This window comes from Roseateles sp. (assembly GCF_039595595.1).
In the GTDB taxonomy this organism is placed as follows: Bacteria; Pseudomonadota; Gammaproteobacteria; order Burkholderiales; family Burkholderiaceae_C; genus Roseateles.
In genome coordinates this window covers 1-54,973 of the sequence record NZ_JBCNLG010000026.1, presented here as the reverse complement: position 1 = coordinate 54,973, position 54,973 = coordinate 1, and the positions used below count along the sequence as shown (strand labels likewise).

The 54,973-nt window shown below is 69.3% G+C and carries 56 protein-coding genes (1 of these 56 cut by a window edge); 21 read left to right on the top strand and 35 right to left on the bottom strand.

Annotated features, from left to right (window positions below; genetic code table 11):
* Positions 1–457: the 3' portion of a DUF3717 domain-containing protein gene (locus tag ABDW61_RS22165; protein WP_343641823.1), read on the top strand. Its footprint begins 53 nt before the window's first position; 457 of the gene's 510 nt are visible here — the last part of the coding sequence; its start codon lies beyond the left edge, outside the window; the stop codon is at positions 455–457.
* 58 nt (positions 458–515) lie between these two features.
* On the opposite strand, the gene ABDW61_RS22160 is transcribed toward ABDW61_RS22165, so the two are convergent.
* From ABDW61_RS22160 to ettA, 4 genes are all read right to left on the bottom strand, one after another.
* The gene (locus ABDW61_RS22160) at positions 516–2,027 is read right to left on the bottom strand and encodes an ATP-binding protein (protein ID WP_343641822.1); all 1,512 of its coding nucleotides are present in this window, start codon (positions 2,025–2,027) and stop codon (positions 516–518) included.
* Positions 2,028–2,741 carry a response regulator transcription factor gene (locus ABDW61_RS22155; RefSeq protein WP_343641821.1) on the bottom strand — a complete coding sequence of 238 codons (714 nt, stop codon included), beginning with the start codon at positions 2,739–2,741 and terminating at the stop codon, positions 2,028–2,030. It lies immediately after the preceding gene.
* Between the two features lie 95 nt (positions 2,742–2,836).
* On the bottom strand, positions 2,837–3,415 hold the full coding sequence (locus ABDW61_RS22150) for a Spy/CpxP family protein refolding chaperone (RefSeq protein ID WP_343641819.1): 579 nt from the start codon (positions 3,413–3,415) through the stop codon (positions 2,837–2,839).
* 197 nt (positions 3,416–3,612) lie between these two features.
* Positions 3,613–5,277, bottom strand: coding sequence for an energy-dependent translational throttle protein EttA (gene ettA, locus ABDW61_RS22145; RefSeq protein WP_343641817.1), 1,665 nt, complete (start codon positions 5,275–5,277; stop codon positions 3,613–3,615).
* Between the two features lie 196 nt (positions 5,278–5,473).
* Here ettA and ABDW61_RS22140 point away from each other — a divergent pair, with 196 nt between their 5' ends.
* Entirely contained in the window at positions 5,474–7,105 is a 1,632-nt protein-coding gene (locus ABDW61_RS22140; RefSeq protein ID WP_343641815.1) for an ABC transporter substrate-binding protein, read from the top strand.
* 30 nt (positions 7,106–7,135) lie between these two features.
* Here ABDW61_RS22140 and ABDW61_RS22135 read toward each other — a convergent pair whose 3' ends face one another.
* Positions 7,136–7,843, bottom strand: coding sequence for a response regulator transcription factor (locus ABDW61_RS22135; protein ID WP_343641813.1), 708 nt, complete (start codon positions 7,841–7,843; stop codon positions 7,136–7,138).
* 395 nt (positions 7,844–8,238) lie between these two features.
* Here ABDW61_RS22135 and ABDW61_RS22130 point away from each other — a divergent pair, with 395 nt between their 5' ends.
* A complete protein-coding gene (locus ABDW61_RS22130; RefSeq protein WP_343641812.1) occupies positions 8,239–9,774 on the top strand; it encodes a DEAD/DEAH box helicase in 1,536 nt (511 codons plus the stop codon).
* Between the two features lie 100 nt (positions 9,775–9,874).
* On the top strand, positions 9,875–11,818 hold the full coding sequence (gene mnmC / locus ABDW61_RS22125; RefSeq protein WP_343641810.1) for an FAD-dependent 5-carboxymethylaminomethyl-2-thiouridine(34) oxidoreductase MnmC: 1,944 nt from the start codon (positions 9,875–9,877) through the stop codon (positions 11,816–11,818).
* A 6-nt stretch (positions 11,819–11,824) separates the two neighbouring features.
* On the opposite strand, the gene ABDW61_RS22120 is transcribed toward mnmC, so the two are convergent.
* Together ABDW61_RS22120 and ABDW61_RS22115 are read right to left on the bottom strand one after the other, a co-directional pair.
* Complete coding sequence (locus ABDW61_RS22120) at positions 11,825–12,199, bottom strand: hypothetical protein (protein ID WP_343641809.1); 375 nt, start codon at positions 12,197–12,199, stop codon at positions 11,825–11,827.
* Complete coding sequence (locus tag ABDW61_RS22115; protein WP_343641808.1) at positions 12,189–12,647, bottom strand: hypothetical protein; 459 nt, start codon at positions 12,645–12,647, stop codon at positions 12,189–12,191. Before ABDW61_RS22115 ends, ABDW61_RS22120 begins: the two co-directional genes overlap by 11 nt.
* Before the next feature lie 240 nt (positions 12,648–12,887).
* Here ABDW61_RS22115 and ABDW61_RS22110 point away from each other — a divergent pair, with 240 nt between their 5' ends.
* Entirely contained in the window at positions 12,888–14,438 is a 1,551-nt protein-coding gene (locus ABDW61_RS22110) for a methyl-accepting chemotaxis protein (protein ID WP_343641807.1), read from the top strand.
* A 13-nt stretch (positions 14,439–14,451) separates the two neighbouring features.
* On the opposite strand, the gene rpiA is transcribed toward ABDW61_RS22110, so the two are convergent.
* The 3 genes from rpiA to ABDW61_RS22095 all read right to left on the bottom strand — a co-directional run bounded on the left by rpiA (position 14,452) and on the right by ABDW61_RS22095 (position 17,347).
* A complete protein-coding gene (gene rpiA / locus ABDW61_RS22105) occupies positions 14,452–15,111 on the bottom strand; it encodes a ribose-5-phosphate isomerase RpiA (protein WP_343641806.1) in 660 nt (219 codons plus the stop codon).
* Between the two features lie 65 nt (positions 15,112–15,176).
* Positions 15,177–16,310, bottom strand: coding sequence for a 3-deoxy-7-phosphoheptulonate synthase (locus ABDW61_RS22100; RefSeq protein ID WP_343641805.1), 1,134 nt, complete (start codon positions 16,308–16,310; stop codon positions 15,177–15,179).
* 53 nt (positions 16,311–16,363) lie between these two features.
* Positions 16,364–17,347 carry a DMT family transporter gene (locus ABDW61_RS22095; protein WP_343641803.1) on the bottom strand — a complete coding sequence of 328 codons (984 nt, stop codon included), beginning with the start codon at positions 17,345–17,347 and terminating at the stop codon, positions 16,364–16,366.
* Between the two features lie 177 nt (positions 17,348–17,524).
* On the opposite strand from ABDW61_RS22095, the gene ABDW61_RS22090 reads away from it, so the two are divergent.
* Together ABDW61_RS22090 and ABDW61_RS22085 are read left to right on the top strand one after the other, a co-directional pair.
* Entirely contained in the window at positions 17,525–18,475 is a 951-nt protein-coding gene (locus ABDW61_RS22090) for a LysR family transcriptional regulator (protein WP_343641801.1), read from the top strand.
* Positions 18,476–18,633: 158 nt separating this feature from the next.
* A complete protein-coding gene (locus ABDW61_RS22085) occupies positions 18,634–19,674 on the top strand; it encodes a quinone-dependent dihydroorotate dehydrogenase (protein ID WP_343641799.1) in 1,041 nt (346 codons plus the stop codon).
* Between the two features lie 176 nt (positions 19,675–19,850).
* Here the strand turns inward: ABDW61_RS22085 and ABDW61_RS22080 are convergent, their stop codons facing one another.
* Positions 19,851–20,348 carry an FxDxF family PEP-CTERM protein gene (locus ABDW61_RS22080; RefSeq protein ID WP_343641797.1) on the bottom strand — a complete coding sequence of 166 codons (498 nt, stop codon included), beginning with the start codon at positions 20,346–20,348 and terminating at the stop codon, positions 19,851–19,853.
* A gap of 184 nt (positions 20,349–20,532) precedes the next feature.
* Positions 20,533–20,934, bottom strand: coding sequence for a heme-binding protein (locus ABDW61_RS22075; protein ID WP_343641795.1), 402 nt, complete (start codon positions 20,932–20,934; stop codon positions 20,533–20,535).
* A gap of 119 nt (positions 20,935–21,053) precedes the next feature.
* Between ABDW61_RS22075 and ABDW61_RS22070 the strand changes: the two genes are divergently transcribed.
* Positions 21,054–21,749: a Bax inhibitor-1/YccA family protein gene (locus ABDW61_RS22070; protein ID WP_343641793.1), complete on the top strand. Its 696-nt coding sequence runs from the start codon at positions 21,054–21,056 to the stop codon at positions 21,747–21,749.
* 90 nt (positions 21,750–21,839) lie between these two features.
* On the opposite strand, the gene ABDW61_RS22065 is transcribed toward ABDW61_RS22070, so the two are convergent.
* Positions 21,840–22,157 carry a hypothetical protein gene (locus tag ABDW61_RS22065; protein WP_343641791.1) on the bottom strand — a complete coding sequence of 106 codons (318 nt, stop codon included), beginning with the start codon at positions 22,155–22,157 and terminating at the stop codon, positions 21,840–21,842.
* Positions 22,158–22,424: 267 nt separating this feature from the next.
* Positions 22,425–22,724, bottom strand: a complete 300-nt coding sequence (locus tag ABDW61_RS22060) for a hypothetical protein (RefSeq protein WP_343641790.1) — start codon at positions 22,722–22,724, stop codon at positions 22,425–22,427.
* On the opposite strand from ABDW61_RS22060, the gene ABDW61_RS22055 reads away from it, so the two are divergent.
* Positions 22,723–22,947 (top strand): hypothetical protein, encoded by a 225-nt coding sequence (locus tag ABDW61_RS22055; RefSeq protein WP_343641789.1) that lies wholly within the window; start codon positions 22,723–22,725, stop codon positions 22,945–22,947. The genes ABDW61_RS22060 and ABDW61_RS22055 overlap by 2 nt on opposite strands.
* Before the next feature lie 88 nt (positions 22,948–23,035).
* Positions 23,036–23,251, top strand: a complete 216-nt coding sequence (locus tag ABDW61_RS22050; protein ID WP_343641788.1) for a CsbD family protein — start codon at positions 23,036–23,038, stop codon at positions 23,249–23,251.
* Between the two features lie 122 nt (positions 23,252–23,373).
* On the opposite strand, the gene ABDW61_RS22045 is transcribed toward ABDW61_RS22050, so the two are convergent.
* Positions 23,374–24,669, bottom strand: coding sequence for an MFS transporter (locus tag ABDW61_RS22045; protein ID WP_343641787.1), 1,296 nt, complete (start codon positions 24,667–24,669; stop codon positions 23,374–23,376).
* Positions 24,670–24,830: 161 nt separating this feature from the next.
* Here ABDW61_RS22045 and ABDW61_RS22040 point away from each other — a divergent pair, with 161 nt between their 5' ends.
* Positions 24,831–25,310: a carboxymuconolactone decarboxylase family protein gene (locus ABDW61_RS22040; protein WP_343641786.1), complete on the top strand. Its 480-nt coding sequence runs from the start codon at positions 24,831–24,833 to the stop codon at positions 25,308–25,310.
* 528 nt (positions 25,311–25,838) lie between these two features.
* On the opposite strand, the gene ABDW61_RS22035 is transcribed toward ABDW61_RS22040, so the two are convergent.
* From ABDW61_RS22035 to mltG, 11 genes are all read right to left on the bottom strand, one after another.
* On the bottom strand, positions 25,839–26,387 hold the full coding sequence (locus ABDW61_RS22035) for a hypothetical protein (RefSeq protein WP_343641785.1): 549 nt from the start codon (positions 26,385–26,387) through the stop codon (positions 25,839–25,841).
* A gap of 58 nt (positions 26,388–26,445) precedes the next feature.
* Entirely contained in the window at positions 26,446–26,607 is a 162-nt protein-coding gene (locus ABDW61_RS22030; protein WP_083525687.1) for a DUF1328 domain-containing protein, read from the bottom strand.
* Positions 26,608–26,847: 240 nt separating this feature from the next.
* Entirely contained in the window at positions 26,848–27,558 is a 711-nt protein-coding gene (locus ABDW61_RS22025; protein WP_343641784.1) for a hypothetical protein, read from the bottom strand.
* Between the two features lie 26 nt (positions 27,559–27,584).
* On the bottom strand, positions 27,585–28,235 hold the full coding sequence (locus tag ABDW61_RS22020; protein WP_343641782.1) for an OmpA family protein: 651 nt from the start codon (positions 28,233–28,235) through the stop codon (positions 27,585–27,587).
* A 164-nt stretch (positions 28,236–28,399) separates the two neighbouring features.
* A complete protein-coding gene (locus ABDW61_RS22015) occupies positions 28,400–28,687 on the bottom strand; it encodes a hypothetical protein (protein ID WP_343641780.1) in 288 nt (95 codons plus the stop codon).
* A 185-nt stretch (positions 28,688–28,872) separates the two neighbouring features.
* Positions 28,873–29,550 (bottom strand): ankyrin repeat domain-containing protein, encoded by a 678-nt coding sequence (locus ABDW61_RS22010; protein ID WP_343641779.1) that lies wholly within the window; start codon positions 29,548–29,550, stop codon positions 28,873–28,875.
* A 71-nt stretch (positions 29,551–29,621) separates the two neighbouring features.
* The gene (locus ABDW61_RS22005) at positions 29,622–30,407 is read right to left on the bottom strand and encodes a TatD family hydrolase (RefSeq protein ID WP_343641778.1); all 786 of its coding nucleotides are present in this window, start codon (positions 30,405–30,407) and stop codon (positions 29,622–29,624) included.
* Positions 30,408–30,447: 40 nt separating this feature from the next.
* On the bottom strand, positions 30,448–30,831 hold the full coding sequence (locus ABDW61_RS22000; protein WP_343641840.1) for a PilZ domain-containing protein: 384 nt from the start codon (positions 30,829–30,831) through the stop codon (positions 30,448–30,450).
* A gap of 165 nt (positions 30,832–30,996) precedes the next feature.
* Positions 30,997–32,061, bottom strand: a complete 1,065-nt coding sequence (locus ABDW61_RS21995; protein WP_343641777.1) for a DNA polymerase III subunit delta' — start codon at positions 32,059–32,061, stop codon at positions 30,997–30,999.
* On the bottom strand, positions 32,055–32,666 hold the full coding sequence (gene tmk, locus ABDW61_RS21990; protein WP_343641776.1) for a dTMP kinase: 612 nt from the start codon (positions 32,664–32,666) through the stop codon (positions 32,055–32,057). The genes ABDW61_RS21995 and tmk overlap by 7 nt, the downstream gene beginning before the upstream one ends.
* Positions 32,667–32,705: 39 nt before the next feature.
* Positions 32,706–33,701: an endolytic transglycosylase MltG gene (gene mltG, locus ABDW61_RS21985; RefSeq protein ID WP_343641838.1), complete on the bottom strand. Its 996-nt coding sequence runs from the start codon at positions 33,699–33,701 to the stop codon at positions 32,706–32,708.
* 110 nt (positions 33,702–33,811) lie between these two features.
* On the opposite strand from mltG, the gene ABDW61_RS21980 reads away from it, so the two are divergent.
* The 4 genes from ABDW61_RS21980 to ABDW61_RS21965 are packed head-to-tail and all read left to right on the top strand — an operon-like array spanning position 33,812 to position 38,133.
* Positions 33,812–34,789, top strand: coding sequence for a folate-binding protein (locus tag ABDW61_RS21980; RefSeq protein ID WP_343641775.1), 978 nt, complete (start codon positions 33,812–33,814; stop codon positions 34,787–34,789).
* Positions 34,786–35,124 carry a DUF4936 family protein gene (locus ABDW61_RS21975; protein WP_343641774.1) on the top strand — a complete coding sequence of 113 codons (339 nt, stop codon included), beginning with the start codon at positions 34,786–34,788 and terminating at the stop codon, positions 35,122–35,124. Before ABDW61_RS21980 ends, ABDW61_RS21975 begins: the two co-directional genes overlap by 4 nt.
* The gene (gene ybaL, locus ABDW61_RS21970) at positions 35,124–36,854 is read left to right on the top strand and encodes a YbaL family putative K(+) efflux transporter (RefSeq protein ID WP_343641773.1); all 1,731 of its coding nucleotides are present in this window, start codon (positions 35,124–35,126) and stop codon (positions 36,852–36,854) included. The genes ABDW61_RS21975 and ybaL overlap by 1 nt, the downstream gene beginning before the upstream one ends.
* A gap of 52 nt (positions 36,855–36,906) precedes the next feature.
* On the top strand, positions 36,907–38,133 hold the full coding sequence (locus tag ABDW61_RS21965) for a hypothetical protein (protein WP_343641772.1): 1,227 nt from the start codon (positions 36,907–36,909) through the stop codon (positions 38,131–38,133).
* A 5-nt stretch (positions 38,134–38,138) separates the two neighbouring features.
* Here the strand turns inward: ABDW61_RS21965 and ABDW61_RS21960 are convergent, their stop codons facing one another.
* Both ABDW61_RS21960 and ABDW61_RS21955 read right to left on the bottom strand, forming a co-directional pair.
* Entirely contained in the window at positions 38,139–39,056 is a 918-nt protein-coding gene (locus tag ABDW61_RS21960; RefSeq protein WP_343641770.1) for a hypothetical protein, read from the bottom strand.
* 618 nt (positions 39,057–39,674) lie between these two features.
* Complete coding sequence (locus tag ABDW61_RS21955) at positions 39,675–40,343, bottom strand: hypothetical protein (protein WP_343641768.1); 669 nt, start codon at positions 40,341–40,343, stop codon at positions 39,675–39,677.
* A gap of 125 nt (positions 40,344–40,468) precedes the next feature.
* Between ABDW61_RS21955 and ABDW61_RS21950 the strand changes: the two genes are divergently transcribed.
* Together ABDW61_RS21950 and ABDW61_RS21945 are read left to right on the top strand one after the other, a co-directional pair.
* Entirely contained in the window at positions 40,469–40,954 is a 486-nt protein-coding gene (locus ABDW61_RS21950) for a GAF domain-containing protein (RefSeq protein ID WP_343641836.1), read from the top strand.
* A 4-nt stretch (positions 40,955–40,958) separates the two neighbouring features.
* Positions 40,959–42,929 carry a bifunctional 2',3'-cyclic-nucleotide 2'-phosphodiesterase/3'-nucleotidase gene (locus tag ABDW61_RS21945; protein ID WP_343641767.1) on the top strand — a complete coding sequence of 657 codons (1,971 nt, stop codon included), beginning with the start codon at positions 40,959–40,961 and terminating at the stop codon, positions 42,927–42,929.
* Positions 42,930–43,007: 78 nt separating this feature from the next.
* Here ABDW61_RS21945 and ABDW61_RS21940 read toward each other — a convergent pair whose 3' ends face one another.
* The 5 genes from ABDW61_RS21940 to sbcB all read right to left on the bottom strand — a co-directional run bounded on the left by ABDW61_RS21940 (position 43,008) and on the right by sbcB (position 47,683).
* Positions 43,008–43,313 (bottom strand): flagellar basal body protein, encoded by a 306-nt coding sequence (locus tag ABDW61_RS21940; protein WP_343641765.1) that lies wholly within the window; start codon positions 43,311–43,313, stop codon positions 43,008–43,010.
* 192 nt (positions 43,314–43,505) lie between these two features.
* Positions 43,506–44,435 carry a sensor domain-containing diguanylate cyclase gene (locus ABDW61_RS21935; RefSeq protein ID WP_343641763.1) on the bottom strand — a complete coding sequence of 310 codons (930 nt, stop codon included), beginning with the start codon at positions 44,433–44,435 and terminating at the stop codon, positions 43,506–43,508.
* Between the two features lie 91 nt (positions 44,436–44,526).
* The gene (locus tag ABDW61_RS21930; RefSeq protein ID WP_343641761.1) at positions 44,527–44,832 is read right to left on the bottom strand and encodes a hypothetical protein; all 306 of its coding nucleotides are present in this window, start codon (positions 44,830–44,832) and stop codon (positions 44,527–44,529) included.
* Between the two features lie 170 nt (positions 44,833–45,002).
* Positions 45,003–46,166, bottom strand: coding sequence for a hypothetical protein (locus ABDW61_RS21925; protein ID WP_343641760.1), 1,164 nt, complete (start codon positions 46,164–46,166; stop codon positions 45,003–45,005).
* Between the two features lie 59 nt (positions 46,167–46,225).
* Complete coding sequence (gene sbcB / locus ABDW61_RS21920; RefSeq protein ID WP_343641759.1) at positions 46,226–47,683, bottom strand: exodeoxyribonuclease I; 1,458 nt, start codon at positions 47,681–47,683, stop codon at positions 46,226–46,228.
* Between the two features lie 175 nt (positions 47,684–47,858).
* On the opposite strand from sbcB, the gene ABDW61_RS21915 reads away from it, so the two are divergent.
* From ABDW61_RS21915 to ABDW61_RS21900, 4 genes are all read left to right on the top strand, one after another.
* On the top strand, positions 47,859–50,312 hold the full coding sequence (locus ABDW61_RS21915; protein WP_343641757.1) for a PBP1A family penicillin-binding protein: 2,454 nt from the start codon (positions 47,859–47,861) through the stop codon (positions 50,310–50,312).
* 25 nt (positions 50,313–50,337) lie between these two features.
* A complete protein-coding gene (locus ABDW61_RS21910; RefSeq protein WP_343641756.1) occupies positions 50,338–51,156 on the top strand; it encodes a transporter in 819 nt (272 codons plus the stop codon).
* An 84-nt stretch (positions 51,157–51,240) separates the two neighbouring features.
* Positions 51,241–52,266 (top strand): ribonuclease I, encoded by a 1,026-nt coding sequence (locus ABDW61_RS21905; RefSeq protein ID WP_343641755.1) that lies wholly within the window; start codon positions 51,241–51,243, stop codon positions 52,264–52,266.
* Between the two features lie 396 nt (positions 52,267–52,662).
* A complete protein-coding gene (locus ABDW61_RS21900) occupies positions 52,663–53,391 on the top strand; it encodes a hypothetical protein (RefSeq protein WP_343641754.1) in 729 nt (242 codons plus the stop codon).
* Positions 53,392–54,237: 846 nt separating this feature from the next.
* Here ABDW61_RS21900 and ABDW61_RS21895 read toward each other — a convergent pair.
* Together ABDW61_RS21895 and ABDW61_RS21890 are read right to left on the bottom strand one after the other, a co-directional pair.
* Positions 54,238–54,573 (bottom strand): hypothetical protein, encoded by a 336-nt coding sequence (locus ABDW61_RS21895; RefSeq protein WP_343641752.1) that lies wholly within the window; start codon positions 54,571–54,573, stop codon positions 54,238–54,240.
* Between the two features lie 85 nt (positions 54,574–54,658).
* Positions 54,659–54,973, bottom strand: a 315-nt coding sequence (locus tag ABDW61_RS21890; protein ID WP_343641750.1) for a hypothetical protein, incomplete at its 5' end; no start/stop codon positions are given.

The window sequence follows — 54,973 nt, the reverse complement described above, 5'->3', positions numbered from 1 at the left end:
GCGCGCGCCCGGCGACGGCGTGACGCTGGGCCCGGAGCTGCGGGCGCTGGCGGAGGTCTATGCGCTGATGGTGTTCCACCACGAGGCCGAATGCGACGAGGACAGCATGCCCGCGCCGGCGCTGGCCGCCTGGCTGCGCTGGTACGACACGACGCCGGACGCGCCCTGCATCGCGATCTGCTCGACCAGCCAGGGCGACGAGCTCTGCAAGGGCTGCGGGCGCAGCTTCGACGAGGTGCAGGACTGGCCGGTGTTCACGCCGGCCGAGAAACGCGCGACATGGCGGCGCATCACGCTGGAGGGCTCGGCGTGGCGATTCAATCGCTATGCCGAGCGGGCCATCGAGCGGCGCCAAGGGCCGCCGGAGCGATCCGGCGAGGCGGGCGCGGAGGCGGCGGATGTGCCGGACGCGGCGGGTGCGCCGGGCGGTCCATCGGGTCGCGCGTCGGATGAATAGCCGGCTGGTGGGCTCGGCGGTCTACCCCTGCTGGCATGGGTGCATCGCCGGGAGCCGCCTAGCTCGCGTTCAGCGGCAGCGTGATCACGAAGCAACTGCCGCCACCTTCACGCGCATCGCAGCGCACGTTGCCCTGATGGGCCGTCGCGATCTGTTTGACCAGATTGAGCCCAAGACCCACGCCGCCTGACACCTCGGCGTGGCCGGGCAGCCGGAAGAACGCCTCGAAGATCCGCTCGCGCATCGGCTCGGGCACGCCCGGACCGCGATCGCAGACCATCAGCTCGATCCTTTCCTGACCAGCGCGGCGCACCTTCAACTCGACCACCGGCCCGCCATAACGGCGCGCGTTCTCGAGCAGATTGCGCAGCGCGCGCCGCAGCAGCCGGTCATCGCCTTTGATGGTCAAGCGCTCGATCCCCGGCTCGATCTCCAGTTCCGCGCCCGCGGGCGCCGCCGATTCCGCCGCGATCGCGAGCAGGTCCACCGGCTCCAGCCGCAGCGATTGCGCGCCGCCCTCGAGCCGGCTCGCCAACAGCACTTCCTCGACCAGCGCGTCCAGCTCCGCGATGTTGGTGTTGATCTCCTGGCCGAGCCGCGCCCGCTGCGCCGGCGAGGCGTCGTCCAGCATCGAGAACGCCATCTTCAGCCGCGCCAGCGGCGATCTGAGCTCATGACTGGCGTTCGCCAGCAGGCTCTTGTGCGAGCGCAGCAGCGTCTCGATCTGCTCGGCGGCGCGATTGAAGCTGCTCGCCAGCGCGGCGACCTCGTCCTTGCCGTTGTCTTCCACGCGGAAGCTCAGATCGCCGGAGCCGAACTGCTCCACGCCGGACTTCAGCGACTCCAGCCGGCGCGTCAGCCGCCGCACCACCGGGTAGGCGCCGCCCGCCACCGCCAGGAACAGCACCGCCAGCAGCACGATCAGCGCCTCGCCGCTCGGGCGCGGGATCCAGCCCGGCAGCCAGGAGCCATTGGCGGCCTCCTCGCGGCGCTGCTGCTCCAGCCGGTCCAGCATGCGCTGCCGGGCCTGCTCCGCTTCGGGGCGCGCCTCGCGGCGCGGCGGGCGCACGTCCGGCGGCGGACCGTCGAAGAAGGGGTCGCGCCGCTCGCGCAGGACGCGCTTGGGGCCGCTCGCGCGGGCGTCGGCCTCGAGCGCGGCCTGGCCCATCGGGCCGGACGCGCCCGGCGGCCGCGCCAAGCGCAGGAACAGCAGATGCCGGCCATCGTCCAGCGGAATGCGCTGGATGCGCGAGCCCGGCAGATCCTCGCGGCGCTCGAACAGCGGCGACGCCCCGATCCGATGACCGCGCGAGTCCTCCAGCGCCATCGCCATGCGCAGCCGCTGGCCCCAGTCCTCGACGGCATCGGCCTGCTCGTCGGCCGGAGCACTCGCCGGGGGCAGCGCGCGCTGGACCAGCACCGCGAGCGCCACCAGGCGCTCCGACGCGGCCTGCTCGAAGCTGCCGCGCTCCTGCTCGATGCGCCCCTGGAACAGCCAGGCGCTGCCCAGCGCGAACGCCAGCAGCACCAGCACGACGGTGACGTAGATCCGGAGGTACAGCGCCTTCACTTAATCGAGGCCTTCGGCGTCCTGCTTGCGTGCGAACACGTAGCCGGCGCCGCGCACCGTCAGCACCCGTCGCGGGTTCTTGGGGTCGTCCTCGATGACCGAGCGGATGCGCGAGATGTGCACGTCGATCGAGCGGTCGAAGGCCTCCAGCGGATGGCCCTTGAGCGCATCCATGATCTGGTCGCGCGACAGCACCCGGCCCGGGCTCTGCGCCAGCACCACCAACAGGTCGAACTGGTGGCTGGTCAGGTCGCAGGCGTTGCCGTCCAGGCGCACCTGGCGGGCCGCCAGGTCGATTTCCAGCCGGCCGAAGCGCAGCACCTCGTCGCCCATCGCCTGCGGCTCCGTGCGGCGCAGCAGCGCCTTGACCCGCGCCTGCAGCTCACGCGGCTCGAAGGGCTTGGGCAGGTAGTCGTCGGCGCCCAGCTCCAGGCCCAGGATGCGGTCCATCGGCTCGCCACGCGCCGACAGCATCAGCACCGGCAGGCGGCGCCAGCGCTTGTCGCTGCGCAGTTGGCGGCAGAACTCCAGGCCGTCGCCGTCGGGCAGCATCAGGTCCAGCACCAGCAACTCGAACTGGCCGGCCTCCAGCTCGGTGCGGCCTTGCGCCAGCGAGCCGGCGAAGCTGACGTCAAAGCCGGCGCTGCTGAGGTAGTCGCCCAGCATCGCCGTGAGGCGGGCATCGTCGTCGATCAGGAGCAGTCGTGGATTCATCGGTCGTTGCGAGGCGGCCGCCGCCCGGGCCGGATCGGCCTGGGCCCGCGCCGCGGACTCATCGAAAGTCTGAAGCATAGCCGTCCTCTCGCGAATCAGCGCTCGGTGAAGGGAGCCGGCAGCGGGTTGTCCGGGTTGCCGCCGCGGCGGTCCTTCATGTGCTGCATGCGGTCCTTCATGTGCGCCTTCATCTTCTCGCGCTCCTGCTTGCGCAGCTCGGCGAGCTTGGCGCGCTGCTCGGGCGTCAGCACGCGCGAGGCGTCGATCATCGCCAGCGTGATGCGCTTGGAGGCGACCTCGCGCTGCGCGGCGATCTGCTGGCGCAACTGCTCGACGGCGTTGGCATCCACCGTCGGCGCGGTGAACAGGGCCTCCATGCGCTCATGCAGCTGGCGCATCGTGTCGCGCTGGCCCTTCAGGTCGTTGCGGGCGGCGTCGAAGATCTGCTTGAGCTGCGCGCGCTGGGCGTCGGAGACGCCAGCCTCCTTCAGCAGCCGGCCATGCATCGCGCCGAAGCCGCCGGGGCCGCCGAAGTCCGGGCCGCCACGATGCATCGCGTGCGGCGGCGGGGGCGCGTCGGCGGGGGCCGGCTGGGCCTGGGCCGCCAGGGCGGCCATGCTCATCGCCGCGGCGATGCCCAGCATCTTCAGGGGGCGGGAAAAGCTCTTGACCATCTCGAATCTCCAAGTGCGTTCAGGGATGGAGGCATCGTCGAGCCCACGCGTCAACTCGCCGTGGGCGCGCCGTAAAGAATCGTGAAATGAATCGGCGCCAATGAAAAACGCCCGCGGCGTCCTCTTGAAAGAGCGCATCGCGGGCGTCATTGAAGGGCTGGCCGCAGTCGCCGGCCCGTCCTTGATCAGCGCATCGATCAGGTGATGGGCTTGAAGCGCACGCGCTTCGGACGCGCGCCTTCCTCGCCCAGGCGCTTCTTCTTGTCGGCTTCGTACTCGTGGAAGTTGCCATCGAAGAAGAACCACTGCGAGTCGCCCTCGCAGGCCAGGATGTGGGTGCAGATGCGGTCCAGGAACCAGCGATCGTGCGAGATCACCATCGCCGAGCCGCCGAACTCCAGCAACGCCTCTTCCAGCGCGCGCAGGGTTTCGACGTCCAGGTCGTTGGACGGTTCGTCCAGCATCAGCACGTTGCCGCCTTGGGCCAGGGTCTTGGCCAGGTGCAGACGGCCGCGCTCACCGCCGGAGAGCTGGCCGACCATCTTCTGCTGGTCGTTGCCCTTGAAGTTGAAGCGGCCGATGTAGGCGCGCGAGGGCATCACGAATTTGCCGACGATGATGTTGTCCAGCCCGCCCGAGACGTCCTCCCACACCGTCTTGTTGGCGTCCAGGCTCTGGCGGCTCTGGTCGACGAAGGCCAGCTTGGCCGTCTTGCCGATCTTGACCGTGCCCGAATCCGGCTGCTCGACACCCTGGATCATGCGGAACAGCGTCGACTTGCCGGCGCCGTTGGGGCCGATGATGCCGACGATCGCGCCCGGCGGGACCTTGAACGACAGGTTGTCGATCAGCACGCGGTCGCCGAAGGACTTGGTCACGCCTTCGAACTCGATCACTTCATTGCCCAGGCGCTCGGCCACCGGGATGAAGATCTCATTGGTCTCGTTGCGCTTCTGGTATTCGACGTCGCTCAGTTCCTCGAAGCGGGCCAGACGCGCCTTGCTCTTGGCCTGGCGGCCCTTGGCGTTCGAGCGCACCCACTTCAGTTCCTCCTTCATCGCCTTGGCACGGGCGTCCTCGGACTTCTGCTCCTGCTCCAGGCGCCGTTCCTTCTGGTCCAGCCAGTCGGAGTAGTTGCCCTTCCAGGGGATGCCATGGCCGCGGTCCAGTTCCAGGATCCACTCGGCGGCGTTGTCCAGGAAGTAGCGATCGTGGGTGATGGCCACCACGGTGCCGGGGAAGCGCTGCAGGAACTGCTCCAGCCACTCGACCGATTCGGCGTCCAGGTGGTTGGTCGGTTCGTCCAGCAGCAGCATGTCGGGCTTGGACAGCAGCAGGCGGCACAGCGCGACGCGGCGCTTCTCGCCGCCGGACAGCACGCCGATGTTGGCATCCCACGGAGGGAGGTTCAGCGCGTCGGCGGCCAGCTCCAGCTGCAGGTCGGTGTTCTCGGAACCGGCGGCGGCGATGATCGCCTCCAGCTCGCCCTGCTCGGCGGCCAGCGCGTCGAAGTCGGCGTCCGGCTCGGCATAGGCGGCGTAGACCTCGTCCAGGCGCTTCTTGGCGGCCAGCACGCCGCCGATGCCTTCCTCGACCGCCTCGCGCACGGTCTGGTCCGGATTCAGCTTGGGCTCCTGCTCCAGGTAGCCGATCTTGATACCGGGCATCGGGACCGCTTCGCCCTCGATCTCCTTGTCGACGCCGGCCATGATCTTCAGCAGCGTGGACTTGCCGGAACCGTTCAGGCCCAGCACGCCGATCTTGGCGCCCGGGAAGAAGGACAGCGAGATGTCCTTGAGGATGTGGCGTTTCGGGGGAACCGTCTTGTTGACGCGGTTCATCGAAAAGACGTATTGAGCCATGGCGATGGTTGTTCAGCGTTTCGTGGGTTGACCGGAGGGGCCTTGCGGCGGCGGATTCGAGAGCGCAGGGGCTGACGTTCTGCGGACGCTCGGCCCGGCACGGGCGGCGGGTCGCCCGGGCAATAGTCATGCATTGTCGCAGCTTCCGCTCATGCCCCTAAACTCGACCGCCCTTCCCGTTCACGAGATGCCCACCATGCTGTTCCGACCCATCTCCGTCCGTCTCCGCCGCCAGGCCGCCCCGAGCGGCTTCAGCGGCTTCAGCGCCCTGCCGCTGGCGCTGGCGCTGCTCGCGGGAGGCGCCCAGGCGCAGACGCTGCGCTGGGCGAGTCAGGGCGACATGCAGACCGCCGACCCGCACGCGCAGAACGAGATCGTCACCAACGCGATGAACGGCCAGGTCTACGAGCGCCTGGTCTCGCGGGACCGCCAGCTGAACCTCGTGCCGGGTCTTGCCACCGAATGGACCCAGCTCAAGCCGACGCTGTGGCGGCTCAAGCTGCGCCAAGGCGTGAAGTTCCAGGACGGCACGCCCTTCACGGCCGACGACGTGGTCTTCTCGATCAACCGCGCCAAGGATCCGAACTCGCAGATCAGCGTCTACGCGCAGGCGGTGGGCACGGTGCGCAAGGTCGACGATTTCACCGTCGAGTTCCAGCTCGACAAGGTCAATCCGATCTTCCTGCAGCACCTGGACACGCTGTTCATCATGAGCCGCAAGTGGTGCGAGCAGCACAACGTCGCCAAGCCGCAGAACTTCAAGGACAAGCAGGAGACCTACGCCGCGACGCATGCCAACGGCACCGGCCCGTTCATGATGGTGAGCCGCGAACCCGGCATCAAGACGACGTTCAAGCGCAATCCGGCGTGGTGGGGCAAGGCCGAGGGCAACGTCCAGGACGCCGTCTACACGCCGATCGCCAATGACGCGACGCGGCTGGCGGCGCTGGTCTCGGGCGAGATCGACTTCGTGCTCGACCCGTCGCCGCGCGACATTCCCAAGCTCAAGCAGACCGCGGGCGTGAAGGTCCAGGAAGGCCCGGAGAACCGGATCGTCTTCATCGGCATGGACCAGGCGCGCGACAAGCTGCTGTACGGCAAGGTGCCGGGGGATCGGAATCCGTTCAAGGACCTGCGCGTGCGCCAGGCGCTGTATCAGGCGGTCGACATCGGCGCGCTGCGCACCAAGCTGATGAACGGCCTGAGCCTGCCCACCGGCGGGCTGACGCCGTCGCCGCTGGGGGCGTTCAACGATCCGCAGCTGGAGACGCGGCTGCCCTTCGATCTGGCGGCGGCGCGCAAGCTGATGGCCGACGCCGGCTACGCGGACGGCTTCGAGGTCACGCTCGACTGCACCAACAACCGCTACATCAACGACGAGCGCATCTGCCTGGCGCTGGCCTCGATGTGGGCGCAGCTGAAGGTCAAGGTCAAGGTCAATGCGCAGCCGCGGGTGCTGATGTTCCCGAAGCTGGAGAAGCTCGACACCAGCCTCTACCTGTATGGCTGGGGCGGCAGCATCACCGACGCCGAAGTCGCGCTGACGCCGCTGATGCGCAACCGCGGCGAGAAGGCGGTCGGCCAGTACAACTTCGGCAACTGGAAGGACGACAAGTTCGATCAGCTGGCCGCGCAGTCCAGCGAGGAAGCCGATCCGAAGAAGCGCGAGGAACTGATCAAAGCCGCGCTGCGGGAGTTCCGCGCACAGGTGCATCTGATCCCGCTGCACCGCCAGATGATCCCGTGGGCGACGCGCGCCAACGTGACGGTGACGCACCGGCCGGACAACTGGTTCGAGCTGAACTGGGCCTCGGTCGCCGCGAAGTGAGCGGACTGGCCCCTCGCGCCCGCCTCCTCCTCACCGCAACGGCGGATCGAACAGATACCCGATCCCCCGCACCGTCCGGATCAGCGGCGCGCTCGGATCGTCGTGGAGCTTCTGACGCAGCCGCGAGACCATCAGGTCCACGCTGCGCTCCAGCGCGGTGACACCGTCGCCGCGCGCCAGGTGCAGCAGTTCCTGCCGCTGCAGCACGCTGTGCGGCCGCTCCAGGAACGCGCGCAGCAGCTTGTATTCGCTCTGCGACAGCACCACGCAGAAGCCGCCCGGCCCGCTCAGCCGGCGCGTCATCGGCTCGAGCCTGAATCGCCCGAACATCAGCACCTCCGCCGCATCCCCTTCACGCGGCCTGAGCAGCGCCTTGATGCGGGCCTGCAGCTCGCGCGGCTCGCCGTCCTTGGGCAGCACCGCGTCGGCGCCGCGCTCCAGCGCGAGCACCCGCTCCAGCGTGCTGTCCTGCTGCAGCAGCACGACCACCGGCAGCCGCGAGCGCTGCCGCAATCGCGTCAGCGCCGCCCAGCCGGTCTCGCGGGCGTCGCTCGGATCGATCAGGGCCAGGTCCACCGGCAGCAGCGGCACGCGGTCCAGCAGCGCGGCCTCGGCACTGTCCGTGACGCGGAATCCCCATGCGCGCATCAGCGCGGCCAGCCGCAGGCGGGCATGCGGATCGGGATCCAGCAGCAGCAGGTGGGTGCCGGCGGCGGCATCGGGAAACGGGGCGTTCATGGGCGCTGGGACAAGTGGACACACTGGCGCGAGACTATGCCGCCCCCGCCCCGCTTGAAGGCCGATCTGCACCAGCCTCGCGGCCCTTTTTACCCGCGGTTAACCGCACCGAAACACGGCTGCGGACGCCGACACGCCAGCCTGTGCGCGGGCTGTCGGCGAGCTTGCGGCAAGCTGTCCGCCGCCGGTGCGCACTCCTGCGGTTTCCGCAAGGCCCCACTCGAAAGGCCGACTGACCCGCTCGGCTACAATACCTGTCAACGCCGCGACTCAGTCTTGTCGCGGCCTTCATGTTTCTGAGCTCACGCTCTCCCACGGCAGCTGAAGACTGGCGCCAGGCCTCACCGGCCGGCGTGCTGCACACAAAGCCCGATCGGGCACGAACAAAGCAGCTTATGAGTTTTGACGCACTGGGGCTTTCCCAGCCCCTGCTCCGCGCGATCGCCGATGCCGGCTACTCGACCCCCACTCCCATCCAATCCCAGGCGATTCCCGCCGTCCTGACCGGCGGCGATCTGATGGCCGGCGCCCAGACCGGCACCGGCAAGACCGCCGGGTTCACGCTCCCCGTGCTGGAGCGCCTGTCCGCCAGCAAGCCCGTGCGTGACGCCAAGGGCCGCATCGCGATCCGCGCGCTGGTGCTGACGCCGACCCGCGAACTCGCGGCGCAGGTCGAGGAAAGCGTGCGGACGTACGGGAAGTACCTGCCGCTGACCAGCATGGTGATGTTCGGCGGCGTCGGCATGCAGCCGCAGATCGACAAGCTGCGCAAGGGCGTGGACATCCTGGTGGCGACGCCGGGCCGCCTGCTGGACCACGCGCAGCAAGGCACGCTGGACCTGTCCAAGGTCGAGATCCTGGTCCTGGACGAAGCCGACCGCATGCTGGACATGGGCTTCATCCACGACATCAAGAAGGTGCTGGCGCTGCTGCCGGCCAAGAAGCAGAGCCTGCTGTTCTCGGCGACCTTCAGCGACGAGATCAAGGCGCTGGCCGACCGCCTGCTGGACAACCCGGGCCTGATCGAGGTCGCGCGCCGCAACGCCACGGCCGACACGATCGCGCAGCGCATCCATCCGGTCGACCGCGACAAGAAGAAGGAACTGCTGGCCCACCTGATCACCAAGCACGACTGGCATCAGGTGCTGGTGTTCACGCGGATGAAGCACGGCGCCAACCGCCTGGCCGAGTTCCTGGACAAGCAGGGCATCACCGCGATGGCGATCCACGGCAACAAGAGCCAGGGCGCCCGCACCAAGGCGCTGTCGGAGTTCAAGAGCGGCGACCTGAAGGTGCTGGTGGCGACCGACATCGCCGCGCGCGGCATCGACATCGACCAACTGCCCCACGTCATCAACTACGAGCTGCCCAACGTCGCCGAGGACTACGTGCACCGCATCGGCCGCACCGGCCGCGCGGGCGCGCAGGGCGAGGCGCTGTCGCTGGTGTGCGTCGACGAGGAAGGCTTCCTGCGCGACATCCAGAAGCTGATCAAGCGCGAGATCCCGCGTGAGGTGGTCCCCGGCTTCGAGCCGGATCCGAACGCCAAGCCCGAGCCGATCGTGATGGGCCGCATGGTGCTGAACGGCGGCCTGGGCAAGTCCTCGGGTTCGCCGCGCCCGGCGGGCGGCGGCGGTGGCCGCCGCGGTGGCGGTGGCGGCGGTGGCGGCCGTTCCCAGGGCCAAGGCCGTCCGCAGGGCGGCGGCCAGGGCCAGCCGCGTTCCTCGCAGGGCGCGCCGGGCGGCCAGCGCGCTGGCGGCCCGTCGCAAGGCCAGCGCCAAGGCGGACAAGCTCAGGGCCAGGGTCAGCGGCAAGCGCAGGGCCAAGGCGGCCAGCGCCAAGGGCAAGGCCAGGGTCAAGGCAGCCGTCATGGCAGCCAGGGCAACCGCCCGGCCGGCTCCGCGCTGACGCGCCCGAAGTCGACGTCCTGATCCAGGATCCCTCGCGATGAAACGGCGCCGTTGAACGGCGCCGTTTTTCATTCCTGTCGCCGAACGTGCCTTGGGCATACTCGCGGCCACCGATCGCCCCATGAAGACCGCGCCCATCGTCCCCGCCCGCGTCGACTTCTCCGACGCCGCCGCGCCGCGCTCACCCGAGTTCGGCGACACGTATCACGGCCAGGCGGGCGCCTTCGCGCAAGCGCGGCATGTGTTCCTCGACGGCAACGCCCTGCCCGGCCGCTGGCAGGGCCGCCGGCGCTTCGTCGTGCTGGAGACGGGGTTCGGCCTGGGCAACAACTTCCTCGCGACCTGGGCGGCCTGGCGCGACGATCCCCAGCGCTGCGAGCGGCTGGTGTTCCTGAGCGTCGAGAAGCACCCGCTGGCGCGCGAGGATCTCGCGCGTGCGCACGCCTCGTCGCCGGAGCCGGCGCTGGCCCGGCAGTTGCTCCAGGCTTGGCCATCGCTGACGCCCAACCTGCACGCGCTGGACTTCGAAGGCGGCCGCGTCCGCCTGATGCTGGCCTTCGGCGATGCGCGGGAGTGGCTGCCCGAGCTGGTCGCCTCGGTGGACGCCTTCTTCCTCGACGGCTTCGCGCCTGCGAAAAACCCGGACCTGTGGGAGGCGGCCGTTTTCAAACAGGCCGCGCGGCTGGCCGCGCCGGGCGCGACCGCCGCGACCTGGAGCGTGGCGCGCGGCGTGCGCGACGGACTCGCGCAGGCCGGCTTCGAGGTCACGCGGCGGCCGGGCCAGGCGGGCAAGTGGCAGGTGATCTCGGCGGCCTTCGCGCCGCGGCATCGCGCGCCCGTGCCGCCGGGACGGGCAGCGATCGCGCCGCTGGCGAAGGACGTGCTGATCGTCGGCGCCGGTCTGGCCGGCGCGGCCTGCGCGCGCGTGCTGTCGCGCGAGGGCCTTCGCTGCACGGTGATCGAAGCCGGCGCGACAGCCGCGACACAGGCCTCGGGCAATCCAGGGGGCCTCTTCCATGGCACGCTGCATGCGGACGATGGACTGCATGCGCGCTTCAACCGCACGGCGGCGCTCGCGACGGCGCGCGAGCTGCGCCGGCTCTCCTGCGCCCTGCCCTGGCTGCAATGGGGCCTGCTGCGCGTGGAGCGGCGGCCGCAGGCGCTCGACGACATGCGCGCGCTGCTCGAGCACTGCGGCCTGCCACCCGATTACGTCCAGGCCCTCGATGCCGCCAGCGCCAGTGCTCAGGCCGGCACGCCGCTGGATCAACCGGCATGGTTCTTCCCCAGTGGCGGCGCCGTATCGCCGCCCGCCCTGGTGAAGGCCTGGCTCGATGAGGCAGCCAAGACCGAGGGCTTCGCACTGCGAGTGAACACGCGAGTCGCTCACCTGCATCGAGACGACGCCAGCGGGCGCTGGACTGCCCTCGACGCCGCGGGCGATGCCATCGCGTCAACGGACGCCGTGCTGCTCTGCGGTGGAATCGGCAGTGATCCGCTTGTCGCCGAGTGGACCGCGGGACCCGCATGGCCGTGGGTCTCGCAACGCGGTCAACTGAGCGTCATCGAACCGCCGCTCGCCGCGGGCCTGCCTTCCCTCGCGATGCCCGTGGCGGGACTGGGCTATGCGCTGAGCCTGCCTGACGGGGCGCTGTGCTTCGGCGCGAGCGCCGAAGCGGGCGACATGGACGCTTCGCTGCGCGACGCGGACCAGACGCAGAACCTTGAACGGCTGAAGCAATTGCTGCCCGCCGCCGAGCTGCCGGATGAGCTGCCCCTCGCGGGGCGCGTGGGCTGGCGCAGCCTCGTGCCGGATCGGCTGCCGATCGTCGGCGCCCTGCCCGCCATCGTCCCTTCGCAACGCGCCGAGCAGGTGCGCTTCTGGCCGCGGCAGCCTGGGCTCATGGTCGTGGGGGCGCTCGCCTCACGGGGTCTCACCTGGGCGACGCTGTGCGCCGAACTGGTGGCCGCACAACTCACCGGCGCTCCATGGCCCGTCGAGGCCAGCCTCGCCGAGGCGCTGGACCCCGCGCGCTTCGCCGCGAAGCGCCAGCGGACGGGGTGAGCGTCGTCACTCACCGGTATCCACGGTGATGGCATCCACGGCAGCCGGAGCAAGGCCCAGGCGCCCGCGGGCTTGCGACGTCACGAGTGGCATCAGGGCCGCCACCAACGTCGCCACAGCCACGACAGCACTGATCGTGATGCCGACCGACCAGCGCAACGAGTTGACCCCGATCTGGTGAATCTCCGCACGCATTGCGCCGAAGCCCTCCTTCATCTCGCAGCGCAGATCACCGCGCAACTGCTCGAGTTGCTCCCGCGTCGCCAAGGTCGGAATGACCACGCGCCATTGCGTCTCCAGTGCCTGGACGCGCGCCGCGATCTCCGCGTCGCGCTGCCATGCCCGCTCACGCTGCCCCTGTGGATGATCCTTAGCTTCCATCGTCTTCTCCATGTGCCGGCAGCGCCAGAGCGGCAGTCTCGTTCGCCCGCGCCGATGAGGCCAGCAGCGGCATCAGGGCCGTCGCCAAGGTCGCGAGCGCTACGAGGGCGCTGATCGTGACGCCGACGGACCAGCGCAACGAGTTGACCCCGATCTGATGGATCTCCGCGCGCATTGCGCCGAAGCCCTTCTCCATCTCGGCGCGCAGGGCCCCCTGTCCCTTCTCCATCTCGGCGCGCAGCGCGCCCTGCCCCTTCTCCATCTCGGCGCGCAGCGCCCCCTGCCCCTTCTCCATTTCGCAACGCAACTGTTCAAGTTGCTCCCGGGTGGCCAAGGTCGGAATGACCACCCGCCATTGCGTCTCCAGCGCCTGGACGCGCGCCGCGAGCGCCGGATCCACGCGCTCGAGACGCTCGCGCATCGCACGCTGGTATTCAAGACTTTCCATGACTGCTCTCTCCGCGATGACAGGTGCCGCCTGTCCAAGGCAGTCACTCTGCCACTGCAACCGCCCTCTGGCTTCCAGCCTTCGGGGGGATCGATGGGGGATTCGACGAAGCATTGAGGCGCGTCAACCTCAGCGCCATTTAAGTTCTGCCGCTCGCCGGCCGATAGGGATCGAAGGCCCCTCCCGGGCGCCGGCGTCCGCACGGGCGCCTCCAACGACATCCAACTCTCGGGGACATACATGATTCATCTCATCGCGGGCCGCACGATCGGCCAGCGGCTCGGCGTGGTGCTGGGCCTGGTGCTGCTGATCGCCTTCGTCGGCTCGGGCCTGAGCTACCTGGCCCTGGGCCGCGTCGCCGCCGAGACCGACGTGATGCTCAACCAGGACCTGGCCGCCGAGCGCGTCGCCTCCGACTGGTACCGCAACATCACCAACGGCGTGAACCGCACCAGCGCCATCGCCGTCAGCGCCGACCCCAGCCTGGCACAGTTCTTCGCCGCGACCTCCGCCGAATCGACCAAGCAGTCGGGCGAACTGCAGAAGCAGCTCGACGGCTACATGGTCACGCCCGAGGAACGCACGCTGTTCGAGACACTCAGCGACGCCCGCAAAGGCTACCTGAGCACGCGCGACGCGGTCGCGGCCAGCAAGAAGGCGGGCGACGCCGACAAGGCGCGCGAGATCTTCGATCGCGAATTCCAGCCCGCCGCCGCGAAGTTCCAGCAGGCGATCCAGGCCATCGTCCAGCACAAGCGCGCGCTGCTGGACGACGCCGCCAGGCAGCTGGAGGCCACCAACAGCCGGGCGCGCTCGGCGCTGCTGGTGTTCTCGCTGGTCGCGCTGGGCCTGGGCGTGTGGTTCGCGGTCACGCTGACGCGCTCGATCACCCGGCCGCTGCAGGGCGCCGCCGAGGTCGCCGACGCCATCGCCCATTTCGACCTGACCCGGCGCGTGCCGCCAGGCGGCCGCGACGAGACCGGCCAGTTGCTGGGCTCGCTCGGCGGCATGCAGTCGCAGCTGCTGAAGCTGATCGGCGACGTGCGCGGCTCGGCCGAGAGCATCGGCACCGCCAGCGCCGAGATCGCCACCGGCAACCACGACCTGAGCGCGCGTACCGAGCAGACGGCCTCCAACCTGCAGGAAGTGGCCGCATCGATGACGCAGCTCACCGGCACCGTGCGCCAGACCGCGGACGCGGCGATGACGGCGAACCAGCTGTCGAGCTCGGCGGCCGAGACCGCGCAGCGCGGCGGCTCGGTGATGGGTCAGGTCGTCAGCACGATGGGCGAGATCAGCGACAGCTCGCGCCGCATCGCCGACATCATCGGCACCATCGACGGCATCGCATTCCAGACCAACATCCTGGCGCTGAACGCCGCCGTCGAGGCCGCCCGCGCCGGCGAGCAGGGCCGCGGCTTCGCGGTCGTGGCGGGCGAGGTGCGCTCGCTGGCGCAGCGCAGCGCCGAGGCGGCCAAGGAGATCAAGTCGCTGATCGGCGCGAGCGTCGAGCGCGTCGAGTCGGGCTCGCGGCTGGTGCAGGACGCCGGCGGCGCGATGACCGACATCGTGGCCAGCGTGCAGCGCGTGGCCGACATCATCGGCGAGATCAGCGCCGCGGCGCGCGAGCAGAGCGACGGCATCAACCAGGTCAATGCGGCCGTCGGCCAGCTCGATCAGATGACGCAGCAGAACGCCGCGCTGGTCGAGGAATCGGCCGCGGCGGCCGAGAGCCTCAAGGAGCAGTCGCAGCGCCTGGCGAGCGCGATCTCGGTGTTCCGGCTGCGCTGAACGCGCGAGCGGCTCAGAAGGTCAGCGTCTTCACGCCCTGCGCGGTGCCCAGCAGGCAGACGCCAGCCTTGTTGCGCGCGAAGACGCCGACCGTGACCACGCCGGGCCACTGGTTGACGTCGGCCTCGAAAGTGGCCGGGTCGGCGATCTTCAGCCCGGTGACGTCCAGGATGTGGCAGCCGTTGTCGGTCACGCAGTCCTTGCGCAGCACCGGCGACGCGCCCATCGCGGCGAAGCGGCGCGCGATCTGCGCGGCCGCCATCGGGATCACCTCGACCGGCAGCGGGAAGCGGCCCAGCACGTCCACCAGCTTGCTCTCGTCGGCGATGCAGACGAAGGTCTTGGCCAGGTCGGCCACGATCTTCTCGCGCGTCAGCGCCGCGCCGCCGCCCTTGACCATGTGGCCCTGGCGATCGATCTCGTCGGCGCCGTCGATGTAGACCTGCAGCGACTCGACGCTGGACGCGTCCAGCACCGGAATGCCCAGCGCCTTCATCCGCTCCGTGCTGCGCACCGAGCTCGACACCGCGCCCGCGACGCGCATGCCGCTCGCGGCCAGCGCGTCGATGAACTTGTCGACCGTCGAGCCGGTCCCCACGCCCACCACGGTGTCCGGCGTCACGTACTGCAATGCGGCCTGGCCGACCAGGGTCTTCAACTCGTCTTGGGTCATGGGAGCTTGAGAGGGGGAGGGAAAGCGGAAGGCGGGATTATTGCGCCGCGAGGGTGGCGGCCGCGTCAAGCGCCGCGGCGCTCCCGGCGCTGGCGCACCGCGGCGGCGAGCCCGCGCAGCAGCGGCTCGGTCTGGCTCCAGCCCAGGCAGGCGTCGGTGATGGACACGCCGGGCAGCAGGTCGGCCTTGGTCTGGCCCGCCAGCAGGTCCTGGCGGCCCGGCTGCAGGTGCGACTCGATCATCACGCCGGTGATGCGTTCGTCGCCGCCGGCGATCTGCGCGCCGACAGCCTGGCCGACGTCGATCTGGCGCTCGTACTTCTTCGACGAATTGGCGTGCGAGAAGTCGATCATCAGCTGCTCGCGCAGGCCGGCCGCCTTGAGCACCTCGGCCGCCGCCTGCACCGAGGCCGCGTCGTAGTTGGGCGCCTTGCCGCCGCGCAGGATCAGGTGGCAGTCGTCATTGCCGCGGGTCTCGAAGATCGCCGCCAGGCCCATCTTCGTCATGCCCATGAAGGCGTGGCTGGCGCGCGCGGCCAGGACGGCGTCGGCGGCGATCTTCACCGAGCCGTCGGTGCCGTTCTTGAAACCCACCGGGCAGGACAGGCCCGACGCCAGCTGGCGGTGGCTCTGGCTCTCGGTGGTGCGGGCGCCGATCGCGCCCCAGGCGATCAGGTCGGAGATGTACTGCGGCGACAGCAGGTCCAGGAACTCCGTGCCCGCCGGCAGACCCAGCGCCGTCACGTCCAGCAGCAGCTGGCGGGCCAGGCGCAGGCCCTCGTTCATGTGGAAGCTGCCGTCCAGGTGCGGATCGTTGATGTAGCCCTTCCAGCCCACCGTCGTGCGCGGCTTCTCGAAGTAGACCCGCATCACGATCAGCAGGTCCTGCTTCAGTTCCTCGCGCAGGTCCTTGAGCAGGCGCGCGTAGTCCATCGCCTGGCCGTGGTCGTGGATCGAGCACGGCCCGACCACGCACAGCAGCCGGTCGTCGCGGCCGTGCAGGACGGCGCTGATCTCCTGGCGCGCGGTCTCCACGACCTTCAGCGAGCCCTCCGGCAGCGGCAGTTCGTCCAGCAGCAGCGCCGGCGAGATCAGCGGGCGGACCGCGTCGATGCGGGTGTCGTCGGTGCGGGTGTCGTCGCGGGTGGTGTCGGCGGAGCCGACTTCGCGATCGTGCTGCGGATGGTCGAGGTGCTTCATGGCGGCGGCGGCGCGCCCTCTCGGGCGCGGAAAACGCGGAATGGAATCGCGGATTATCTGCCTGCCCGCGACATCGAGGCCAGACCCACCGCCGCCGCCGACATCACGAAGCCCGCCAGCGCCAGCGCGCCCAGGTGCTCGCCGAGCAGGGCCATGCCCATCAGCGCGGACACGCCGGGGATCAGATAGAACAGGCGCGCCACGGTGCCGGCCTGTCCGCGCCGGATCATCACGAACATCAGGCTGAAAGCGCCGATCGAGTTCACCAGCCCCAGCCACAGCGTCGAGCCGATCAGCTCGGCGCTCCAGTCCGGGCCGCCGGGCTCGCGCCACAGCGCCAGCGCCGTCACGGCGAGCGCCGAGACCGCCATCTGGATGCCGCTGCCGGTGCGCAGGTCCATGCCGGCGCAGAAGCGCTTCTGGTAGAGCGTGCCGGCGACCAGTCCGGCCAGGCCGAGCAGGCCCGCGCCGCAGGCCATCCACGCGCCGCCGCCGAGCGGCCGGTCCGCGATCACCAGCGCCACGCCCGCCGCGCCGCCCAGCATGCCGAGCCACTGGCCGGCGCTCATGCGCTCGGCCAGCCAAAGGTGCGCGCCCATGGCGGTGGCCAGCGGCATCATGCCGATCAGCAGCGCGGCGACGCCGGTGGGCAGGCCCCACGCGATCGCGCAGTAGACGCCGGAGAAGTGCAGCACCTGCATCAGCAGCCCCACCACGCCGAGGTGGACCCAGGCGCGCGCCGTCCTCGGCCAGGGGGCGCCCGTGGCGACGGAGACCGTCAGCAGCACGACCGCGGCCAGACCGAAACGCAGCGCCAGCAGCGTGAATGGCCCCGCGTGCGGCAGCGCCAGCTTGCCGGCCACGTAGCCCGTGCTCCAGAGCAGGATGAACAGCGCCGGCAGGCTGAGCGCGACCAGCGCGCCCAGGCCATCCGGCCGGCGCGCGGCGGGTGCCGAGAGCGTCCGGCGGCCGGCTGGCGCGAGGCGGTGCAGGTCCGAGGGAAGCGGTCCTCGAATGGCATGGGTGGATGACGGCATGGCGGACTCCAAGGGCGAAGGCGATGGAATGGACTCTAGAAAAGCGCCACGCGGGACACAATCCATCATCGATTCGTTTTAGAGTTTCCAAACGGAGAACAATTCAGCTGCCCTTCTACGCCTCTCTTCTGCTTTGAGAAGCCGCAGCCTCTCCGGACCTTCAGCCACGAGGACCCCATGGGACGCCTGGAAGATCTCCACGCCTTCGCCCGCGTCGTCGACGCGCGCAGCTTCTCCAGCGCCGCCAAGCTGCTGGGCACCACCAAGTCGGCGGTCAGCAAGCAGGTGGCGCGGCTCGAGCAGCAGCTCGGCACGCGGCTGTTGCACCGGACCACGCGCAGCATCAGCCCCACTGCTGAAGGCCGCGGCGTCTACGAGCGCGCGCTGCGGCTGCTCGAGGAGGCGCAGGCGCTCGACGCGGAGCTCGCTGGACAGCGCGAACAGCCGCGCGGCGTGCTGCGGCTGAGCACCTCCACCGCCTTCGGCAACCTGCAGTTCACCGCGCTGATGGCGGAATTCTGCGAGCGGTATCCGGAGCTGCAGGTGGTGCTGGGGCTCAACGACCGCTACGTCGATCTGGCCGAGGAAGGCTTCGACGCCGTGCTGCGGCTGACCAGCCGGCCCAGCCCCGGGCTGGTCGCGCGCAAGCTGGCCGACATCCGCTTCGTGCTCTGCGCCTCGCCGGCCTATCTGGCGCAATGGGGAACGCCTGCGTCGGTCGAGGAGCTCACCGATCACCGCTGCCTGCGCTTCGGCTATCTGCACACGCCGGAGCGCTGGCGATTCAGGCATCCGGTCGAGGGCGAAGCGGAGGTCGAGACCGCCGGGGCGCTGCGCTTCGAGAGCGGCCTCACCGCCAACAGCAGTGAATCGCTGCGGGTGGCCGCGCTCGCGGGGATGGGGCTGGCCGTGCTGCCGACCTACGCCATCGGCCGCGACCTGCGCGACGGACGGCTGACCGCGCTGCTGCCGGATTGGACGCCAGTGGGCGGGCCGGCGGATGCCAATGAGCTCTATGCGGTCTATCTGCCGAGCAGGTTTCCGAGTCCGAAGGTTCGGGCGTTGATCGATTTCTGCGTCGAGCGGTTCGGCGACACGCCGCCGTGGGACCGGCCCGAAGCTTCATGACTGACCAGGCTGCTGGCCCTCACGCCGCCCTCTCCCACTTCGCGGGAGAGAGCGTTGTTGTGGCGAGCTGATCCGATCGAGCTAGGGCGAGTCCCCCATCACCGTTCGCACGGCGGGAGTAGGCGGTCCGGGGCGCGATGAGACAATGCCGCCCCATCATGGCTTTCATTCCCTACGGCCTCGCCCGTCCCTTCCTGTTCGGCCTGGATCCCGAACACGCGCACGAATTGACCCTGGGCAGCATCGCCCGCCTCCAGAACACCCCCGCTCAATGCGCCTGGGCGCAGACGCGGGTGTCGGATCCGGTCACCGTCGCCGGCCTCACCTTCCCGAACCGCATCGGCCTGGCCGCCGGTCTCGACAAGAACGGCCGCTGCATCGACGGCCTGGGCGCGATGGGCTTCGGCTTCATCGAGGTGGGCACCGTCACGCCCAAGGCGCAGCCCGGCAACGACAAGCCCCGCATGTTCCGCTTGCCAGCGAAGCAAGCCTTGATCAACCGGCTCGGCTTCAACAACGAGGGGCTCGACGCCTTCATCGCCAACGTCAAGCGCTCGCACAGCTTCCGCCACCGGGGCGGCCTGCTCGGCCTGAACATCGGCAAGAACGCCGTCACGCCGATCGAGCGCGCTGTCGATGACTACCTGATCGGTCTGGAAGGCGTGTTCCCGCACGCCGACTACATCACCGTCAACATCTCCAGCCCGAACACCAAGAACCTGCGCCAGCTGCAGAGCGACGAGGCGCTCGATGCGCTGCTCGGTCCGCTGCAGGCGCGCCGGCTGACGCTGCAGGATGAGAGCGGCCGCCTGGTGCCGCTGTTCGTCAAGATCGCGCCTGATCTCGACGAGGACCAGGTCGCCGTCATCGCCGCCAGCCTCAAGCGGCACGGCATCGATGGCGTGATCGCCACCAACACCACCATCGCGCGCGACGCCGTCCAAGGCCTGCCGCATGCGAATGAAACGGGCGGCCTGTCGGGTGCGCCGGTCTTCGAGGCCAGCAACCGTGTCATCCGTCTGCTGCGCTCGGCGCTCGGCGGTGGTTATCCGATCATTGGAGTCGGTGGAGTCCTCGGCGGCGAGGACGCTCGCGCCAAGCTGCAGGCCGGTGCCGACCTCGTCCAGCTCTACACCGGCCTGATCTACAAGGGTCCGGCGCTGGTCCCCGAGTGCGCCAGGGCGATGGCCCGTCTCTGACGCAAGCCCTCCCAACGAAAAGAGCGCTCCAAGGAGCGCTCTTCTTCTTTCCGCCCAGGCCCGATCGCAGCGAGCGTCACTGGGGCCGGAATGATGCTGGGGGTTCGCGGACGCGATGCCCCCTGCATCGTGGAGAGCCCGCGCTCAACCTCGCGCGGGCTTTCCGGCAAAGATGCTCAGCTCTTGGGCGCGTCCGCCTTCTGCCGGCGGCGAGCCGCGAATCCCACCCCGGCGATGCCGGCGAGCATCAGCGCGTAGGTGGCGGGTTCCGGCACGGCTGCGACGGTATTGAGCGTGGTCGACAGCACGGCGACGTTGCCGAAGCCCGAGCCGCCGAGGGTGCCGCTGGCGATCAGTTGGTAGGTGCCGGCGGCCAGGTTGGCGTAGTGGAAGCCGGTGGTGGAGGCGTCGAGGTCGGTCTTGCCGTTGAGGCCGGCGAAGCTGAAGGTGACCGATTGCAGCGGCAGGGAGATGTTGTGGCCGAAGTCGATGGACGTGGCGGCGAGCACCGAGCCGCTGACGTCGGAGGTTTGGGTCAGGGTGAAGGACCCGAGGACGATATCGGAGAAGGAGCCGTTGGACGGCGAGACGAACACCGGGTCGAGCGTGGCGGCGCTGGCGGCGCCTCCGAGCAGGGTGGCGATCGCGGCAAGCATCAGGGTTTTCTTGTTCATGGCTGATCCATTTCACGTAACGAGCCCATGGTGGCTCGATCGTGAAATAGTTTGCATCGCGGACACATGCCAAGTCCCGCTCGAAATGTGCGAGATGTGCATCAGTCCGTCACAGCCGTCACAGGCCTGAGGGATGCCGGGGCGCCACGCCTCTGGAGCGCGGCGCCGCAAGCACCGCGCCGGTTCAGCCCAGCGCCGCGATGCCGGCCTTGGCGACCTGGGCGTCCTCGTTGGACTTCACGCCGCTGACGCCGACCGCGCCGACGCAGAAGCCGTCCACCACCACGGGCACGCCGCCCTCGAGCATGCCTTCCAGCGGCACGCTGAGGAAGGCGTTGCGGCCGTTGTTGACGATGTCCTCGTAGACCTTGGATTCGCGGCGGCCCAGGGCGGCGGTTTTGGCCTTCGCGGGGGCGATCACGGCGGAGGTCGCCGCGGCGTTGTCCAGGCGCTGCAGCCACAGCAGGTGACCGCCGTCATCGACGATCGCGATCGTCACCGGCCAGTTGTTCTTGAGCGCTTCGGCTTCGGCCGCGGCGGCGATGCGCTTGACGTCGTCCAGGGTCAGGAAGGGCTTGTGTTTCATGGGTGGCCTCGTCGGCGGCGTTGAAGGGGAATGCGGGAGAGGAAGGCGGCCACTTTAACGAAGCCTTAAGACCCGTGCCTACAATCGACGGCAACTCTCACTTCATGGGGCGCACGCACATGAACGACCGCATCATCGACCTCAACGGCGGCAGCTACGGCTCGTCGCTGTCCTCGGACCGCCAGCGCGTCCTGCGCAACACCTACGCGCTGCTCGCGCTGTCCCTGATCCCCACCGTCCTGGGCGCCTGGATCGGCGTCTCCACCGGATTGCTGGCCGCGATGGGCCCCGGCGCCAGCATGCTGCTGTTCTTCGTCGGCGCCTTCGGCCTGATGTTCGTCATCGAGAAGACCAAGCACTCGGCCACCGGCGTCGTCGCGCTGCTGGGCTTCACCTTCTTCATGGGGCTGATGCTCTCGCGCCTGCTGGCCGCGATCCTGGGCTTCAAGAACGGCGGCACGCTGATCATGACCGCCTTCGGCGGCACGGCCGCCATCTTCTTCGCGATGGCGTCGCTGGCCACCGTCGTCAAGCGTGACCTCTCCGGCCTGCAGAAGTTCCTGTTCGTCGGTGCCGTGATCGCGATGATCGCGGGCATCGCCAACGTGTTCCTGCAGTCGACCGGCGTGCACCTGGCGCTGCTGGTCGCCGTGCTGGGCATTTTCTCGGCCTTCATGCTGGTGGACGTCAAGCGCGTCATCGACGGCGGCGAGACCAACTACATCAGCGCCACGCTGAACATCTACCTGGACCTGTACAACGTGTTCACCGCGCTGCTGCAGCTGCTGGGCATCTTCGGCGGCGACCGCGACTGATCGGGCGCCCGGTTCGAGCCCCCCAATGAAAAGCGCCTCGGAGTTCCGAGGCGCTTTTTCTTTGACCGCCGTGGATCGCGGCATCCGCCGTCACGGCTTGTGCGCCACCACCGGCTTGATCGCGCCCAGCCCGATGAAGCGGGCATATTCGGTGCGCGGCATCACGGTGCTCAGGCGCGCGTCCTCGTCTTCCCAGCCCAGCGTCACGTCGTGCTCGTTGACCTCGACGTGGACGGGTCCCTGACGGATCGTCATCAGCGGGCCGTCGCCGGTGCGGTAGGTCACCTCGCCGCAGACATAGGCGGATTGCGTCAGCGGATGTTCCTCGACCGCCACGCGTTCGGCGGAAGGATCCAACGCCGATTCGTCGGCGGGATGCTCAGGGGGCAGTGGGGGTCGGGCGCTCATGGCAGGTCCTCCTGGATGTCGTCCTCTCCGAGTCCGTCCAGCCATTGCCACATGCGCACCGCCACCGCCGTGGCGGTGCAGGTGGCCAGCGTCATCAGCATCAGCATGTCGTCCATGGCGAGCCTCGGTCGGGAGAGGAACGGGTTGTGGATGAACCCATGGTCGCCGCGGCCCCACGCCCGGCGAAGCGGCGGGCACCGCGAGGCGGTGTAGGTGAAGTCCCACACCGGCTCGCCGAAGGCGCGCGGGACGCGCGCGCGGTGCCCGTCAGCGTCGTGGCAGGGCCGATGCCGGACGCGGCATGCCACCTTGGCAGCCCTCGTACAGCCACATGCCGAACAGCCGGGCCCTTCGATGGCCGATGCAAAGCTGTGTGAATCCCCGGGCGGTGTCCGGCGCGACCGTCAACGCGGCCTGAAGCACTTCCGTTGTGCCCACAAGCTGTAGGACGACGCCGGACAGCTTGCGCCGACCGGCACCGACAACGCGCACCGAGCTGCGCTTATGGGAGCGCCCCTCGCCAGCGCCGATAGTGAAAGCAAAGGAACTCACCAGGAGAACCATCATGAGCCTCCTCCAGATTGCCGCCGACGCCACTGCGCCGCAGTTCGAGATCCGCTTCGAATCGCTGTTCGATGCCGGCCGCGCGATGTCCTTCCCTTGCGACCAGCAAGGCCATGTCGACCTCGACAGCCTGCCCACCCGGGCGCGCAACAACTACCTGTTCGCCAGGGCCATGGTCGGCAAGGATTACCTTCCGCCCGCGATCCGCGGCCGCACCAGCCACTGACCGCCCTGCCCCGTCCGGCCGCGGGCAGGTCCCGGGTCCACCGCTTGCCAAGTCCTCGTCATCGTCACTCTCCCTGAAAGGAGTCTGTATGAACTGGGACCGCATCGAAGGCAATTGGACGCAGCTCAAGGGCAAGGTCCGCGAGCAATGGGGCAAGCTGACGGATGACGACATCGACGTCATCGCCGGCAAGCGCGACCAGCTGTCCGGGAAGATCCAGGAGCGCTACGGCATCGCCAAGGACGAGGCCGACAAGCAGCTCAACGACTGGCAGACCCGCGCCGACGACCGCTGGCTGAGCTGAGACCCGCGTCGCCTTCTGAACGATTGACTGCATCCTCCCTGTTGCCGCGTTGCGCCCTTCGGGCCAGCGCGGCTCTTTTTTTCGCCTGCGGGCATTCGGGGAGTGCGCGCAGCGGGGTGGCGTCAGCGTGTGAGGGCGGGCGTCGCTTCCTCGAAGCGATCAACGGTGCGCAGCGGCTTGAACAGCGCCGCCCAGGCCGCGACCACGCCCAGCGTGCAGACTGCCCCGGCGACCGCCGCCGGCACCGCGCCCAGCGCCGCCGCGGCGCTGCCGGCGCGAAACTCGCCGAGTTCGTTGGACGAGCCGATGAACAGCATGTTCACCGCGTTGACGCGGCCGCGCATCTCGTCGGGCGTCGAGAACTGCACCAGCGCGCCGCGGATGTAGACGCTGACCATGTCGGCCGCGCCGGCCACGGCGAGCGCCGCGAAGGAGAGCCAGAAGGTCTGCGACAGCGAGAACACCAGATTCGCCACGCCGAACACCGCCACCGCGCTGAACATCGCCTTGCCGACGTGGCGGTTGAAGGGGCGCAGGCTCAGGAAGAGCCCGGCCGCCACCTCGCCGACGGCCATCGCGCTGCGCAGCGCGCCCAGGCCTTGCGGCCCGGCATGCAGCACCTCATGCGCGTAGATGGGCAGCAAGGCCACGACGCCGCCCAGCAGCACCGCGAACAGGTCCAGCGAAATCGTCCCGAGGATGATGGGCCGTGACCGGATGAAGTGGATGCCGGCGCCGAAGCGCTGCCAGATGTTGCCGCCGGCCGGCGATGGCGGCGCCGCGAAGCGCACCGGCACGGCGCCGATCAGCAGCGCGGTGCCCAGTCCGAAGCAGCCCAGGCACACGAGATAGGTCAGCGAAGCGCCGCCGAAGCCGTACAGCAGGCCGCCGAGGAAAGGGCCGCCGATGCTGGCCACGCGCAGCAGCATGCTGTTGGCCGCGATGGCCTGGGCCAGTTGCTCGCGCGGCACGATCTGCGGCAAGAGACTCTGCAAGGCCGGGCCCGAGAAGGCCCGCGCGCAGCCGAACACCACCAGCACCGCATAGATGCCGGTCACGCCGGCATGGCCGTGGCCAGCCAGCCACCACAACGCCAGGCTGCAGCCGGCGCTGACCGCCCAGCTGATCGCCAGGATCGGTTTGCGGCTGAAGCGGTCGATCAGGTCGCCGGCCGGCAGCAACAGCAGCAGCATCGGGATGAATTGCGCCAGGCCCACGTAGGCCAGTGCCAGCGGCTGGCGCGTGAGGTCGTAGACCTGCCAGGCCACGACCACCGCCTGGATCTGTCCGGCAAAGACGGCGGCCAGGCGGCAGATCAGGAAGGCGGTGAAACCGGGATGGCGCAAGACGCTGGTCTTGGGGGCCGGCGCCTCGGCGCGGGCAGGCGCCGGGGCGGGCGCGGGAGTGGGTGCGGTCATCGCGGGAGCGGCTGTTCGAGGCCTCTTGGGCGGGCGCCGGCCAGTTTAGCGACGCGTTTCGCAGGCCTGGGCGGCTGGCGATGTCACACGCGCGAGGGCTGTTTCGTCTTGTGGATACCACCCCCTTTTTCCCCTCTTTCTCTTTCACCACGGAGCCCACCATGAGCCAACGTCTGAATTCCCTGCAGCAGTCGCCCGCCGCCTTCAAGAAGCTGGTCGATCTCTCGATGAACCTGAAGGACAGCAGCATCGAGCACGGGCTGCAGTACCTCGTCGAGATCCGCGCCTCGCAGCTCAACGGCTGCGCGTTCTGCCTGGACATGCACGTCAAGCAGGCCGTCATCGGCGGCGAGCGCGCGCTGCGTCTGCACCACGTCGCGATCTGGCGCGAGTCGCCGCTGTTCTCGGCCCGCGAGCGCGCCGCCCTGCTCTGGACCGAGACCCTGACCCGCATCCCGGAGGCCGGCGTGTCCGACGCGGTCTACGCCCAGGCGCGCGAGCAGTTCAGCGAGAAGGAGCTGTCCGACCTGACCTGGGTCGTCTCGACCATCAATGCCTGGAATCGCCTGAACGTGGCCTTCCAGTCGGTCCCCGGCTCGCAGGACAAGGCCTACGGCCTGGACAAGGCACAGCTCGCCTGAACAACGAAAGGGGGGAGGAGCCTCCCTCGATGTGTCACTCCCGCGCCATGTCCTCTTGATCGAGGCCATGGGCGGTTGGCATGCGAAATCCGACGATACGAACCTCGCTCAGCGATGCGTACCACCCCGGAGTTTTCTCATGCACCGACCCCAATCCCCCGCCCGATCCAGTTTCTATGGCCGGCTTGTCCGGCCATTTCCATTGCTGCTGCCGGAGTCGCCGACCCGGCCAATGATGTGGAACGAAATCCCCACCACGCGGGAAAGCAGAGTCGGGCGGACGGTCCGCCTCGTCCTGAGTTTCCTGCTCGCGGCCGCCGCCTCGGCAATGATCCTCGCCGGCCCGGTCTGGTCCAGCTGACGGCGGACCCAAAAGAAAACGGCGCCCGAGGGGCGCCGTGGTCATGGATGTCGACCGGGGGATCCGGGCGATGTTCGAGTTGTTGGCCCGGATCCGCCGGTTCAACGTCGGGAGCGGCTCAGCGGAATCCAGCCGCGCCCCCCACCGGGGTTGAAATCAAGCGGCCATCAGCGCTGGTTGTAGCGCGCCTTGGCCGAGTTCACGCACACGTCCTTGGCATCGCCCGACAGCGTGTTGCACTTCTCCGAAGCCAGCTTGTAGTCGGCCTTCACGCGGGTCTCCTCGGCGTCATCGACGGCCGCGGCGACCTTCTTGTTCATCTTGAGCTCGGCCTTGGCCTTCTCGTAGGCCGTCTTGGCCTCGCGCTCACAGAGGTCCTTGGCTTCGCCCGTGCGGTCGTCGCAGCGCTCCTTCGCGACTTCGTAGCGCGCCTCGTAGCGGGTCTCGATCAGCTTGGCCTCGTCCTTGGCGCTGCCGCTGTAGTTGTATTCGAGCTGGGCCAGCGCCACATCCTCGCGGCCCTTGGCCTCCTTGACGCAGATGTCCTTGGCGTTGCCGGACAACTTGTCGCACGCATCCTTGTCGACCTTGTAGGTCTTCTTGATGTCATCCTTCGCGCCGTCGTAGACCGACTTGGAGAAGTTGGCGGCTTGCGCCATGCCGGCGCACAGGCTCAGGGCGGCGGCGATCAGGGCGGCGGTTGCGGGCTTGTTCATGGGCTTCCTTTCGTTGTTGTCGAGGGATGTCGAAGATCCGGAACAGCGGCGTTGCGCGTCACTTTCGCAACAGGCTCATCACGAAGGTCGCGACGGCCATGATGACGAACACAAAGAACAGGATCTTCGCGATGCTGGCGGCGCCGGCGGCGATGCCACCGAAGCCGAACAGCGCGGCGATCAAGGCAATGACAAAGAAGACGACGGCGTAGTGCAGCATCTTGGTTCTCCTGCGCGGCACCGTGCCGCGATGGATTCACTGTAGGGACTGGGCGGGCCGGCTCGGGCAGTCCCGGGCCGCGATACGGCGTCGGAGTCTTCATCGCGGCGATGTAGGAGAGGACCTACCGGCCGCTCCTGGGCGTCCAGGCCGGCCTCCGCGGCGCGACGCCAATGAAAAAGCCGGCTCGCGCCGGCTTTGTCGGGGACGACAGGGGAACGGGATCGAGTCCGTGCCTGGTCACCAGATCTTCTGGAAGGTCACACCCACCTTGCCGCCCCGCGGGCGCAGCGTCAGCGAGGACTGCCCGCTCAGCTCCATGCGGAAGCCCTTGCGCAGGTCGGCGTAGGGCTTGCGGCTGTTGAAGGCCAGACCCACGCGCACCTGGCGTCCTTCGCGATTGGCGAGCCCGGGCCCGTTGAGGTCATCGATCTGAGGCCGCGAGGCATCGACCAGCGGCGTCTGCACGAAGGCGTGCGATCGCGGCCCGGTCGGCACCGCCAGCCCGACCAGCACGCCGGCCTCGGCGCCCGCGCCGGGATGCAGGTTCTGATATGGCGTCGAGTAGATGCCGCCGCCCATCGCCGGGTGACGCTGCTCGACGCCGACCCCCAGCCGCATGCCGCTGCCGGACCAGGGACGGGCCCAGAGCATGGTCTGGGTCGCCTGCGGCGAGCGGCCGTGCCAGCCGGCCGCGCCCGCGGACTGGTTCGCGGTGGCCAGCGGCTCGGCGACGCTGTGGGTCACGGTGTAGCGCGAGGCGCCGGAGGACTCGCGCAGCTGCTGGCGCTGCCGCAGCGCCGCGCGGTCGGACAGCGTGCCGCCGGACAGCTCGACATGGTCATCCAGCGAACTCGGCGCGGGGTCGGCGGCCGGGGCGGCCTGGGCGAGCGACAGCGCGGCGGGCGCCAACGCGGCGAGGGCCAAAAGGCGGGGGCAGAAGACAGTCATGGCTCAACTCCCGTTCTTGGTACAGCTTAGGACGCGGGTTGCGACAGGAAGATCTCGATCCGACGATTGGCGGCCCGGCCCGCCTCGGTGGCATTGCTGGCCACCGGCTGCCGTCCGCCGCGGCCCTCCACCAGCAGGCGGCCACGCCGCACGCCGTGTTGGACCAGGTATTCCCGCACCGACTCGGCACGGTCCAGCGACAGCGGTCCGTTCACGGCGTCGCCAGCGGAGCTGTCAGTGTGTCCGACGATGGTGATGCGCACGGCGTCGTCGAGGCCGCGCGCCACTTCATCCAGGGCCGGGCGCAGCGCCGGCCGGATCTCGGACCGGCCGGTCTCGAAAGCGGCATCGGTCTGCAGGGTCAGCTTGAGCTGGTTGTCGGCCGTGCGGGTCACCGCGACGCCACCACCGGCGCGGGTGATGGCCGCGCGCCGCTCATCCATGCTCGAGGACCAGCGGTTGCCGGCGACGACGTCTGGCGTGGCGGCCGGCGCCGCGGCGCCCGGCACGTCCGGCGCACCCATCCGGCCACCGGTCGAGGTGCATCCCCCCAGCGCCATCAGTAGCGTCGTCAGCAGCGCGATGCCAAGGATCGGCTGGCTGCTCATCGCGACCCGGCGCCCGAGGCGGCCGGACTCGGCGATGACGGCGGTGGGGAGGACTCGGGGGCGGCGCATGACAGGCTCTCCATGAAGGGGGTGGGCGAGATCACACGATACGGCGGACCTTGATGAGCGTCATGCTAGGGAGATCGCGGGGCGGCAGGTGTAGTCGGCCGGCGGAAGCGGGAGTCAGACGGGGCCGACAAACGCGGCCGATTTACTTGCCTCGGCAGCGATCGTCAGGCGCCAAACGCGTCGAACGCGGTCGCGGTGCCGCCGTCTTCGCCCGACTGCTCGTCCAGCGGCGGCAGATCGGCTTCGGTGAGCTCGGCAGCGTCGACTTCCTCGTCGAAACGCGCCTGGTCGGCGGCATCGACACGCGCGATCAGCGGCTTGTCCAGCGGGCGGTAGACGCGGCTGCGCAGGCGGGCCAGGCGCTCGGAGCAGGCCACTTCATGCGCGACGCCGGCCGGGTCCAGCAGCATGGCGAAGGGGTTGGCGGCGAAGGCGTGGGTCGAGGTCAGCATGTCGGTCTCCAGGGGATGCGGTCGATTCCAGAAGGGCCGGTGAGCGTGGCCTCGAAGCGGTTTCGAGGGCCGCCGACACCGTGTCGGCATGGCATGAACTGTAGAGACCGGGCCGCGCCGCCAACAGTGGGCGGCCGGCCAAACGGCGTGTCAGACGGATTCCTAGGGGAATGCCAGCAAGCGCCTCACGGCGCGGTGGCGGCTGGCTTGGCCCGGGTCTTCGCCAATTGGTCGAGCTTGTCGGCCAGTTCGTCCTGGCCGGCGCGGCGGGCGAAGTCGGCGGCGCTCATCTGGTGGTCGTTGCGCAGCGTCACATCGGCACCGGCGGCGATCAGCGCCTCGGCCCCGCTCAGGCCGCCGTAGCCTGCGGCCATCATCAGCGGCGTCGTGCCGTTGGGCGAGCGGGCGTCGATCTCGGCGCCCTGCCCCAGCAGCCAGCGCACGACATGCTCGTTCGGGCCGGCGGCGGCGTAGTGCAGCGCGGTCCAGCCGGCCTCGTTGACCAGCGCGCCGCGCTGGACCAGCGTCCGCACCCAGTCGAGCCGCCCCTTGATCGCGGCCAGCATCAAGGGCGTCTCGCCGGCCTGGTTGATCGCGTTGACGTCGGTCGCGGGGCTCCGCAGCAGGGCCTCCATCGCCTTGCCGGACTCCTCGCGGATGGCGACGTGCAGGGCGGTGTTGCGCTGGCTGTCCCGGGCATTCGGATCCGCGCCGGCCAGCAGCAGCTTCATCACGGTGCTGGCGTGATCACTGCGGGCGGCCACATGCAATTCCGGCAGCGGGGCGCTGTCCGACGCCGCCGCCATCGCGGGCGCCTGCGAGCCGAAGCGGCTCTGCGCCGCGGCCGGATGAGCGAGCGTCATGGCAAGCATCATGGCGACCGCCACTGCGCCCGTCGTGCCCGCGGCCCGGCCGGCCGCCCCCGGCAGCCGCCTCACGCCGCCTCCGGCAGCCGGAACAGCCGCCGCGTGTTGGCCGTGCATTGCGCGGCGAGCGTCTCGACCGGCACGCCGCGCAGCTCGGCGATCAGCTTCGCGACATGCGGCACGTAGGCCGGCTGGTTGAGCTTGCCGCGATACGGCACCGGCGCGAGATAGGGGCTGTCGGTCTCGATCAGCAGGCGGTCGGCGGGCACGATCCTGGCGACCTCGCGCAGGTCGGCCGCGTTCTTGAAGGTCACGATCCCGGAGAACGAGATGTGAAAACCCAGGTCCAGCGCCGCCTTGGCGACGTCCATGGTCTCGGTGAAGCAGTGCACGACGCCGCCGGGCTCGCCGGCCTGCTCCTCGCGCATCAGCCGCAGCGTGTCCTCGGCCGCCGAGCGCGTGTGGATCACCAGCGGCTTGCCGGTGCGCCGCGCCGCGCGGATGTGGTGGCGAAAGCGCTCGCGCTGCCACTCCATCTGCGCGACGGTGCGGCCGTTCAGGCGGTAGTAGTCCAGGCCCGTCTCCCCGATCGCGACGACCTTGGGGTGCGCCGCGCCGGCGACCAGTTCGTCGACGCTGGGCTCATGGACCTCGTCGCTGTCCGGATGGACGCCGACGGTGGCGAACAGCTGCGCGTGCGCGTCGGCCAGTTCGCGGACCTCGGGGAACTCCTCCATCGTCGTGCAGATGCACACGGCCTGCGAGACCTCGGCGGCCGCCATGGCGGCGAGCAGGTCGGGGAGCTGGGACTTGAGCTCAGGGAAGCTCAGGTGGCAATGGGAATCGATGTACATCGGCAACGGGTCGAGCGGCGGCGCATGCCGCCGGCCGGGCTCAAATGGTCTGGGTCGGCTTGGCCGAGGAGATCGCCGTGCCCAGCAGTTCCTCGATCTTGAGCTTGATGAGCCGGGTCTTCTCGTCGCCGGGGAAACGCACGCCCACGCCCTGGGTGCGGCCACCCGACGCATTGGCCGGCGTCAGCCAAGCGACCTTGCCGGCGACCGGATAGCGGTTGGGGTCCTCGGGCAGCGTCATCAGCAGGTAGATGTCCTCGCCCAGCTTGTACTCGCGCGTTGTCGGCACGAAGACGCCGCCTTCCGAGAAGATCGGGATGTAGGCCGCGTAGAGGGCGCCCTTCTCCTTGAACACCAGCTGGATCACGCTGGGCCGGGCGCCGGCGGTCGTGGCCGGAGCGGACGCGGAGGGGGTGGTGCTCATCGGTTTCAGACTGAGTTCGCTCATGGGGAGCGAGTCTACTCGCGGCGCAGCGGCGCCAAGACGGCGTTACGGGCCATTACCCGACGCGGGGCGGCTTTGCGGGAGGAATTTGGCGGCTGCCTTGCGGCGGCGCTGACGACTGCATTGACGGCTGCATTGCCGTCCTCAGCGCGCCGGCCGCATCGCCTGCTGGCCCTGCGCCACCAGCGACTCCATCAGCAGCCCGGCATTGAGCGGATGCTCCGCATGCCGCGCCGCCTGCTGCAGCACCTTGGCCCAGCCCTCCAGCGACGCGCGCACCGCCGGCAGCTTGGGCAGCGCGTCGCGCGGAAAGTACGCGGGTCCGGCGCCATGGGCGATGCGCATCAGGTCGTGCACCAGGCGCTGCATCGCGGCGATCGCGCGCGGCACCGGCCAGTCGGTCAGCGCCGAGGCCTCGCCGCGGGCGATGCGCCGCGGCAGCTCGAGCCAGGTCCTGGCGGCGATGCCCTCCCCGCTCCATTGCAGCGCCTCCTGCGGACGGCCGCCGGTGGCGTCGAGCAGCACGCCCGGCTGGTCCACGCCCTGCGCCGTCAGCCAGGCCAGCGCCGCCTCGCGCGCCGGCAGCGCCATCTGCAGCGGCTGGCAGCGGCTGCGGATGGTCGGCAGCAACTGCTGCGGCGCGGCGCTCGCGAGCACGAAGCGCAGCAGCCCGGCCGGCTCCTCCAGCGTCTTGAGCAGCGCGTTGGCGGCCACCATGTTCAGCGCCTCGGCCGGGTACACGACGACCACCTTGGCCTTGCCGCGCGCCGCGCTGACCTGCGAGAACGACAGCATCTGCCGCACCGCCTCGATCTTGATCTCGCGGCTGGGCTTGGTCTTGCTCGCCTTGGCGGACGAGCCGCCCTCGCCCTCCGCCTCCATCGCGCCGAAGCCCAGCGGCTCGCGCAGCGCGTCGGGCAGCAGCACCTGGAAGTCCGGATGCGAGCGCGAGCGCAGCAGATGGCAGCTCGCGCAGCGGCCGCAGCCGGGCTGCTCCGGCGCGGAGCGCGCTTCGCAGAGCCAGGCCTGCGCCAGCAGCAGCGCCAGGTCGAATTGCCCGACGCCGGCCGGCCCCTGCAGCAGCAGCGCGTGACTGCGTCCCTGCGTCAGCGCCTGATGCAGCGGCGCGGCGAGCCAGGGCAGCGGCAACTGGCCGCCCTCGGCCAGCGCGGCGGCGCCATCGGCGGTCACGGAGGATTCGCTCACCATCCGCGGCGCTCCAGCTCGGCGCGGATCTGCGCCGCGACGCCCTCGATCGTGTCGGCGGCATCGACGCGGGCGATGCGGCCCGGCGCTGCCTCGGCCCGGCGCCGGTAGCCCTCGCGCACGCGGGCGAAGAAATCGAGGTCCAGTTGCTCGAGCCGGTCGGCGTCGCGCGCCTGGGCGCGGCGCTGGGCGGCGATCGCCGGATCGACGTCGAACCAGAAGGTCAGGTCCGGCTCACGGCCCTGCTGCACCCATTGCTCCAGCGTGCCCAGCACCTGCAGGTCCATGCCGCGCCCGCCGCCCTGGTAGGCGAAGCTCGCATCGGTGAAGCGGTCGCAGAGCACTGTCCGGCCCGCGGCCAGGGCCGGCGCGATGACGCGCTGCACATGGTCCCGCCGCGCGGCGAACACCAGCAGCGCCTCGGTCAGGCCGTCCATGTCCTGGTGCAGGAACAGCCCGCGCAGCGACTCGGCCAGCGGCGTGCCGCCGGGCTCGCGGGTCTGGACCAGCTCGGCGCCGCGCTGGCGCAGATAGTCGGCGACCGACGCGATGTGGGTGGACTTGCCCGCCCCGTCGATGCCCTCGAAGGTGATGAATCGGCCGCTCACGCGTGAATGCTCTTCCGGAAAAAGCGCAGCGCGGACGCCTCAGCGGCCGCGCTGGTACTTGTTGACCGCGCGATTATGCGCGGCCAGGTCCTCGCTGAACTGGCTCGTGCCGTCGCCGCGCGACACGAAGTACAGCGCCTTGGACGGCGTCGGATGCAGCGCCGCCTGCAGCGCGGCCAGGCCCGGCATCGCGATCGGCGTCGGCGGCAGCCCGCCGCGGGTGTAGGTGTTGAACGGCGTGTCGGTCTGCAGATGGATGCGGCGCAGGTTGCCGTCGAAATCCGTGCCCAGCCCGTAGATCACCGTCGGATCGGTCTGCAGCGGCATGCCGGCCTTGAGCCGGTTGACGAACACCGCCGCCACCAGCCCGCGGTCGGCCGCGGCGCCGGTCTCTTTCTCGACGATGGAGGCCAGGATCAGCGCCTCGTCGGCGTTCTTGAGCGGCAGCCCGTCGCCGCGGCCGGACCAGGCGCTCTCCAGCCGTTTCTGCATCAGCGCATGGGCGCGCTTGAGCACCGTCAGGTCGCTGACGCCGCGGCTGTAGGCGTAGGTGTCGGGGAAGAAGCGCCCCTCGGCCGGCTGCCCCGGCGCGCCGATGGCGGCCATGATCTGGTCGTCCGTCATCGCCGCGGTGGTCTGCTTGAGCGCCGGCGCGGCCGCGATCGCGGCGCGCAGCTGGCGGAAGTTCCAGCCCTCGATGATGCGCAGCTGCTCCAGCGTCTGGTCGCCGCGGACCATCTTGTCGAGCAGCTCGCGCGGCGTGATGCCGGCATGGACCTCGTAGCTGCCGGCGCGGATCTTGCGCGCCTGCCCCGAGTAGCGGAACCACGCGTAGAGAAAACGCGGATCGGTCTGCACGCCGGCTCCCACCCAGGCCTGCGCGACCTGCTGCGGCGGGGTGCCGGGTTCGATGGAGAGCTCCAGGCTGTCCTTCTCCAGCGCCAGCGGCGTCTGCAGCCACCACCAGACGGCACCCGCGGCGCCCGCGGCCAGCACCGCCAGCGCGACCAGCAGGGACAGCAGCCAGCGTCCGATCCGGCCCGATTGCTTCTTCGATTTCCTCGCGGCGCGGCGAGGGTTGTGCTTCGCGCGTGACAAGACCCGGAGCCCTTCGTGAAATGCGGGGGCTGATGATAATCGGCCCCATGATCGAAGACCTCCACCACGCTCCGCCGCCCGTGCCGTCCTCGGCGCTGGGTGCCGTCCGGCTCGCCGACTGGGGCGTCATCCGCGCCCAGGGCGAGGAAGCCGCCAAGTTCCTGCACTCGCAGCTGACGCAAGACCTGGCCCTGCAGACGCCCGCGCAGGCGCGCCTGGCGGGTTACTGCTCGGCCAAGGGGCGGCTGCTGGCGACGATGCTGGCGGTCAAGCCGGACGAGCAATCGGTGCTGCTGGCGCTGCCGGCCGAACTGGTGCCGGCGACCGTCAAGCGCTTGTCGATGTTCGTCCTGCGCGCGAAGTGCAAGCTCAGCGACGAGAGCGCCGCCTGGTCGGTGTGGGGCCTGTCCGGCGCGCAGGCGCGCGAGTGGCTGGGCGCCTCGGCGCCGGCGCAGGTCTGGTCGGTGGGCCGGCTGGCGCTGGCCGACGGTCAAGCGGCCTTCGCCACGCGTCTGCCCGATGACGGTCTGACGCCGCGCTTCCTGCTGCTGCAGCCATCCGGCGCCGCGGCGCCCGCGCTGACGCCGATCGATCCTGAGGAATGGCAGGGTCTGGACGTGACCGCGGGTCTGGCCTGGATCCGTCAAGGCACGGTGGAACAGTTCGTGCCGCAGATGGTCAATCTGGAACTGGTGGGCGGGGTGAACTTCCAAAAGGGCTGCTACCCCGGCCAGGAAGTGGTCGCGCGCAGCCAGTACCGCGGCACGGTCAAGCGCCGGACCCACCTGTTCGCGCTGGAGGGCAGCGACGCCGACGCCACGCCGGGCCAGGAGATCTTCCACAGCGCCGATCCGGAGCAGCCGGCCGGCATGGTGGCCGGCTTCGGCCGGCTGGAAGGCCGCCCGCTGCTGCTGGCCGAGGTGAAGCTGGCCGCGCTCGAGTCCGGCACGCTGCACCTGGGCAGCGCGCAAGGCGCCGTGCTCACGCCCCGCCCCCTGCCCTACGCCATCGGAGAACCGGAATGACCTCTTCGCCGCCGACGCGGACCGCCGCCCCTCCTCCCGACCTCCCGGCCGGCGCGCCGCCGGTCGAGCTCTACGTCTACTACCGCGTCCACACGGACCACCTGGCGGCCGCGCTGACCGCTTTCGAACAGGCGCGGGACGCGCAGCCGGTGCGGCTGCTGCGGCGCCATGACAACGATCCGGTCTTCCAGACCTGGATGGAGATCTACGGCCCCGGCCTGCCCGACGCGGCGGACACGGAGCGCCGGATCGCCGCCGCCCTGGGCGCCTTCGCCCAGGGCCCCCGTCACCGCGAGGCCTTCGCCGCCCTCGCCGGTCCGGGAGCGGCGGGCTGATGGAACACAACGTCTCCCTCATTTCCACGCTGGCGGCGGGCTTCGGTCTGGCGCTGATCCTGGGTTTCATCGCCGAGCGGCTGCGCCTGCCGGCGCTGGTGGGTTACCTGCTGGCCGGCATCGCGATCGGGCCGGCCACGCCGGGCTTCGTCGCGGACGTGGGCATCGCCGCGCAGCTGTCCGAGATCGGCGTCATGCTGCTGATGTTCGGCGTCGGCCTGCACTTCTCGCTGAAGGACCTGATGGCGGTCAAGCGCATCGCGCTGCCGGGCGCGGTCGTGCAGATGACCGCCGCGACACTGCTGGGCATGGGCCTGGCGATGTGGTGGGGCTGGAGCACCGGCGCCGCGCTGGTGTTCGGACTGTCGCTGTCCTGCGCCAGCACCGTGGTGCTGCTCAAGGCGCTGGAGGCGCGCGGCACGCTGGAATCGGTCAACGGCCGCATCGCGGTGGGCTGGCTGGTGGTCGAGGACCTGGCCACGGTGTTGATCCTGGTGCTGCTGCCGCCGCTGGCGCCGGTGCTGGGCGGCAGCGCGCAGGGAGCGCCGGACGAGCCGCTGTGGCGCACCATCGCCGAGACGCTGGCGCAGATGGCCGCCTTCGTCGTGCTGATGCTGGTGGTGGGCCGGCGCGTGCTGCCCTGGCTGCTGTGGCAGGTGGCGCGGACCGGCTCGCGCGAGCTCTTCACGCTGATGGTCATCGCGGTGGCGATCGGCATCGCCTACGGCGCGGGCGTGCTGTTCCACGTGTCCTTCGCGCTGGGCGCGTTCTTCGCCGGCATGGTGATGCGCGAGTCCGAGTACAGCCACCGCGCCGCCCAGGAATCGCTGCCGCTGCGCGATTCGTTCTCGGTGCTGTTCTTCGTGTCGGTGGGCATGCTGTTCGATCCGATGACGCTGGTCGACCAGCCGCTGCACCTGCTGGGCGTCGTGGCGATCGTGATGCTGGGCAAGGCGCTGGCGGCGATGGCGCTGGTGATCCTGTTCCGTTATCCGCTGAACACGGCGATGACCGTGTCGGCGAGCCTGGCGCAGATCGGCGAGTTCAGCTTCATCCTGGCCGGGCTGGGCTTGCAGCTGGGCCTGCTGCCCAAGGCGGGCATGAACCTGGTGCTGGCGGCGGCGCTGATCTCGATCGCGCTGAATCCGTTGATGTTCGCGATGATCCAGCCGCTGCGGCGCTGGGTGCTGGACCGCTCGGCCTTCGCGAGAAAGCTGGAGGCCCGCGACGATCCCTACGCCGAGCTGCCGCAGACCACCGGGCGCCAGTATCTGGAGGGTCAGGTGGTGCTGGTGGGCTTCGGCCGCGTCGGACGGCGCATCGCCGATGCGCTGACCGAGCAGGGCATCCCCTTCGTGGTGGCCGACCAGGGCCGCGAGACCGTCGAGGCGCTGCGCCGGCGCGGGCTGGCGGCGGTCAGCGGCGACGCCAGCGACCCGATGGTGCTGGTCCAGGCCCACATCGCCAACGCGGCGATGCTGGTGGTGGCGGTGCCCGACTCGATGAAGGCGCGGCAGATGGCCGATACCGCGCGCCAGCTCAATCCCGGCATCGAGATCGTGCTGCGCACCCACGGCGAGGAAGAATCGGCGCTGCTGCGCAAGGAGGGGCTGGGCACGGTCTTCCATGGCGAGGAGGAACTCGCCAAGGGCATGAGCCGGCACGTGCTGCAGCGCTTCAACGCCTCGATGCCGGACGAGCACGCGCCGACGGCCTCGCCGGCGCATTGAGCGCCGTCCGCAGCAATCGCTGCTTTACATCGCCCGCATAGGGTCGCGCGCCATGATCGAACTCACCTCCCTGGGCGGTGCCCGTCTGCGCGCGACCGCGCGTTCGCTGTTCCTGGCGTCCTGCGCCGCGATCGGCGCGTCGCTGCTGCTGAGCGCCTGCGGCGGCGGCCCGCCAAAGGCGCGGCTCGAGGAACAGCAGCAGCAGCGCGAGTTCGAGTCGCGCGGCTACGCGGGCGAGCCGGCGCCGCGCGGCGCCGAGGTGCAGCCCGTCGTCTGGCGCCTGCGCGGCGAGGACCTGCGGCTGAGCCTGGCGCTGCCCGCGCCGAACGGCTCGAAGGCCGAGAAGCGGCCGGTGATCGTCTACCTGCCTGGCCTGGGCGAATCCGAAACCGCCGGCCTGCGCTGGCGGCGCGCCTGGGCCGCGGCGGGCTACGCGGTGCTGTCGCTGCAGCCGCTGGAGGACGATGCGATGGCCTGGTCCTCGGAGCTCGCGCGCTCGGCCGAGTTCACCGAGCTGGGCCGGCGCCATTACGCGGACGTGCAGACACGCCGCCGGCTGGCGCGGCTCGACGAACTGCTGACCGAGGCGCAGCGGCTCAGCCGCGAAGGCGCCGCGCCCTGGCGCTGGCTGGACTGGTCACGCACGGCGGTGGCGGGCTATGAGCTGGGCGCGCAGATGGCGATGGCGCTGGCCGGCGAGCGGCAGGCCGACGGGACGGTGCTGGCCTCGAACGTGCTGCGGCCGGCTGCCGCGATCGTGATCAGCCCTCAGGTGCTCGCGCAGCCGGACCCGGCACGCTACCGCGACGTGGCCATCCCGGTGCTCGGCCTGACCGGCCCGGAGGACAGCGACGTGCTGGGCCTGGTGCGCGACCTGCGCTGGCGGGAACTGCCCTTTGCCGCGATGCCGGCGGGGCGGGGCTGGCTGCTGAGCGTGGCGGAAGTGCGGCACGCCGCCTTTGGCGGCAACGAGCCGCGCCCCGAGGACGTCGAGCGCGAGAACAAGCGCATCCGCAAGGCCGAGGAGGATGCGCAGTCACAGCCGCCGCAGGGCCGGCATGGCGCCGGCCGCGGAGCCCCGGCGCGGATGGCGCCCGTGCCGGCGGTGCCCGACTACCGGCGCCTGCACGAGCAGCAGCTCGGCGTGATCGCGGCCCGGCAGGTCAGCGTTGCCTTCCTGGACGCGCAGATCAAGGAGTCGGCCGCGGCCCGCGCCTGGCTGGCCGGGCCGGCGCAGGCGTGGATGGGCAAGGTCGGCGTGCTCACCGGCGGCCGCTGAACAGCTCAGACGACCGGCGGATTCAGGTAGAGGTGATGCAGGTGCATGGTGTCGGTGGCGTTGCCCGCCAGATCGCGGAACGCGATGGACAGCTCGTTGGCGCCTGGCTGGAACGCGGCGTGCGGAATCTCGCCGCCCTGCCCTTCCTGACGAGCGGCGGAATCGTCCGCGGCGCCCGGCCGGATGGCGTAGTTCCAGCGCACGTCCTGCGGCAGCGGACCGATCATCACGGTGGCATCCCGCACCAGCTGGTAGGCGCCCAGCGGGTCGGGTGAGCCCAGCTCGTTCACGAACTGGCCGCTCGCACCCTCAAGACGCACCCAATGGCGCTGCGGATCGGGCGGCGTCCGGTCGAGCTCGACGCTGAGCGAGCCGCGATCGGTGACCTGCCCCATGGCGTCTGCCGCCTCGACGTCCACGTGCCGCTGGCCCTCGGCCCGGAAGGCGGTGTCCGGGATGGTGTCGCCGACTCCATCCTGCCAAGGTCCGCCGTCGACGCTGTACCACCACTGCGAATGAACGAGCGGGTCCAGGCCCTCGACCACGACCGTCGCGTCCCGCGTCAGCCGATCGCTGCTGCTCTCGCCGGAATCGTGCTTCAGGCGCAAGGTCAGGGAGGATGGGGAACCGGACAGACCGGCGTCCGTCTCGTCATCCAGGGAAACGGCTGGGCCGGGATGGATGCTGGCGGTGACGGTCCGAGGCTTGATCGGATCGGCCGGTTGCACCGGAGGGCTGGCCATCCGGTCCGGCGGAGTCTGCGGAGGCGGCACGTCGGGGGCCGGCACGGGCGCTGGCGGCGGATCGTCGGCCGCCTTGCCGATCGAGGCGCCGGCGATCTTCGAGGGCTGGCGCGGAATCGCTGGTTCGACCGTTGCCGTGGACGGCAGTTCGGGCGCCGGCAGCGGGCGTGCATGGACCACGTGCGAGGGGACGGGCGGCTTCGCGGGCGCGGGCGCGGGCGGCGGGGCGCCGGGTGCTGCGGGCCATGGGCCCGCCGGTGCGGCATGCCCCGCGCCGGCCGCTTCGCGGTCACCTCCTCCACCTCCAAGAACGGCCAGCCCTCCCAGGGCCGCGAGCGTGAGCCCTGCGGCGACGCCGGCGCCCGGACCGCCGGTGGCCGGTGTCTGCGCCGACTGGACGCCGGCGTCCGGCGCGCAGGGAGATCCGCCGGACCCGCACGCCGGGTCCTCGGGCTGTTCCTCCGGGTCGCGATCAGCGCGGCTGCGTGGTTCCTTCGACACTTTTCAAGCTCCTCTTCGGCCAAAGAGGACAGTATCGAAAGGCCCGGCGCACCAGGCATCCACCGTCATCAGCGCATTGGCGGCGGCGCACTCGCGCACCGGGGTCAGCCGACGCTTCATTCTGTCGTTCGCGTGCGAACGTCGATGGCAATTTCTGTCTTGACAGAAATTTCCGTATGACTTCGACGAGGACGCGCCCGCTGGAACGCGTCGCGGCTGAGCCCTGAGCGCCTGGCGCGGCCGCTGCCGGCGCTGTGGCGATGAGCAGCCCGCGCCGGCCGCCGCTCCGAGGTGGGATCACTCCACCCAGAGGGTGTAGCTGACCGCCTGCGACACGTCGCGCAACGCGCCGCCGAAATTGAGCGTGTGGCGGCCCGGCGGCAGCGGCTTGAGCATCACGTAATAGCCGTTCGCCGCCGCCAGCGTGCTGACGCCGGCCCCGCGCCGAGCCCACGCATTGAAGCACTCCGGCGCAGCCTGCCGATGGCGCACGAGATCGTCATGGCGTACCCCGTCGATCTCCAGCACCAGCAACTCGGCACCTTCGGACAATCGAGTCACGTCGCGCGTCAACTGGGCGCAGCTCAGCACCGCGCCGCGCGGCGAGTACACGATGTAGTTGACCAGCGGGAAGAACAGGTATTTGTCGCGCGGCACGCGGCAGCTGCGGACGGTCCGCGCGGTGCCGTAGGTGCCGGCGAGGAACCACACATCGCCCTCCTGCCGGTTGCCGCACAGGGCGCCGGTGCGATCCGCGACCGGGCTGGTGTCGCTGTCGAAGGACATCGCCCATTCCCACCAGCGCCGCGACCATTCGCCCTGCGAGACCCAGCCGACCTGTTCGGACGGCGCCAGCAGCGGCGACGCCTCGCGCGCCGCGCTGGCCGCGGCCGCAGGCTCTTCGGCGGCGAAGACCTGCAGGGCCGCCCCCAGCCAGACGGCCATCGCCGCCAATTTCCTTGCCATGTGCATCGTGGTGCTCTCCCTCATTGCGTCGAAGCGGGCGGATTCTCAACGACGCGGACCGCTTTCTCAGATGACCTCCGCCACAATCCCGCCCCATGAGCTTCGATCCCACCCCGCTGCTGGACATGTCCACGCCCGAGGCCAAGCGCGCCTCCTACGACACGCTGCTCGCCCAGACGCAGGCGCTGCTGCACGGCGAGCGCGACTGGCTCGCCAATCTGGCGCAGTTCGCGGCACTGGTCTTCAACGCCGTCCCGGCGCTGAACTGGGCTGGCTTCTACAGGGTGAGCCCCGCCAATGACCAGGAGCTGGTGCTCGGCCCGTTCCAGGGCAAGGTGGCCTGCGTGCGCATCGCCTTCTCGCGCGGCGTCTGCGGCGCCTGCGCCCGGACGCAGGAGATCCAGCTCGTCGAGGACGTGCATGCCTTCCCCGGCCACATCGCCTGCGACGCGGCCTCGCGCTCGGAGCTGGTGCTGCCGGTGGCCGCCGGCGGCCGGCTGCGGGCCGTCTTCGACCTCGACAGCCCGGAGCCCGCGCGCTTCGATGCGATCGACGCCGAGGGCTTCCAGCGCGCGCTCGCGGTGCTGGTCGACGGCACGGACTGGGCCTGACCCGATGCGCGCCCTGCCCTGGAACACCACCTGGCACGCCGCCTGGCAGGCCGCCTCGCGCGCCCTCCCCGCGCTGGGGCTGAGCGCCCTGGCCGCCGTGTCGATGCCGCTGTCCGCCGCGGAACTCAAGCTGCGCGTGCTGGAGACCAGCGACATCCACATGAACCTGCTGAACTACGACTACTACCAGGACCGCCCGTCCCAGGAGTTCGGTCTGGCCAAGACGATCACGCTGATCCACCGGGCGCGCGCCGAGGCGCCCAACAGCCTGCTCTTCGACAACGGCGACCTGCTGCAGGGCAATCCCCTGGGCGACGTCGTCGCCCGCGTGAAGCCGCTCAAGGCCGGAGACACGCACCCCGCCTACAAGGTGCTGAACCTGCTCGGCGTCGACGCGGCCAACCTCGGCAATCACGAGTTCAACTATGGGCTGCCGTTTCTCCGGCAGGCCATCGCGGGCGCGAACTTCCCTTATCTGAACGCCAACGTGATGGAGGCCGACGGCCGCCGCCACGCGTTCACGCCCAGCGTGATGCTCGAACGCCCGATGCGCGACGAGGACGGCCGCGAGCACCGCCTGAAGATCGGCGTGGTTGGCGTCACGCCGCCGCAGATCCTCGAATGGGATCGGCAGAACCTGGCCGGCAAGGTTCAGGTGCGCGACATGGTGGAGGCCGCCGCCGAGCAGGTCGCGCGCCTGCGCCAACAGGGCGCGGACCTGATCGTCGTCATCGCCCACACCGGCATCGACAAGACCGAGCTCCCCAGGCTCTCCGAGAACATGGCCGCCCAGCTCGCCCGCGTGAAGGGCGTCGATGCGCTGCTGCTCGGCCATGCGCACACCGAGTTCCCCGGGCCCGGCTTTGCCGGCTATCCGGGCGTGGATCTGCAGTCGGGCAAGCTCTTCGGCACGCCGGCCGTGATGCCGGGCCGCTGGGGCGATCACCTGGGCATCGTCGACCTGACGCTGAAGCCCGCCGGCAAGCGCTGGCAGGTCGTCGGCAGCCGGTCCAGCCTGCGGCCGGTCTTCGACCGCGCCAGCCGCCAGCCGCTGGCCGACGCCGATCCGATGCCCGCCGCCGTCATCGCGGCGGAGCATCAGGCGACGCTGGATCACGTGCGCAGCCAGATCGCCATCGCGGACAAGCCGATCCACAGCTATTTCTCGCAGGTGCTGGATGGCACGGCGGTGCGGCTGGTCGCGCAGGCGCAACTGGCCTACGCGCTGAAGGCGGTCCAGGGCACCGCGCTCGACAAGCTGCCGATGCTCAGCGCCGCCGCGCCGTTCAAGTCGGGCGGGCGCCAGGGCTGGACGCAGTACACCGACATCCCGGCCGGCCCCGTGGCGATCAAGCATGTCGCCGATCTCTACGTCTATCCGAACACGATCAAGGTCGTGAAGCTGAGCGGCGCCCAGGTGCGCGACTGGCTGGAGATGTCGGCGGGCCAGTTCCGCCGCATCGATCCCCAGGGGCCGGCCCGGCAGGACGTCGTCGACGCGAGCTATCCGAGCTTCAACTTCGACATGATGCTGGGCCAGGACGGCGGCCTGCGCTACGAGCTCGACCTGACGCAGCCGGCCCGCTTCGACAAGGACGGCAGGCAGGTGAGCGACGGCCATCGCGTCGTGGGCCTGAGCTGGCGTGGCCAGCCGCTCGACGAGCGGGCCGAGTTCCTGGTCGTGACCAACAACTACCGCGCCTATGGCGGCGGCCACTTCCCGGCGCTGGGGGCGGACAAGGTCGTCGTCGACGCGCCGGATGAAACCCGCGAGGCGGTGGCGCATTTCCTGGCCGCCCAGCCCTCGCTGAGCGCGGCGGTGGCGGCGCCATCGTGGCGGATCCGGCCGGTGCCGGGCGTGGCGCTGCAGTTCGTCTCCGGGAATGGCGCCGCGGCGCACCTGGCGGATACGCCGCAGGTGGGGCTGGTGAAGGACAACGGCGACGGCTCGTCGCTGTTCGAGCTCAAGCCCTGATCGCGCGCGGGCGCGGAAGTGACGACGGCCGCTTGAAGGCGGCCGTCTGTCATTGGGAGCGCGGAGGGATCGGCGGGCTCAGACGTGGATGTCGAGCAAGGCGCCCTCGGCCCGGATCTGGGTCTGCAGCACCCGCAGGTTGCCGACGAAGGCGTAGGTCGCGGATTTCTGCTCGACCAGGTCGGCCGCCAGATCGGCGCCGGGCTCGGGCAGCTTCTCGACCTTGGTCGTGACGCCGTCGCCGTCCGGGGCGGTCTCAGCCTCGATCCGCTCGCGGCGGTAGCCCGGCGTCGAGGCGTTGGCGACGTTGTTCGCGGCGGCGCGCAGGCGCTCGTTGGCGGCGGACATGCCGGACAAGGCGGTCGACAGGCTGACGGTGGACATGGCGAAACCCTCGTAGTTCGCTGGCCCGGCGTCGCTGCGGCGGGTCTCAAGCGGTCACTCTATTCGCCGTCATCGGCATCTGATTGCCGATCTTTAGAAAAGAATGGCGTTTTCCGGCCAGTTATTCACATCAAAGTGTTACAGGGGGGGGGCCTTGGCGGCTTTGCCTCGCCGCCTGTCTCTCCCTGGCGCTCAAGCGCCGGCCAGTTCCTCGAAGCTGCCGCTCGAGATGAACACCCGGACGCTGTCGCCGCCGGCGGCCTTGGCTTCCTCGCAGGCGTGCTGCCCGGCGCCGAGCACCGCATCCACCGTGTCCAGCGACGGCTGCAGCTGCACCACTCCCAGGCTCGCCTTCACGCGCGCCCGATGCAGGCCCCAGCGCAAGCGGTAACCCGCGATCGCCGAACGGATCTTCTCCGCGACGATCTGCGCGTAGTGCTGATCGCAATCCGGCAGCAGGACGACGAAACGATCGTTCTCCATGCGCGCCACCGTGTCCGACGCCCGCACCTTGGTGACCAGCATCTGGCCCAGGCCGTAGAGGAAATGGTCCGCGACCTCCGTGCCCATGCCCTGCAGCACCTCGGCGAACTTGTCGATGTCGATGAACAGCACCGACACCGGCTCGTTGCGGCGGCTGCCGACGTGCTCGGAGAGCCGGCGCTCCATTTCGCGGCGGTTGGAGAGTTCGGTGACCTCGTCGTGCTTGGCCGACCAGGTCGGCTGCAGGCGCTGGGTGCGGGCGGCGGTGACGTCGTCGACGACCCACATCGCCTCGCCGGCGGGCTGTTCCCAATGGACGGGCGTGGCCTGCAGCCGGCCCCAGAAGCGCGAGCCGTCGCGGCGCACGAACTCGACTTCCTCGTCCAGCGGCCGCCCGGCGCTGAAGGCGGCGCCCATGCGGGCGTGCAGCGCCTGGTGGGCGGCGTCGGAGACGACGGACGCGCGCTGGTCGGTGCCGGTCAGGTCGGTCTCGTCACCGTGGCCGAACAGGTGGTTGAAATGCTCGCTGACCACCTCGAAGCGGCCGGCGGCCACGAAGGCCACCGCCAGGGGCGCCCGCACCAGCATCGCCCGCATGCGGGCGGCGATCGGATCGGCGGCGTCGTGTTGGGATTGCATGTCGTCTCCTGGGGAATGACGCAGGTGTACCCGTTTTACCCGACCCTGAAAACCCCGGACAGGACCCGGTTCCGGGGTGGGCATCCGATTGTCAGAACGCGGTGGCCAGCGGCTTGAGCACCCAGGACTCCAGACGCCTGGCCGTCGCGAGGAAGCCGTCCAGGTCGACGGCCTGCCCGGCCAGGAGGCTCCTCTGCGTGATCGCCAGTGCCTGGACGAGGTCGGTCCGGCTGCGCAGAAGGGCCTGGATGCCTTCGCCGGCCCGCGCGGCCAGATCCGGCGCGGCGTCTCCGAACTTCACCCGCAGTGCCGTCGTCATCCGGTCAGGCCAGTCGAACAGCTCTTCGTTCCCCAGCCGCACCTGCCGCATGAAGGCCAGATGCGCCAAGGCGATCACGCGGCCAAGATCCTTGTTCGAGCGCTTGTCCTTCCGACCAGGATCACTTGGCGCCGCGCCGGATCTGGCAACGCCGCCGCGATTTCGGCGACGACCGCCTCGGCCAGGATTGATTTCGGGTCACGCATGAGGAAGCTTTCGGCATTTGCGATCGCCCCCTCGGCGATACGTCATCCGCCGCCGCGACTCGTCATCGCAAGGGCGAATTCACGCGCCTCCCGGGCGTAGCCCATCTCAAGCAGATCGGCGAAGCAGTCCACCGCGCTGGCCGGCTCGATCCGGAAGACCGGTTCGTCCGCTCCAGACTCGACGAAGTTCGCTTCCTCGCTGTTTCGCCGGAGCGGTGGCGGCCGGACGTCGCGCGTGAAATGCAGTACCAGCGCCGCCTTGGCCAGCGGGTCCTCCGTGCGCACGAGCCCCGGGTCAAGCTGCCGCACGAAGCCGTCATCGGCATCGAAGACGCACAGGTCCAGGCGCATCGCGCTGGTGATGTCCAGACCCGGGTAAAGGCGCTTGGCGCCCAGAACGCCGCTGACCGCCATGGGCAGACCGCCCGGCCCGGCGGCCTCCCGTCCCGGGATGCGCTGGCCGAGCAGCCGTTCGAGCAGCACCAGCATGCGTTCGGGCCGCATGGCCTGGCCGGTCGGATCGACGTACCGCCGAGTGCGTCGATCCGCGACGAGACCAGTGGCGATTGAACGCCAGAGATCAGGGTCCGGTGGATTCAATCGGACGCCGCTGTCATCAAGGGCCCGCCGCCCAGCAAGCTCCTTCAATGCGCCAGCCACCGTCGGATAACTGGCGCGGGTGACACGCTGCAGATCCGCCACGCTGGCTGGCTGCTCCTGCGGCGCAACGGCCGCATATGCCGCGAGCATCGCGGCCTTCACCATGGACTTCGTGACCCGGCCACCGCGAACGACCTGGCCACGATCCCTCGCGACCAGACCGGCAACCAGGGGTGCCAGCGCCGGAGGCAAGCCGGCAGGCATTCGATCCGCCTCAAGGCCGGCGCCGCCGGGGGCAAGCACGGCATGCAGCCGGCCTCTCAATGCCGCATCGATGATGGATTGAAACTGCTGAAGTTCCCGCTGCAACGTGCGTTCGTGCACCTTGGAGTCCGACAACACGAGAAGGCCTGTTGCGGGCAACAGGGGCGGCTCCCGGCTGCCGCGGGATCGAACGTCCTCGTCATGCAGCACATACGCCAATTCCAGAAGGGCACCCCGCACGTCTCGCAGCGAACTGGTGCGCTTGGCGATGACGAACACGTCCCCGTCGAGTCCCGACAAGCGGTCGATTCCGGGGCCATCTTGGAAGTCGTGACTTGGCATTTAGTTGCCACCTTAATGTTGAAGTGGCAACTAAGCAAGTGGTGATGTGGGGGCCAGCCTCAAGGCGGCGGTGGCGCGATCTGCTCGGCCCAGTCGTACAGCGCCGACAGGATCTCCTGGGCGCGTTCGTCATCCGCGTCCTCGGCCGCCTGGCCCAGTTCGTCGAGGCGCTCGAAGAAGGCCTCCAGCGTCTGCGCGCCGCCCTCGCCCAGGTGCAGCCGCGCGGCGCGGTGATGCTCCCAGCGCGCCTGCTCGTCGCCGCTCAGGCTGTCCGGGAAGTTGCGCGCGCGGTAGCGGAACAGGATCTCCTCCAGCCGCGCGTCCTCGAAGGCGACCGTGCCCTGCGCGACCCGGTCGGCCAGCGCCTGGCCCGACAACCCGCGCAGCCGCTCCAGCGAGCGCCGGTCCTCGTTCGAGACGAAACCGCCGTAGAGGTCCTCGTCCACATCGACGCCGCCCTCGCCCGCCGGCCGCTGGAACACCTGCGGCCAGAGCCGCGTCAGCTCGCCGCCGCGCGCCTGCAGCGCCGCCGCGCGGGCCAGGCCTTGCTCCAGGTCCAGCCCCCAGCGCGCCGCCATCTCGGGCGACAGGATCTTCAGCGACGCGATCACGATCGGCGACTTGTTCACGTGGATCGTCTTGATCGGCAGCCGGGTGACGCCCTCGGGCAGCGCCTCCTGCTTCGTGTACAGGCGCAGCCGGATCGCCTCGGCGTCCAGGCTCAGCAGCTCGGACGGATCGGTGCCCAGGTCCCAGACGATCAGCTCGTTCTTGTTGGTCGGATGCGGCGCCAGCGGCCACACCAGCGCGATGCAGCCGCGGTCCGGACCGTACATGCCCGAGACGTGCAGGAACGGCCGGTTCACGCCGATCTCGGCCCAGACAGCGTCCTTGCGGCGCAGCTTCAGGCAGAAGTCCCACAGCCGCGGCTGCTTCTGCTTGATCAGCCGCGCCAGCGCGATCGTCGCGCGCACGTCGGACAGCGCGTCGTGCGCCGCCTCGTGGGCCAGGCCGTTGGCGGCCGTCAGGTGCTCGAGCTTGAACGACGGGCGGCCGTCCTCGTGCTTCGGCCATTCGATGCCCTCGGGCCGCAGCGCGTAGGCGCAGCGCACCACGTCGAGCAGGTCCCAGCGGCCGCAGTCGTTCTGCCACTCGCGGCCATAGGGATCGATCAGGTTGCGCCAGAACAGGAAGCGCGTGACCTCGTCGTCGAAGCGGATCGTGTTGTAGCCCAGCCCCACCGTGCCGGGGCGCGACAGCTCGGCGTGGATGCCGGCGGCGAAGCGGTGCTCGGGCAGGCCCTGCTCCGCGCAGGTCTGCGGCAGGATGCCGGTCAGCAGGCAGGACTCGGGATCGGGCAGCGCATCGGTCGGCGGCTGGCAATACACCATCAGCGGCTCGCCGATCTCGTTCAGCTCGGCATCGGTGCGCAGGCCGGCGAACTGCGCCGGCCGGTCCCGGCGCGGCACGCGTCCGAAGGTCTCGTAGTCGTGCCAGTAGAAAGTCATCTCTTGCATGGGGCGGCACGATACCTCAGACCTCATGGATACTCGGCGCCCTCGCGCGGGCCTTCGCAGGGGGAAGTACGGCGGCCGTGTGTCCTGTGTGTACCGATTGTTGCGACCCGCGCCGGTTCCGAAACCAGCCGCGATGTCTGACGATAATCCGCCGACCTGAACTCGTGCGCCCCGCATGCAGCAGATCGCTCAATTCGCTCGCAACGTGGTCCGTGCCGTGGCCGGACTGTTCCAGGCGCTGTGGCGCCGCACCGCGCCGATGCGGGCCTCGCTGCGCACGCTGCCGGCCTGGAAGCGCATCGCCGTGTGGTCCGGCGCCGGCGTGCTGGCGGTGGCGCTGCTGCTGGCCGGCGCGGCGGCGGTGGTCTGGCCGGGCCTGCCCGACCTGGACCGGCTGACCGACTACAACCCCAAGCAGCCGCTGCGCGTCTACACCGAGGACGGCCAACTGCTGGCCGAATACGGCGCCGAGCGCCGCAGCTACCTGCCGCTGGACAAGATCCCCAAGCAGATGCAGCAGGCGCTGCTGGCGGTCGAGGACGCCAGCTTCTACGAGCACCAGGGGGTGTCCTTCACCGGCATCTTCCGGGCCGCGCTCGCCAATGTGTTCTCGTCGCGCAGCCAGGGGGCGTCGACGATCACGCAGCAGCTCGCGCGCGATCTCTACCTGACCAAGAAGAAGCTCTACACCCGCAAGTTCGTCGAGATCCTGCTGGCCTTCAAGATCGAGAGCCAGCTCTCCAAGGACAAGATCCTGGAGGTCTACATGAACCAGATCTATCTGGGGCAGCGAGCCTACGGTTTCGAGGCGGCGGCGCAGGCCTATTACGGCAAGTCGCTGAAGGACCTGTCGATCGGCGAGACGGCGATGCTGGCCGGCCTGCCGCAGAACCCCTACTACGCCAATCCGCTGATGAACCTGCCGCGCGCGCAGCGCCGCCAGGCGGTGGTGCTGCAGCGCATGGTGGACACCGGGATGATCACCGCGGAGCAGGCCGCGCAGGCGCGTGAGGAGCCGGTCCATCTGCGCAGCGCGCAGGAGCAGCGGCTGCCCTTTGGCCAGTACGCGGCCGAGATGGTGCGCCAGGTGGTGCATGCGCAGTACGGCGACGAGGCCTACAGCCGCGGCCTGCGCGTGACCACGACGCTGCGCATGGACGATCAGGTGGCCGCGTACAAGGCGCTGCGCCGCACGCTGATGGACTATGAGCGCCGCAAGGCCTGGCGCGGTCCGGAGGGCGAGGTCGACCTGCCCGACGGCATGGACGCGCAGGACCAGGACGCCGCCATCGCGCAGGCGCTCAACGACCATCCCGACAACGACGACCTGCGCGCGGCGGTGGTGACGCGCGTCGCCAGCAACCGGCTGCAGGCCAGCCTGGCCGATGGCGAGGACATCGAGATCAAGGGCGACGGGCTGCGCTCGGTGCTGTCGGCGCTGTCGGACAAGGCCAAGCCCACGCTGCGCATCCAGCGCGGCGCCATCATCCGCGTGCTGCGCGGCAACCCGACCAAGGAGTTCCCCAAGGGCGCCTGGGCGGTGACGCAGTCGCCGGAGGCCGAGGGCGCGCTGGTCTCGGTCGAGCCCGACAGCGGCAAGATCCTGGCGCTGGTGGGCGGTTTCGACTTCAACCGCAACCAGTTCAACCACGCGACGCAGGCCTGGCGGCAGCCGGGCTCGAGCTTCAAGCCCTTCCTGTACTCGGGGGCGATGGAGATCGGCGCCAGCCCCGCGACGCTGGTCGACGACGCGCCGATCTCGGTCGGCGACTGGAACCCGCGCAACTCGGACGGCCAGTTCGACGGCCCGCTGACGCTGCGCCAGGCGCTGGCCAAGTCCAAGAACATGGTCACGATCCGGCTGCTGGAGCAGTTGACGCCCGAGCGCGGCCGCTCGTGGGCGGGCAAGTTCGGGCTGGACGTGGACAAGCAGCCTGACAACCTGACGCTGGCGCTGGGCTCGGGGTCGGTGACGCCGCTGCAGATGGCGAGCGCGTATTCGGTCTTCGCCAACGGGGGCTACCTGCTCAAGCCGCTGCTGGTGACGAAGATCGTCGACGCGCAGAACCAGGTGCTGTTCGAGGCCGAGCCGGAGAAGCTCACCGACGACCGCCGCGCGATCAGCGCGCGCAATGCCTTCATCACCGGCACGCTGCTGCGCGAGGTCGCGATCCGCGGCACCGCGTACCGCGCCAGCGCGGCGCTCAAGCGCTACGACCTGTACGGCAAGACCGGCACGACCAACGACGCGGTGGACGCGTGGTTCGCCGGTTTCCAGCGGCGCGTGGCGACGGTGGTGTGGATCGGCTACGACCAGCCGCGCAGCCTGGGCGCGGGCGAATCCGGCGGCGGCATCGCGCTGCCGGCGTGGATCGACTACATGGCGGTGGCGCTCAAGGGCATCGCGCCGTCGGAGATCGAGCCGCCCAAGGACGGCGGGCTGGTCCAGGAGGAAGGCCCGTACGGGCCGGACTGGGTCTACAGCGAGTTCGCCGGCGATGCCGGCCTCAAGACGATCGGCCCGATGCCGCCGCCGCTGCCGGCATCGGACGCGGGCTCCGGGCCGGCGCCGGGGGCCTCGGGCGTGCCGCCCTCCTGGTGGATGGGCGGCGAGCGCGGCGGGCAGTGATCCACACCGGCAGGGAGCCGTCGACATGAAGCCAGAACTCTTTCGCGGCAGCGCCGCGGCGCTGCTGATCGCCAGCGCATCGATGTCCGCGCCGATGTCCGCGCGGGCGGCCGACGAGGCCGAGGCCATCGAGCCGGACCAGCCCGGCATCGTCGAATCGAGCAGCACCGTCGGCCAGGGCCGCGCGCTGCTGGAGACGGGCCTCGGCTACCAGCGCGACAAGAGCGGCGGGGTGCGCAGCCGCTTGTGGTCGACGCCGACGCTGCTGCGATTCGGCTTCGCCCAGGACTGGGAGTTCCGCATCGAGACCGACGGCTACCAGCGCCTGCGCGCGACCGACGCCGACGGCACGGCGCGCGTGAGCGGCTGGGCCGACACGGCGCTCGGCGTGAAGTGGCACTGGCAGGACAGCGATGGCGAGCACGGCAAGCCCGGGCTGGCGTGGCTGCTGCACATGGACATGGACAGCGGCTCGGCGGCGTTCCGGGGTCAGGGCGTGCGGCCCTCGCTGCGGCTGACGGCGGAATGGGATCTGCCGCACGACTGGTCGGCCGGCCTGATCGGCGGCCTGTACCGCGACCGGCGCGACGACGGCGGGCATTTCGTCGGCGGCATCCTGGGCGCCTCGCTGGGCTGGCCGATCGCGGAGCGCTGGAAGGGCTATGTCGAGGTCGCCGGCGATCAGCTGGCGTCCAGCCGCAATGGCGGCCGGAGCATCTCGGCGGGGACCGGCGTGACCTGGCTGGTCGACCGCCGGCTGCAGCTGGATGCGTCGCTCAACCGGGGGCTGACGAAGCAGACCCCCGACTGGGTGCTGGGACTGGGTGTGTCGATCGGGTTCTGAGGCGTCCCCTGAGCCGGGCGGAGTCCCGGGGAGCGGCGAGATGACGTACAAAGCCGGCTGTCGTTTCAGCCTTGCTTGATGCCCATGCGCCTCGCCCTCCGAACCGCTCTTCAGACCGCACTCCTCTCGCTCGCCTGCTGCGCCCTGCCCTCGGCGTGGGCGGCGCCCGCCAGCGGCACCTTCACCGCCTCGCGCGCCTGCGAGGCCTTCCAGTCCTTCCGCAAGAGCACCAATCCCGACGGCGCGAAGCTGTCGCCGGGCACCGGCTACACGATCCTGGAGACGCACGACGCGGGCTGGACCCGCGTGCAGGTGCCGACCGCGCGGCCCTCCGAGCGCTGGGTGCAGAACGACTGCGGCAGCGCGGGCGGCGGCTCGGAAGTCTCCGCCGCGGCGAAGTCCGGCCGCGCGCCGGCCGAGGGCAATGGGCCGTCGATCTCGGGCCGCGGCGGCATGTGCTCCACGGCCAACGAGTACGACAGCTTCGTGCTGGCGATGTCGTGGCAGCCCGGCTTCTGCGAATGGACGGCGGGCGGCAAGCGCGGCAAGCCGGAATGCGAGGCGATGGAGAGCGGCAAGCTCAAGGTCAGCAACCTGACGCTGCACGGGCTGTGGCCCAACCGCCAGCAATGCGGCATCAGCTACGGCAACTGCAGCACGGCGCCGATGAACCTGTCGAAGGAGACGATCGCCTACATCGGACCGTGGATGCCGAATTTCCTGTACGAGAAGGACTTCGGCGAACACGAATGGCGCAAACACGGCACCTGCCAGGCGATGAATCCGGATGCGTATTTCCGCCGAGCGGTGGATCTGGTGAAGCAGTTCAACGATTCGGGTGTCGGGCAATACATCCGGCAGAACATCGGCGGATCGATTTCGAAGCGCGCGTTCTACGAGAAGCTGAAAGCCGAGACCGGTAGCGACGCGTATCGGGACAGCGTCAAGCTGATGTGCTCGGGGCAATACCTGACGGAAATCCAGGTGAAACTGCCGCGTGATTACCAGGCGGGCGGGTCGCTCAAACAACTGCTCGGCGACCAGCCCGGCGGCAGCGGCGGTGGCACCTGCCGCGCGGATGAAATTCGGATCGAGGCGAGCGGGCGCTGAGGAGTTCGGATTTCCATTCATCCATTCGGCGGGTACACAAACCCGCCGGGCCCATGCCGTCCAATGGGTTTCTCCTGCGCTTCATGAATGGGAGAGAACGGCAATGGGAAATATATGCGGCCGAATGGACGGTGCTCATGCACCCGTGACCTATGGCGAGCAGATGCGAGCGTCGTCCTCCCAGCAACGGCCCGCGACCGGCAGCCCTACCCTGGGTGACTCGCCGTTGCATCAACTCGGTCGCCGCCCAGTCCCCTCCTCGTCCGAGAGCAGTACCGCAAGCCGCAGGTATGTTTCCTTATCGAGCCTGCACGATCCGGGCTCGATTCATTGCCGGCGGGGCAGCGCAATGAAACGGTCATACCGGTCTCCACCGCCACGTTCAAGATGATGTCCTTGGCGCACGACATCCTGCTGAGAACAGCCCATGAAACCTTTCCGGATGGTCCGGGGAATCAAGTGGCCAATATCTTGATGAGTGGCGGCCGCAGTTGGATGCGCAAGCAGATGTTCCGTGGCCGCGTCGATGAAGAAGCGAGCCAGGATCTACAAATCAAAGCCATCAAGGAGACGGGTGGCGGCAATTGCGGCGAGTACGCAAACATGGTGCTTGCCGAACTCCAGGGCCATCGACGGGACCAGCCGGTATTCAAGGTGCTGGAATCGAAGAAGCACAGTCTGGTGATCATCGGGGATTGGCGAACTCCCCAGGCGGGAGATCATGCGATCGTGGTGGATCCATGGCAAGGTCTGAAAAAGGTCCACACCTACGGCGAGAGAAGCAACCCCGAAACGCCTTTCGTGACCGCCACGCTGGGAACTGGCGCGCCCATACGTCCGTCAGGCAAGTTGAAAACTGCCTTCTCCCTCAAGCCCATGTCGGCTGAGGCAGTGGACGCCGAAATAGGAAGAACTTCCGGCTGCCTCTCCAGCGGCCCTCGGTATGCCAAAGGGGTGATTCGCGACAATCCCGAAGTGATGTTCGACCATATCGCCGGCACCAATAACCTCCATGCGGTCTATCGAGATCCGAATGGGAGGGAGTCGGCCTTCAACAGCCTGCCGCCTTCCTACCTTGGGAGCTATTTGGACAGCCGGGAAGGTATCGTCAAGAAGTATGCTTGATCGCCCCCTCACGGGCGCTCCCGCTTCACACAATCAGCCATTCTCACTGTCTTGACTCTGCAAGGTGTTGACGCCTCGGCCAGTCCGAAGGGGTCGCGAGGACAGCACCGCAGCGTCCAAGATAAGCTCGACGGTAACCACCAGTGAGACGATCGCGGAAAGGCTATGAACATGCCCCATCTTCGTCCGGCTGGGGAACGCGGCGAGTTTGCTCAACACGCCGCTCAAACTCTTTCCTGGAAGCACAAAGCTGCTGTGCGTCAAGCTTTCTCGCGGAAGCCAATTGCGCGCAACTGTTACCTTTCCCAAATCTTGCCAGTTGCTTATTCATAAGAACCGCGAAGTTCTTCGCGCGCTTTGACGCGGCGCACGACCATTCAGATCCGACTTCTCCATCGAGCTTGAATAGCGCCAAGTCCGCTAAATACCCGTCGGCGACTTTAGCTTTCGACTGTGCAAGCACCTTGAGACTAGTCGACCATCTAAGCGACGCATCGGATCCGGGTGGTGGGGCTTGAAGCTCCACGAGGACTTCGACTGCTTGGGAATATGCCTCTCTCTCCGTTGCGTCAATGCCAATTGCATGCGCCGGATGAACGAAAACTCCGATAACGGCCATCACGGCCGTGATAAGCGGGCTGTATCGCATTTTCATGAAACTACTCGCAAGGCATTACCCCCGTCACTCTCCCACTCTGAAGCCAGAAAGTCATTCAAGGAGCGGATGGTTTCGACTGTACCCGTCGCACACCGTCGAACAGAATGACCTGTTCTTCGAAGGACCAAATGGCATGTCTCGCATGTCTTGGCCCGTCTGAAAATATAGATACAACGTTCCATCAAGCATCAGGAGGCGGCAGCGCGAGCGACCAACTGAAGATCGTCTTCCGCTTGCTCATAATGAATCAACCCATATTTTTTAAAGTTGATCATGACTCCTTTTTGCAGGTATTCCCACTGGGACCTCAAGTATTCTTCAGCATACTCGTCAGCATCAATCGAAAACACTACTTCACCGGCATCATCGCCAAGCATTACTTGGTCACCGACCCTCACCTCTTGTCCAGTTGCATATTTCATCATCTTACTAGATGAACACAACATCTTGGCAGATATTCTTCGCAATGAGGCCACGTCCCCACAACTATTGCGTTGTGAGAACCGTTTCAATTGTTCTTGCATAGCGGCATTGAGACGCCACTGCCGCTTTGAAGCGGCGCATTACCACTCACTCCCGGCCTCGCCATCAAGTTTGAATAGCGCCAACTCAACAAGATACATATACCCAACGCTCGATTTTGAATGGGCCAGTACTTTGAGACTTTCCGACCAACGTATCGAAGCTTCCGACGCCGAGGGGGAGGCATGAAGCTTCAAAAAGCGCCTCAATACCTCGACGATACGCCAGAAGTTCCACAGGTTTGACATCCTTCGCGATCACGAAGGAACCAGGGAAGGGCCGGCTCAAGGTTGAAGTGCGACACCTCGCATCTTGTAAGGTGTCGCGCAAATGGGAACTCACTACTCGCATCTGAGCCAGACCGATCGCGTCGCGATCCAGTTGTTGCTTCAGGCCGGATGT

Bases quoted from the DNA above. Each gene is read 5' to 3' on its own strand.
- ABDW61_RS22110 (WP_343641807.1), top strand. From the start codon at position 12,888: ATGATTCATCTCATCGCGGGCCGCACGATCGGCCAGCGGCTCGGCGTG.
- ABDW61_RS22155 (WP_343641821.1), bottom strand. From the start codon at position 2,741: ATGAATCCACGACTGCTCCTGATCGACGACGATGCCCGCCTCACGGCG.
- ABDW61_RS22115 (WP_343641808.1), bottom strand. From the start codon at position 12,647: ATGGAAAGTCTTGAATACCAGCGTGCGATGCGCGAGCGTCTCGAGCGC.
- ABDW61_RS22050 (WP_343641788.1), top strand. From the start codon at position 23,036: ATGAACTGGGACCGCATCGAAGGCAATTGGACGCAGCTCAAGGGCAAG.
- ABDW61_RS21955 (WP_343641768.1), bottom strand. From the start codon at position 40,343: ATGGCAAGGAAATTGGCGGCGATGGCCGTCTGGCTGGGGGCGGCCCTG.
- ABDW61_RS21950 (WP_343641836.1), top strand. From the start codon at position 40,469: ATGTCCACGCCCGAGGCCAAGCGCGCCTCCTACGACACGCTGCTCGCC.
- ABDW61_RS22070 (WP_343641793.1), top strand. From the start codon at position 21,054: ATGAACGACCGCATCATCGACCTCAACGGCGGCAGCTACGGCTCGTCG.
- ABDW61_RS22095 (WP_343641803.1), bottom strand. From the start codon at position 17,347: ATGCCGTCATCCACCCATGCCATTCGAGGACCGCTTCCCTCGGACCTG.
- mnmC (WP_343641810.1), top strand. From the start codon at position 9,875: ATGAAGACCGCGCCCATCGTCCCCGCCCGCGTCGACTTCTCCGACGCC.
- ABDW61_RS21895 (WP_343641752.1), bottom strand. From the start codon at position 54,573: ATGCAAGAACAATTGAAACGGTTCTCACAACGCAATAGTTGTGGGGAC.
- ABDW61_RS22120 (WP_343641809.1), bottom strand. From the start codon at position 12,199: ATGGAAGCTAAGGATCATCCACAGGGGCAGCGTGAGCGGGCATGGCAG.
- ABDW61_RS22030 (WP_083525687.1), bottom strand. From the start codon at position 26,607: ATGCTGCACTACGCCGTCGTCTTCTTTGTCATTGCCTTGATCGCCGCG.
- ABDW61_RS22010 (WP_343641779.1), bottom strand. From the start codon at position 29,550: ATGACGCTCGCTCATCCGGCCGCGGCGCAGAGCCGCTTCGGCTCGCAG.
- ABDW61_RS22065 (WP_343641791.1), bottom strand. From the start codon at position 22,157: ATGAGCGCCCGACCCCCACTGCCCCCTGAGCATCCCGCCGACGAATCG.
- ABDW61_RS21975 (WP_343641774.1), top strand. From the start codon at position 34,786: ATGACCTCTTCGCCGCCGACGCGGACCGCCGCCCCTCCTCCCGACCTC.
- ABDW61_RS21965 (WP_343641772.1), top strand. From the start codon at position 36,907: ATGATCGAACTCACCTCCCTGGGCGGTGCCCGTCTGCGCGCGACCGCG.
- ABDW61_RS22090 (WP_343641801.1), top strand. From the start codon at position 17,525: ATGGGACGCCTGGAAGATCTCCACGCCTTCGCCCGCGTCGTCGACGCG.
- ABDW61_RS21940 (WP_343641765.1), bottom strand. From the start codon at position 43,313: ATGTCCACCGTCAGCCTGTCGACCGCCTTGTCCGGCATGTCCGCCGCC.
- ABDW61_RS22130 (WP_343641812.1), top strand. From the start codon at position 8,239: ATGAGTTTTGACGCACTGGGGCTTTCCCAGCCCCTGCTCCGCGCGATC.
- ABDW61_RS21945 (WP_343641767.1), top strand. From the start codon at position 40,959: ATGCGCGCCCTGCCCTGGAACACCACCTGGCACGCCGCCTGGCAGGCC.
- ABDW61_RS22000 (WP_343641840.1), bottom strand. From the start codon at position 30,831: ATGAGCACCACCCCCTCCGCGTCCGCTCCGGCCACGACCGCCGGCGCC.
- ABDW61_RS22040 (WP_343641786.1), top strand. From the start codon at position 24,831: ATGAGCCAACGTCTGAATTCCCTGCAGCAGTCGCCCGCCGCCTTCAAG.
- ABDW61_RS22055 (WP_343641789.1), top strand. From the start codon at position 22,723: ATGAGCCTCCTCCAGATTGCCGCCGACGCCACTGCGCCGCAGTTCGAG.
- ybaL (WP_343641773.1), top strand. From the start codon at position 35,124: ATGGAACACAACGTCTCCCTCATTTCCACGCTGGCGGCGGGCTTCGGT.
- ABDW61_RS22005 (WP_343641778.1), bottom strand. From the start codon at position 30,407: ATGTACATCGATTCCCATTGCCACCTGAGCTTCCCTGAGCTCAAGTCC.
- ABDW61_RS22020 (WP_343641782.1), bottom strand. From the start codon at position 28,235: ATGCGCCGCCCCCGAGTCCTCCCCACCGCCGTCATCGCCGAGTCCGGC.
- ABDW61_RS21935 (WP_343641763.1), bottom strand. From the start codon at position 44,435: ATGCAATCCCAACACGACGCCGCCGATCCGATCGCCGCCCGCATGCGG.
- ABDW61_RS22100 (WP_343641805.1), bottom strand. From the start codon at position 16,310: ATGAAGCACCTCGACCATCCGCAGCACGATCGCGAAGTCGGCTCCGCC.
- ABDW61_RS21995 (WP_343641777.1), bottom strand. From the start codon at position 32,061: ATGGTGAGCGAATCCTCCGTGACCGCCGATGGCGCCGCCGCGCTGGCC.
- ABDW61_RS21910 (WP_343641756.1), top strand. From the start codon at position 50,338: ATGAAGCCAGAACTCTTTCGCGGCAGCGCCGCGGCGCTGCTGATCGCC.
- ABDW61_RS22150 (WP_343641819.1), bottom strand. From the start codon at position 3,415: ATGGTCAAGAGCTTTTCCCGCCCCCTGAAGATGCTGGGCATCGCCGCG.
- sbcB (WP_343641759.1), bottom strand. From the start codon at position 47,683: ATGCAAGAGATGACTTTCTACTGGCACGACTACGAGACCTTCGGACGC.
- ABDW61_RS22085 (WP_343641799.1), top strand. From the start codon at position 18,634: ATGGCTTTCATTCCCTACGGCCTCGCCCGTCCCTTCCTGTTCGGCCTG.
- ABDW61_RS22075 (WP_343641795.1), bottom strand. From the start codon at position 20,934: ATGAAACACAAGCCCTTCCTGACCCTGGACGACGTCAAGCGCATCGCC.
- ABDW61_RS22135 (WP_343641813.1), bottom strand. From the start codon at position 7,843: ATGAACGCCCCGTTTCCCGATGCCGCCGCCGGCACCCACCTGCTGCTG.
- ABDW61_RS22045 (WP_343641787.1), bottom strand. From the start codon at position 24,669: ATGACCGCACCCACTCCCGCGCCCGCCCCGGCGCCTGCCCGCGCCGAG.
- ABDW61_RS22035 (WP_343641785.1), bottom strand. From the start codon at position 26,387: ATGAACAAGCCCGCAACCGCCGCCCTGATCGCCGCCGCCCTGAGCCTG.
- ABDW61_RS21915 (WP_343641757.1), top strand. From the start codon at position 47,859: ATGCAGCAGATCGCTCAATTCGCTCGCAACGTGGTCCGTGCCGTGGCC.
- ettA (WP_343641817.1), bottom strand. From the start codon at position 5,277: ATGGCTCAATACGTCTTTTCGATGAACCGCGTCAACAAGACGGTTCCC.
- ABDW61_RS22025 (WP_343641784.1), bottom strand. From the start codon at position 27,558: ATGACTGTCTTCTGCCCCCGCCTTTTGGCCCTCGCCGCGTTGGCGCCC.
- ABDW61_RS21905 (WP_343641755.1), top strand. From the start codon at position 51,241: ATGCGCCTCGCCCTCCGAACCGCTCTTCAGACCGCACTCCTCTCGCTC.
- rpiA (WP_343641806.1), bottom strand. From the start codon at position 15,111: ATGACCCAAGACGAGTTGAAGACCCTGGTCGGCCAGGCCGCATTGCAG.
- ABDW61_RS22080 (WP_343641797.1), bottom strand. From the start codon at position 20,348: ATGAACAAGAAAACCCTGATGCTTGCCGCGATCGCCACCCTGCTCGGA.
- ABDW61_RS22140 (WP_343641815.1), top strand. From the start codon at position 5,474: ATGCTGTTCCGACCCATCTCCGTCCGTCTCCGCCGCCAGGCCGCCCCG.
- ABDW61_RS22015 (WP_343641780.1), bottom strand. From the start codon at position 28,687: ATGCTGACCTCGACCCACGCCTTCGCCGCCAACCCCTTCGCCATGCTG.
- ABDW61_RS22060 (WP_343641790.1), bottom strand. From the start codon at position 22,724: ATGATGGTTCTCCTGGTGAGTTCCTTTGCTTTCACTATCGGCGCTGGC.
- ABDW61_RS21980 (WP_343641775.1), top strand. From the start codon at position 33,812: ATGATCGAAGACCTCCACCACGCTCCGCCGCCCGTGCCGTCCTCGGCG.
- ABDW61_RS21925 (WP_343641760.1), bottom strand. From the start codon at position 46,166: ATGCCAAGTCACGACTTCCAAGATGGCCCCGGAATCGACCGCTTGTCG.